Origin of the sequence: Mannheimia kashgarensis (assembly GCF_041807705.1) — a bacterium.
In the GTDB taxonomy this organism is placed as follows: domain Bacteria; phylum Pseudomonadota; class Gammaproteobacteria; order Enterobacterales; family Pasteurellaceae; genus Mannheimia.
On record NZ_JBGTYY010000018.1, the window covers coordinates 1 to 45,503 of the forward strand.

The 45,503-nt window shown below is 41.0% G+C and carries 76 protein-coding genes, 2 tRNA genes and 2 pseudogenes; 31 read left to right on the forward strand and 49 right to left on the reverse strand.

From position 1 onward, the window contains the following. From ACERCF_RS07895 to ACERCF_RS07915, 5 genes and pseudogenes are all read right to left on the reverse strand, one after another. A pseudogene (locus ACERCF_RS07895) lies at positions 1-143 on the reverse strand (phage minor tail protein L); the annotation flags it as partial. A gap of 7 nt (positions 144-150) precedes the next feature. After that, positions 151-621 carry a phage minor tail protein L gene (locus ACERCF_RS07900; protein WP_373625239.1) on the reverse strand — a complete coding sequence of 157 codons (471 nt, stop codon included), beginning with the start codon at positions 619-621 and terminating at the stop codon, positions 151-153. Next, positions 621-950, reverse strand: coding sequence for a phage tail protein (locus ACERCF_RS07905; protein WP_021279987.1), 330 nt, complete (start codon positions 948-950; stop codon positions 621-623). Before ACERCF_RS07905 ends, ACERCF_RS07900 begins: the two co-directional genes overlap by 1 nt. Positions 951-953: 3 nt before the next feature. Next, positions 954-3,404: a phage tail length tape measure family protein gene (locus ACERCF_RS07910; RefSeq protein ID WP_373625240.1), complete on the reverse strand. Its 2,451-nt coding sequence runs from the start codon at positions 3,402-3,404 to the stop codon at positions 954-956. Positions 3,405-3,997: 593 nt separating this feature from the next. Next, on the reverse strand, positions 3,998-4,456 hold the full coding sequence (locus ACERCF_RS07915; protein ID WP_021279985.1) for a hypothetical protein: 459 nt from the start codon (positions 4,454-4,456) through the stop codon (positions 3,998-4,000). 168 nt (positions 4,457-4,624) lie between these two features. On the opposite strand from ACERCF_RS07915, the gene ACERCF_RS07920 reads away from it, so the two are divergent. Next, positions 4,625-4,858 carry a hypothetical protein gene (locus ACERCF_RS07920; protein WP_020824316.1) on the forward strand — a complete coding sequence of 78 codons (234 nt, stop codon included), beginning with the start codon at positions 4,625-4,627 and terminating at the stop codon, positions 4,856-4,858. A 14-nt stretch (positions 4,859-4,872) separates the two neighbouring features. On the opposite strand, the gene ACERCF_RS07925 is transcribed toward ACERCF_RS07920, so the two are convergent. Continuing rightward, positions 4,873-5,538 (reverse strand): DUF6246 family protein, encoded by a 666-nt coding sequence (locus tag ACERCF_RS07925; RefSeq protein ID WP_015587050.1) that lies wholly within the window; start codon positions 5,536-5,538, stop codon positions 4,873-4,875. Between the two features lie 101 nt (positions 5,539-5,639). Here ACERCF_RS07925 and ACERCF_RS07930 point away from each other — a divergent pair, with 101 nt between their 5' ends. Together ACERCF_RS07930 and ACERCF_RS07935 are read left to right on the forward strand one after the other, a co-directional pair. Next, positions 5,640-5,816 carry a type II toxin-antitoxin system HicA family toxin gene (locus tag ACERCF_RS07930; RefSeq protein WP_006251221.1) on the forward strand — a complete coding sequence of 59 codons (177 nt, stop codon included), beginning with the start codon at positions 5,640-5,642 and terminating at the stop codon, positions 5,814-5,816. A 55-nt stretch (positions 5,817-5,871) separates the two neighbouring features. Continuing rightward, entirely contained in the window at positions 5,872-6,288 is a 417-nt protein-coding gene (locus ACERCF_RS07935; RefSeq protein WP_006251222.1) for a type II toxin-antitoxin system HicB family antitoxin, read from the forward strand. Between the two features lie 39 nt (positions 6,289-6,327). Here the strand turns inward: ACERCF_RS07935 and ACERCF_RS07940 are convergent, their stop codons facing one another. From ACERCF_RS07940 to ACERCF_RS08025, 18 genes are all read right to left on the reverse strand, one after another. Beyond that, positions 6,328-6,810, reverse strand: coding sequence for a phage tail tube protein (locus tag ACERCF_RS07940; RefSeq protein WP_006251223.1), 483 nt, complete (start codon positions 6,808-6,810; stop codon positions 6,328-6,330). A 3-nt stretch (positions 6,811-6,813) separates the two neighbouring features. Further along, complete coding sequence (locus ACERCF_RS07945) at positions 6,814-7,194, reverse strand: phage tail termination protein (RefSeq protein WP_006251224.1); 381 nt, start codon at positions 7,192-7,194, stop codon at positions 6,814-6,816. After that, entirely contained in the window at positions 7,191-7,559 is a 369-nt protein-coding gene (locus tag ACERCF_RS07950; RefSeq protein ID WP_006251225.1) for a hypothetical protein, read from the reverse strand. Before ACERCF_RS07950 ends, ACERCF_RS07945 begins: the two co-directional genes overlap by 4 nt. A 1-nt stretch (position 7,560) precedes the next feature. Beyond that, positions 7,561-7,905: a hypothetical protein gene (locus tag ACERCF_RS07955; protein ID WP_006251226.1), complete on the reverse strand. Its 345-nt coding sequence runs from the start codon at positions 7,903-7,905 to the stop codon at positions 7,561-7,563. After that, positions 7,905-8,282 (reverse strand): DUF7370 family protein, encoded by a 378-nt coding sequence (locus tag ACERCF_RS07960; protein WP_006251227.1) that lies wholly within the window; start codon positions 8,280-8,282, stop codon positions 7,905-7,907. The genes ACERCF_RS07955 and ACERCF_RS07960 overlap by 1 nt, the downstream gene beginning before the upstream one ends. Positions 8,283-8,284: 2 nt before the next feature. Continuing rightward, entirely contained in the window at positions 8,285-8,563 is a 279-nt protein-coding gene (locus tag ACERCF_RS07965) for a hypothetical protein (protein ID WP_021279981.1), read from the reverse strand. Between the two features lie 11 nt (positions 8,564-8,574). After that, positions 8,575-9,564 (reverse strand): major capsid protein, encoded by a 990-nt coding sequence (locus ACERCF_RS07970; protein ID WP_006251229.1) that lies wholly within the window; start codon positions 9,562-9,564, stop codon positions 8,575-8,577. A gap of 14 nt (positions 9,565-9,578) precedes the next feature. Further along, on the reverse strand, positions 9,579-10,013 hold the full coding sequence (locus ACERCF_RS07975) for a hypothetical protein (RefSeq protein WP_006251230.1): 435 nt from the start codon (positions 10,011-10,013) through the stop codon (positions 9,579-9,581). Beyond that, positions 10,006-11,376, reverse strand: a complete 1,371-nt coding sequence (locus tag ACERCF_RS07980; protein WP_015587048.1) for a hypothetical protein — start codon at positions 11,374-11,376, stop codon at positions 10,006-10,008. The genes ACERCF_RS07975 and ACERCF_RS07980 overlap by 8 nt, the downstream gene beginning before the upstream one ends. Next, positions 11,363-12,301 (reverse strand): phage minor head protein, encoded by a 939-nt coding sequence (locus tag ACERCF_RS07985; protein WP_015587047.1) that lies wholly within the window; start codon positions 12,299-12,301, stop codon positions 11,363-11,365. The genes ACERCF_RS07980 and ACERCF_RS07985 overlap by 14 nt, the downstream gene beginning before the upstream one ends. Further along, on the reverse strand, positions 12,255-13,631 hold the full coding sequence (locus ACERCF_RS07990; RefSeq protein WP_006251233.1) for a DUF1073 domain-containing protein: 1,377 nt from the start codon (positions 13,629-13,631) through the stop codon (positions 12,255-12,257). The genes ACERCF_RS07985 and ACERCF_RS07990 overlap by 47 nt, the downstream gene beginning before the upstream one ends. Beyond that, a complete protein-coding gene (locus ACERCF_RS07995; protein ID WP_006251234.1) occupies positions 13,628-14,848 on the reverse strand; it encodes a PBSX family phage terminase large subunit in 1,221 nt (406 codons plus the stop codon). The genes ACERCF_RS07990 and ACERCF_RS07995 overlap by 4 nt, the downstream gene beginning before the upstream one ends. Then, entirely contained in the window at positions 14,832-15,356 is a 525-nt protein-coding gene (locus ACERCF_RS08000; RefSeq protein ID WP_373625241.1) for a terminase small subunit, read from the reverse strand. Before ACERCF_RS08000 ends, ACERCF_RS07995 begins: the two co-directional genes overlap by 17 nt. 14 nt (positions 15,357-15,370) lie before the next feature. After that, positions 15,371-15,526, reverse strand: coding sequence for a hypothetical protein (locus ACERCF_RS08005; RefSeq protein WP_373625242.1), 156 nt, complete (start codon positions 15,524-15,526; stop codon positions 15,371-15,373). A 218-nt stretch (positions 15,527-15,744) separates the two neighbouring features. Next, positions 15,745-16,119: an Rz1-like lysis system protein LysC gene (gene lysC, locus ACERCF_RS08010; protein WP_373625243.1), complete on the reverse strand. Its 375-nt coding sequence runs from the start codon at positions 16,117-16,119 to the stop codon at positions 15,745-15,747. Beyond that, a complete protein-coding gene (locus tag ACERCF_RS08015) occupies positions 16,010-16,360 on the reverse strand; it encodes a DUF2570 domain-containing protein (protein WP_373625244.1) in 351 nt (116 codons plus the stop codon). The genes lysC and ACERCF_RS08015 overlap by 110 nt, the downstream gene beginning before the upstream one ends. Beyond that, positions 16,333-16,872, reverse strand: a complete 540-nt coding sequence (locus ACERCF_RS08020; protein ID WP_373625245.1) for a lysozyme — start codon at positions 16,870-16,872, stop codon at positions 16,333-16,335. The genes ACERCF_RS08015 and ACERCF_RS08020 overlap by 28 nt, the downstream gene beginning before the upstream one ends. Beyond that, positions 16,865-17,110 (reverse strand): hypothetical protein, encoded by a 246-nt coding sequence (locus ACERCF_RS08025; RefSeq protein WP_373625246.1) that lies wholly within the window; start codon positions 17,108-17,110, stop codon positions 16,865-16,867. Before ACERCF_RS08025 ends, ACERCF_RS08020 begins: the two co-directional genes overlap by 8 nt. Positions 17,111-17,222: 112 nt before the next feature. Between ACERCF_RS08025 and ACERCF_RS08030 the strand changes: the two genes are divergently transcribed. After that, on the forward strand, positions 17,223-17,798 hold the full coding sequence (locus ACERCF_RS08030; protein WP_373625247.1) for a hypothetical protein: 576 nt from the start codon (positions 17,223-17,225) through the stop codon (positions 17,796-17,798). Positions 17,799-17,821: 23 nt separating this feature from the next. Here the strand turns inward: ACERCF_RS08030 and ACERCF_RS08035 are convergent, their stop codons facing one another. Together ACERCF_RS08035 and ACERCF_RS08040 are read right to left on the reverse strand one after the other, a co-directional pair. Further along, a complete protein-coding gene (locus ACERCF_RS08035; RefSeq protein WP_061887057.1) occupies positions 17,822-18,007 on the reverse strand; it encodes a hypothetical protein in 186 nt (61 codons plus the stop codon). A 16-nt stretch (positions 18,008-18,023) separates the two neighbouring features. Continuing rightward, positions 18,024-18,099, reverse strand: a tRNA-Trp gene (locus ACERCF_RS08040). A 427-nt stretch (positions 18,100-18,526) separates the two neighbouring features. On the opposite strand from ACERCF_RS08040, the gene ACERCF_RS08045 reads away from it, so the two are divergent. Further along, positions 18,527-18,721 (forward strand): hypothetical protein, encoded by a 195-nt coding sequence (locus ACERCF_RS08045; RefSeq protein WP_021280056.1) that lies wholly within the window; start codon positions 18,527-18,529, stop codon positions 18,719-18,721. Here the strand turns inward: ACERCF_RS08045 and ACERCF_RS08050 are convergent. The 13 genes from ACERCF_RS08050 to ACERCF_RS08110 form a co-directional block, all read right to left on the reverse strand. Continuing rightward, the gene (locus tag ACERCF_RS08050) at positions 18,689-19,054 is read right to left on the reverse strand and encodes an antiterminator Q family protein (RefSeq protein WP_006252250.1); all 366 of its coding nucleotides are present in this window, start codon (positions 19,052-19,054) and stop codon (positions 18,689-18,691) included. The genes ACERCF_RS08045 and ACERCF_RS08050 overlap by 33 nt on opposite strands. Then, complete coding sequence (locus tag ACERCF_RS08055; protein WP_021280055.1) at positions 19,044-19,412, reverse strand: RusA family crossover junction endodeoxyribonuclease; 369 nt, start codon at positions 19,410-19,412, stop codon at positions 19,044-19,046. Before ACERCF_RS08055 ends, ACERCF_RS08050 begins: the two co-directional genes overlap by 11 nt. Further along, a complete protein-coding gene (locus ACERCF_RS08060; protein WP_021280054.1) occupies positions 19,409-19,693 on the reverse strand; it encodes a DUF1364 domain-containing protein in 285 nt (94 codons plus the stop codon). Before ACERCF_RS08060 ends, ACERCF_RS08055 begins: the two co-directional genes overlap by 4 nt. Then, positions 19,686-19,853 carry a hypothetical protein gene (locus ACERCF_RS08065; RefSeq protein ID WP_021280053.1) on the reverse strand — a complete coding sequence of 56 codons (168 nt, stop codon included), beginning with the start codon at positions 19,851-19,853 and terminating at the stop codon, positions 19,686-19,688. Before ACERCF_RS08065 ends, ACERCF_RS08060 begins: the two co-directional genes overlap by 8 nt. Positions 19,854-19,898: 45 nt before the next feature. Next, positions 19,899-20,111 (reverse strand): hypothetical protein, encoded by a 213-nt coding sequence (locus ACERCF_RS08070; RefSeq protein WP_373625248.1) that lies wholly within the window; start codon positions 20,109-20,111, stop codon positions 19,899-19,901. A 25-nt stretch (positions 20,112-20,136) separates the two neighbouring features. Then, positions 20,137-20,598 carry a DUF1367 family protein gene (locus tag ACERCF_RS08075; RefSeq protein ID WP_230268997.1) on the reverse strand — a complete coding sequence of 154 codons (462 nt, stop codon included), beginning with the start codon at positions 20,596-20,598 and terminating at the stop codon, positions 20,137-20,139. Further along, the gene (locus ACERCF_RS08080) at positions 20,591-20,791 is read right to left on the reverse strand and encodes a hypothetical protein (protein WP_318007667.1); all 201 of its coding nucleotides are present in this window, start codon (positions 20,789-20,791) and stop codon (positions 20,591-20,593) included. Before ACERCF_RS08080 ends, ACERCF_RS08075 begins: the two co-directional genes overlap by 8 nt. 90 nt (positions 20,792-20,881) lie before the next feature. Next, complete coding sequence (locus ACERCF_RS08085) at positions 20,882-21,418, reverse strand: MT-A70 family methyltransferase (RefSeq protein WP_161668062.1); 537 nt, start codon at positions 21,416-21,418, stop codon at positions 20,882-20,884. Further along, on the reverse strand, positions 21,415-22,776 hold the full coding sequence (locus ACERCF_RS08090; RefSeq protein WP_373625249.1) for a replicative DNA helicase: 1,362 nt from the start codon (positions 22,774-22,776) through the stop codon (positions 21,415-21,417). Before ACERCF_RS08090 ends, ACERCF_RS08085 begins: the two co-directional genes overlap by 4 nt. Further along, the gene (locus tag ACERCF_RS08095; protein ID WP_373625250.1) at positions 22,773-23,624 is read right to left on the reverse strand and encodes a replication protein; all 852 of its coding nucleotides are present in this window, start codon (positions 23,622-23,624) and stop codon (positions 22,773-22,775) included. Before ACERCF_RS08095 ends, ACERCF_RS08090 begins: the two co-directional genes overlap by 4 nt. After that, a complete protein-coding gene (locus ACERCF_RS08100) occupies positions 23,599-23,769 on the reverse strand; it encodes a hypothetical protein (RefSeq protein WP_373625251.1) in 171 nt (56 codons plus the stop codon). The genes ACERCF_RS08095 and ACERCF_RS08100 overlap by 26 nt, the downstream gene beginning before the upstream one ends. A 43-nt stretch (positions 23,770-23,812) precedes the next feature. After that, complete coding sequence (locus ACERCF_RS08105; RefSeq protein ID WP_373625252.1) at positions 23,813-24,058, reverse strand: CII family transcriptional regulator; 246 nt, start codon at positions 24,056-24,058, stop codon at positions 23,813-23,815. Positions 24,059-24,078: 20 nt separating this feature from the next. After that, on the reverse strand, positions 24,079-24,285 hold the full coding sequence (locus ACERCF_RS08110) for a helix-turn-helix transcriptional regulator (protein WP_373625253.1): 207 nt from the start codon (positions 24,283-24,285) through the stop codon (positions 24,079-24,081). Positions 24,286-24,419: 134 nt separating this feature from the next. On the opposite strand from ACERCF_RS08110, the gene ACERCF_RS08115 reads away from it, so the two are divergent. From ACERCF_RS08115 to ACERCF_RS08135, 5 genes are all read left to right on the forward strand, one after another. After that, the gene (locus ACERCF_RS08115) at positions 24,420-25,073 is read left to right on the forward strand and encodes a LexA family protein (RefSeq protein WP_373625254.1); all 654 of its coding nucleotides are present in this window, start codon (positions 24,420-24,422) and stop codon (positions 25,071-25,073) included. Positions 25,074-25,109: 36 nt separating this feature from the next. Continuing rightward, complete coding sequence (locus ACERCF_RS08120; RefSeq protein WP_006248823.1) at positions 25,110-25,490, forward strand: hypothetical protein; 381 nt, start codon at positions 25,110-25,112, stop codon at positions 25,488-25,490. Continuing rightward, the gene (locus tag ACERCF_RS08125; protein WP_373625255.1) at positions 25,483-25,980 is read left to right on the forward strand and encodes a hypothetical protein; all 498 of its coding nucleotides are present in this window, start codon (positions 25,483-25,485) and stop codon (positions 25,978-25,980) included. The genes ACERCF_RS08120 and ACERCF_RS08125 overlap by 8 nt, the downstream gene beginning before the upstream one ends. A gap of 131 nt (positions 25,981-26,111) precedes the next feature. Further along, positions 26,112-26,258: a type II toxin-antitoxin system HicA family toxin gene (locus ACERCF_RS08130; RefSeq protein WP_373625256.1), complete on the forward strand. Its 147-nt coding sequence runs from the start codon at positions 26,112-26,114 to the stop codon at positions 26,256-26,258. Between the two features lie 73 nt (positions 26,259-26,331). After that, complete coding sequence (locus ACERCF_RS08135) at positions 26,332-26,751, forward strand: type II toxin-antitoxin system HicB family antitoxin (protein WP_006250074.1); 420 nt, start codon at positions 26,332-26,334, stop codon at positions 26,749-26,751. Positions 26,752-26,817: 66 nt separating this feature from the next. On the opposite strand, the gene ACERCF_RS08140 is transcribed toward ACERCF_RS08135, so the two are convergent. Both ACERCF_RS08140 and ACERCF_RS08145 read right to left on the reverse strand, forming a co-directional pair. Next, positions 26,818-27,123, reverse strand: coding sequence for a HigA family addiction module antitoxin (locus tag ACERCF_RS08140; protein WP_373625257.1), 306 nt, complete (start codon positions 27,121-27,123; stop codon positions 26,818-26,820). 8 nt (positions 27,124-27,131) lie between these two features. Continuing rightward, complete coding sequence (locus ACERCF_RS08145; RefSeq protein ID WP_373625258.1) at positions 27,132-27,407, reverse strand: type II toxin-antitoxin system RelE/ParE family toxin; 276 nt, start codon at positions 27,405-27,407, stop codon at positions 27,132-27,134. Positions 27,408-28,051: 644 nt separating this feature from the next. Between ACERCF_RS08145 and ACERCF_RS08150 the strand changes: the two genes are divergently transcribed. The 4 genes from ACERCF_RS08150 (at position 28,052) to ACERCF_RS08165 (ending at position 30,851) form a co-directional block, all read left to right on the forward strand. Then, positions 28,052-28,127: transfer RNA gene (locus tag ACERCF_RS08150), tRNA-Arg, on the forward strand. Between the two features lie 336 nt (positions 28,128-28,463). Further along, on the forward strand, positions 28,464-28,979 hold the full coding sequence (locus ACERCF_RS08155; protein ID WP_373625259.1) for a DUF4760 domain-containing protein: 516 nt from the start codon (positions 28,464-28,466) through the stop codon (positions 28,977-28,979). A 129-nt stretch (positions 28,980-29,108) separates the two neighbouring features. Next, complete coding sequence (locus tag ACERCF_RS08160) at positions 29,109-29,729, forward strand: hypothetical protein (protein WP_373625260.1); 621 nt, start codon at positions 29,109-29,111, stop codon at positions 29,727-29,729. Positions 29,730-29,966: 237 nt separating this feature from the next. Continuing rightward, positions 29,967-30,851, forward strand: a complete 885-nt coding sequence (locus tag ACERCF_RS08165) for a phage antirepressor N-terminal domain-containing protein (protein WP_373625261.1) — start codon at positions 29,967-29,969, stop codon at positions 30,849-30,851. Positions 30,852-31,128: 277 nt separating this feature from the next. On the opposite strand, the gene ACERCF_RS08170 is transcribed toward ACERCF_RS08165, so the two are convergent. Next, a complete protein-coding gene (locus ACERCF_RS08170; protein WP_373625262.1) occupies positions 31,129-31,311 on the reverse strand; it encodes a hypothetical protein in 183 nt (60 codons plus the stop codon). 93 nt (positions 31,312-31,404) lie between these two features. On the opposite strand from ACERCF_RS08170, the gene ACERCF_RS08175 reads away from it, so the two are divergent. The 12 genes from ACERCF_RS08175 to ACERCF_RS08230 all read left to right on the forward strand — a co-directional run bounded on the left by ACERCF_RS08175 (position 31,405) and on the right by ACERCF_RS08230 (position 37,830). Next, the gene (locus ACERCF_RS08175) at positions 31,405-31,548 is read left to right on the forward strand and encodes a hypothetical protein (RefSeq protein WP_373625263.1); all 144 of its coding nucleotides are present in this window, start codon (positions 31,405-31,407) and stop codon (positions 31,546-31,548) included. Then, on the forward strand, positions 31,545-32,075 hold the full coding sequence (locus ACERCF_RS08180) for a hypothetical protein (RefSeq protein ID WP_373625264.1): 531 nt from the start codon (positions 31,545-31,547) through the stop codon (positions 32,073-32,075). Before ACERCF_RS08175 ends, ACERCF_RS08180 begins: the two co-directional genes overlap by 4 nt. Then, positions 32,059-32,235, forward strand: a complete 177-nt coding sequence (locus ACERCF_RS08185; RefSeq protein ID WP_373625265.1) for a hypothetical protein — start codon at positions 32,059-32,061, stop codon at positions 32,233-32,235. Before ACERCF_RS08180 ends, ACERCF_RS08185 begins: the two co-directional genes overlap by 17 nt. Next, on the forward strand, positions 32,235-32,501 hold the full coding sequence (locus ACERCF_RS08190) for a hypothetical protein (RefSeq protein ID WP_373625266.1): 267 nt from the start codon (positions 32,235-32,237) through the stop codon (positions 32,499-32,501). The genes ACERCF_RS08185 and ACERCF_RS08190 overlap by 1 nt, the downstream gene beginning before the upstream one ends. Then, entirely contained in the window at positions 32,494-33,432 is a 939-nt protein-coding gene (locus tag ACERCF_RS08195) for a riboflavin synthase subunit alpha (protein ID WP_373625267.1), read from the forward strand. Before ACERCF_RS08190 ends, ACERCF_RS08195 begins: the two co-directional genes overlap by 8 nt. Before the next feature lie 11 nt (positions 33,433-33,443). Then, positions 33,444-33,656, forward strand: coding sequence for a hypothetical protein (locus tag ACERCF_RS08200; RefSeq protein WP_373625281.1), 213 nt, complete (start codon positions 33,444-33,446; stop codon positions 33,654-33,656). Between the two features lie 10 nt (positions 33,657-33,666). Next, entirely contained in the window at positions 33,667-34,611 is a 945-nt protein-coding gene (locus ACERCF_RS08205; RefSeq protein ID WP_373625268.1) for a recombinase RecT, read from the forward strand. Continuing rightward, complete coding sequence (locus tag ACERCF_RS08210) at positions 34,589-35,263, forward strand: translocation protein TolB precursor (protein ID WP_373625269.1); 675 nt, start codon at positions 34,589-34,591, stop codon at positions 35,261-35,263. The genes ACERCF_RS08205 and ACERCF_RS08210 overlap by 23 nt, the downstream gene beginning before the upstream one ends. 530 nt (positions 35,264-35,793) lie before the next feature. Continuing rightward, the gene (locus ACERCF_RS08215) at positions 35,794-35,955 is read left to right on the forward strand and encodes a helix-turn-helix transcriptional regulator (protein ID WP_373625282.1); all 162 of its coding nucleotides are present in this window, start codon (positions 35,794-35,796) and stop codon (positions 35,953-35,955) included. 38 nt (positions 35,956-35,993) lie between these two features. Next, a complete protein-coding gene (locus ACERCF_RS08220) occupies positions 35,994-36,698 on the forward strand; it encodes an LbetaH domain-containing protein (RefSeq protein WP_373625270.1) in 705 nt (234 codons plus the stop codon). Between the two features lie 23 nt (positions 36,699-36,721). Then, on the forward strand, positions 36,722-37,564 hold the full coding sequence (locus ACERCF_RS08225; protein WP_373625271.1) for a hypothetical protein: 843 nt from the start codon (positions 36,722-36,724) through the stop codon (positions 37,562-37,564). Continuing rightward, entirely contained in the window at positions 37,561-37,830 is a 270-nt protein-coding gene (locus ACERCF_RS08230; protein ID WP_373625272.1) for a hypothetical protein, read from the forward strand. Before ACERCF_RS08225 ends, ACERCF_RS08230 begins: the two co-directional genes overlap by 4 nt. Positions 37,831-37,894: 64 nt before the next feature. On the opposite strand, the gene ACERCF_RS08235 is transcribed toward ACERCF_RS08230, so the two are convergent. Then, positions 37,895-38,110, reverse strand: coding sequence for a hypothetical protein (locus ACERCF_RS08235; RefSeq protein ID WP_006247827.1), 216 nt, complete (start codon positions 38,108-38,110; stop codon positions 37,895-37,897). 543 nt (positions 38,111-38,653) lie between these two features. On the opposite strand from ACERCF_RS08235, the gene ACERCF_RS08240 reads away from it, so the two are divergent. From ACERCF_RS08240 to ACERCF_RS08260, 5 genes and pseudogenes are all read left to right on the forward strand, one after another. Beyond that, a complete protein-coding gene (locus ACERCF_RS08240; RefSeq protein ID WP_373625273.1) occupies positions 38,654-39,355 on the forward strand; it encodes a phage antirepressor N-terminal domain-containing protein in 702 nt (233 codons plus the stop codon). Positions 39,356-39,444: 89 nt separating this feature from the next. Beyond that, positions 39,445-39,555, forward strand: a pseudogene (locus ACERCF_RS08245) (HNH endonuclease); the annotation flags it as partial. Positions 39,556-39,621: 66 nt separating this feature from the next. Continuing rightward, positions 39,622-39,798 (forward strand): hypothetical protein, encoded by a 177-nt coding sequence (locus ACERCF_RS08250; protein WP_373625274.1) that lies wholly within the window; start codon positions 39,622-39,624, stop codon positions 39,796-39,798. A 91-nt stretch (positions 39,799-39,889) separates the two neighbouring features. After that, on the forward strand, positions 39,890-40,111 hold the full coding sequence (locus tag ACERCF_RS08255) for a DUF4224 domain-containing protein (RefSeq protein ID WP_176808608.1): 222 nt from the start codon (positions 39,890-39,892) through the stop codon (positions 40,109-40,111). A gap of 22 nt (positions 40,112-40,133) precedes the next feature. After that, complete coding sequence (locus ACERCF_RS08260) at positions 40,134-41,174, forward strand: tyrosine-type recombinase/integrase (protein ID WP_176810093.1); 1,041 nt, start codon at positions 40,134-40,136, stop codon at positions 41,172-41,174. Between the two features lie 158 nt (positions 41,175-41,332). On the opposite strand, the gene rplY is transcribed toward ACERCF_RS08260, so the two are convergent. The 6 genes from rplY to lolA all read right to left on the reverse strand — a co-directional run bounded on the left by rplY (position 41,333) and on the right by lolA (position 45,203). Next, positions 41,333-41,620: a 50S ribosomal protein L25 gene (rplY, locus tag ACERCF_RS08265; RefSeq protein ID WP_373625275.1), complete on the reverse strand. Its 288-nt coding sequence runs from the start codon at positions 41,618-41,620 to the stop codon at positions 41,333-41,335. Between the two features lie 141 nt (positions 41,621-41,761). Beyond that, a complete protein-coding gene (locus ACERCF_RS08270; RefSeq protein WP_373625276.1) occupies positions 41,762-42,676 on the reverse strand; it encodes an ATP-grasp domain-containing protein in 915 nt (304 codons plus the stop codon). Next, positions 42,673-43,398 carry an oxygen-insensitive NADPH nitroreductase gene (gene nfsA, locus ACERCF_RS08275; protein WP_373625277.1) on the reverse strand — a complete coding sequence of 242 codons (726 nt, stop codon included), beginning with the start codon at positions 43,396-43,398 and terminating at the stop codon, positions 42,673-42,675. Before nfsA ends, ACERCF_RS08270 begins: the two co-directional genes overlap by 4 nt. A gap of 11 nt (positions 43,399-43,409) precedes the next feature. Next, positions 43,410-44,183, reverse strand: a complete 774-nt coding sequence (gene mtgA, locus ACERCF_RS08280; RefSeq protein ID WP_373625278.1) for a monofunctional biosynthetic peptidoglycan transglycosylase — start codon at positions 44,181-44,183, stop codon at positions 43,410-43,412. A 4-nt stretch (positions 44,184-44,187) separates the two neighbouring features. After that, entirely contained in the window at positions 44,188-44,493 is a 306-nt protein-coding gene (gene trpR, locus ACERCF_RS08285) for a trp operon repressor (RefSeq protein WP_373625279.1), read from the reverse strand. A gap of 68 nt (positions 44,494-44,561) precedes the next feature. Then, on the reverse strand, positions 44,562-45,203 hold the full coding sequence (gene lolA / locus ACERCF_RS08290; RefSeq protein WP_373625280.1) for an outer membrane lipoprotein periplasmic chaperone LolA: 642 nt from the start codon (positions 45,201-45,203) through the stop codon (positions 44,562-44,564). Positions 45,204-45,503 lie beyond the last annotated feature (300 nt).

Below are 45,503 nucleotides of genomic sequence, written 5' to 3' on the forward strand. Positions count from 1 at the left end.
CCCGAGTAAAAACGATAAACCACACCGGCATTGCCGTTTTTGTCTTGCAATTTACGCAAATCAACCTCGTACAAGTCCAGCATTGCATTTTGCTCAAGTTTGGCAAGGTCGAGTTTCATTTGGTTAGAAATACTAATTGGCATACTTCACCTATTTAGATAATGTTCCACCTGTTCTTAAATCATTTAATTGATTTTTACGGTAGCGTTGATCGGCAATTTGATCCATTTTCTTCAGCAGTTCCACCGTCATTTGGATATTGCCATCTATAGTCTCTTCACTGCTGACTTTCGCCTCTACGGGTTGCCCGAAATCTTCTACTAATACCGTGACAACACCGTACAGGTTAGAGACAGTGAGTGTTGGACGATTTGACGGTCCTTGACCCGAAATCTCAAAACCATCGGCGGCAATCGGGTATGCTTGGTATTCATTGCCTTGCCACCAGATGTTCTGTTGTGTTTGGCTCACGCCATTGTGAAAGCGGAATATCTCTCCGCGCTGATTTGGGTTTGAGCTAGAGTAGATGTGAGTGAGATCTATCTCCCACAGCTCAATCAGGGCATCTTGTTCGAGTTTTATCAACTCTGATGCCATTTTTTTGGGGGGGGCTTTTGGCATTAAATCACCTCATCGAAATTAAGTGTAAACTCAATGACTGCACCTAATTTAGTGTAGCTCCAGCTTCTGCAACGAACCGTTACCGTCTCATCGCTTGTTCTATCGCGCCAGTTGAATTTCTTATACCCACCGTGAGCATTGAGAAATTGCTGAATCTTCACCGCTTCTGCTTTGTTCGCTTTTACGGTAATGCCTTGGTATTTTTTCAGATTGTGGTTTAACCCTTTGGGAGCGGTTTGCTCGTAACCATCGGCAAATTTTAGTATGACGACACTGGGCTCATTTTGAACAGTGTAGTCTTGCTCAACCTTGAAATTAAATGTTTGCATTGATTACCTCGCAAGAACTCCACCAGCTCGCATTTGTGACTGCAATTCCAATCTCACGGAAGCCTTGATTTGATTGCTCAATGCTTTTGCAACAGCCGCTTGATTTGCACTGGCTTCATCGCTGCTAAAGTGATTGGTTTGATTTACGATGACAGCTACTGTTTTGCTTTCGCCTCCACCTTGACCTTGCGACTGCTTGTTGCTGAATACACGACCGCTTTGACCGGGGATCATATATTGCATCCCATTGCTCGCTTTGAAGATTTCGGGCTGATTGTTCTCGCCGACACGATACATCTGTCTAGCTGATACAGGGCCGCCAAGTTTACGACCTGTCACCGCGGCGACTTGAGCCATACTCATAGTTGACGTGATCGCAGCTTGAGCGGGAATAGCATTCGCCCCCTGTGTGGCAAGAGAAACCATAGAGGCCGCGGGTGCAAATGAAGCAGCTAACGCTTTAGCTTGCACCATTTGCGCCGCCATAGAAGCCTTGGCAGCAGTTTGCCCCATAATCATTTGCTTAACTTGAGCCATACCCATTTCGACAAGGCTTTGTACTACACTATTTAAGATCGTATTTGCAATTGATGCGAAAGCATCACGCACGGACATTGTGCCATTTAGTAGCCCCGTAATTGTGCTTGTTGCACTTGAACCAACAGCATCAACCGCATCACCAAACATTCTCGCCCCGTCGCTCGCTTGCTTCCACTCCTCCCATTGAGCTTCCATTCGTTGCTGGCGGTATTGTTCTTCGATTGCAGCTCTCGCAGCTTCTGCTTCCATTATTTTTTGTGGATACAAGATTTTATATTCTTCGATCTGAGCTAGCTGTTGTTGATGTCGTTGGTCTAATGCAGTAACAGGAGATGCTTGGGCTTGTATAGCGTTAAAGTTCTGACTTGCTGCGGTTGCTCCATAAATGCTTTGTGCTAGTTTTTCAGCTTCTTCTCGTTGCTCTTTTGTTGCCGCAGCTCCTAAACGCATACCAGCTTCTAATTTTACGGCTTCGAGATGCATTCCCTTTTGCCTCAAAACAGCAATCTCGTACTGTGTAGCCATTTGTCGCAACTGTTCGACAACTTGCTTCTTGGCTTGAGCGGATTTTTTTGCAGCCGCTTCAGCTTCTCTGGCAGCTTTTGCATCTGCGGTCTTTTTATCTTGTAAGGCTTTTTGTTCGGCTTGATAGGCTTCGATTTGATCGTATGATGCGTCAATCCTACTTAATGTGGAATCAAGATTTTTTTTAGCTTCATCGGTTGTAGCTAATAGCGTAGCTGCATATTTAGCAGTTTCACGCTCAGTCTTGCCTATCGTTGCAGCTTTTCTTTCTGCCGCATCTGCAAGTTGATTCATTTTTGCTACATTGCCATCCAATGCACCTTGGGAGTTTTGGATTGCATTTTGCAAGTCTTTTATAGCAGACTCTAAGAATCTTACTGATGTTTCGGCATCTAAAGCAGATACTGAATTATAGTTTATCGTTCTGGTTAGCTTATTTAGCTCTTCGTTCGCCCACCCATTTTTATCGCTTAAGTCAGATAAAGCTATCGCGAGTAATTTAATATTATCAGGGCTTTTGTCTTGCTCTAATTGAGCCAACAGTTTTATCAAACCAAGAGCCTCAGATTGAGTAATACCAAGCGTTTTAGACATTTCGCTTGTCACAGAATCCAGCGCATTAACTTCGGCAATTACACCACCATATGTGCCTCCAAGTTCTTTTATTACGGCACCAACATCTTTACCTTTTGATTCATAGCGTTTTAATTCGTCAATTGCGTTCCGAATACTTTGACTTGAATTTGTAAACGATCCAAAAAAGCCGTCAAATTGCTCAAATGCCTTTTGTGATGAATCCCCTGCTGCCTTAATAGCTATTTTTGCATCACTCATAGCTACTGCAATTTTTGCTTTTGCTGCATCTTCGCTTACTTTTGCTAATTTAATGATTTTCGCAGAAAGGGCGGAAACACCACTTTCCGTTTGAGTAACTACTTCGCTGAGATTTTTTTGAGCTGCTGCCAAAAGCTCAGTTGCATCAGTTGAATCAAACAAACTAGGGAGTAACGCCCCACCAATAGCACCACTAATAGCTAAGATCGCCCCTGCAACAGCTCCCATTGGACCGAAAATACTTAAGATTTGCGACCCTTGCTGAGCAATAACGGTTGAAGCGTTAGAACCCATTTGAAGCATTATTGAGATGTCTTGAATTTGATAACCAAGTTGACCTGCTACTCCACGGATATTTTTCATTTTGTTTGTGGCTTGATTTACTGCTATCGCCGTTTTGGTTGCCTGCGTTTCTAGCCCTTTCAGCCCTTTTTCTGCTTTTAATGTTGATTTTCCGATGTCATCCATCGCTTTATCAACTTTTTGAGTATCTCTTAGCAGATTTTCAAATTCTAGATCTGCGGTAATTACAACTCCGCCAACTTCGACCGTCATAAACAATTCCTTAAAATTATTTAAATAAAAAACCGCTTGTGACATAGCACAAGCGGTTATTTCTGTGATTTTTTTACAATTTATCTAGCAATAGATTGGTTAAATACAATTTAATCTATATTTTTGTTACATTAAATTTTTGCAATCCTTATCGATCCTAATTTCTTTCCTTCTTGACTACCTCTTGCGTTGTAGAAAGCTCGGTGGATAATAAATAAATTAGGTGTGTTAGATATTACTGACACACTATCTATTTTTGCCCTTCTTAACGTGGATAATACGGTTTTTATTGCTAACTCAAAATCATTAACAAGAATACTCTCTTTGTACTCATTCCCACTTTGTCGTACAAAATCAATCTGGTATGAGCCTATTTATCTAAGCTGCACATTTCTTGAATCTGCTCTAAATATATCACTGAATGGTTGTTTGGATCTCTTAATCTTGATTCTTGAAAAAGGAATAAACCTATTACAATTGCTGAAAAAAGAATAATTAGTAAGACGTTAATTACCTTTACATCCATAAATCGCCCTATTAAACTAAAAACACATAAATTATTTGAGTTAAATATTTAAAAACCAATGCAAGCATCACTTACAATATCTATTTTGCATAGCATTAAACATAGAGTCTGAGACCTCTTGAAGCCTTGCAAGATCAGATTGAGGATCATAATAAGCTGATTTTTTGCCATTATAATTAAAGTAAAAATCCTTAGTTGCTCTTTGGTATATATAGTCGCTCTCTATCGGATTTCCGATAATATCTTTACCTTTAACCTTTCCACATATTGCAAGGCTATATGCTTTAGAGTCAGAAAAGACAATCTCTGTCGAAAATTCACCACACATTGAGAAAGTATCTTTTTGTACTTTTTGATTAGTAATTAAGACAGCCTGAGCAACATTTAAACATAACTCTGCTTTTTTTTCTGATTTTCTTATAAGCTCTGCTTTCACCTTATTTTGAGCCGCTTCTATTATTTCCCAATCCGATGCAATAACAAAAGATGACAAAACAGAAGCTACAAAAACAATCATTTTTTTCATAAAAATACCTTAAAAATAAAGAAATTTTACCATTCTACGAATTAAGATTCGTTTTTCCACCGTCAAAACCTATTTTTGCGATCTGTGTCGCAAAAATTATTTTCGCCAATAGATAACAACGGATGATTTGATATGATTTTTTTTGCAAATAATCAAAAAGGAGAACTTATGAAAAAAGACTGCACTAAACAAGACTTTGCCAACTGGCTGAATGAAAACCAAGAAGTATGCTGGATAAAAGAAGTCAGTATTGAACGTATTTTATCCTGCGTAGATGACTATGTGGCAATCTGCAACGCAAGATCCAAAGATGAATTTGAGCTACTCAATGACATAAGAGAGCTTTTTTATTCAGCACATTACAAGGATTTCACTCCCGTTCTATCAGGTAGGTTCTTTTAAATGTTAGCGGCTATTTAAGCCGCTCTTCTTTTCTCATATTCCGCCATAATTCTGTCGTACTCTTCTTCGGTGAACTGTCCATAGCTATTATTTTCGGCAGGCATTTGACTTTTTAGAAGTTGCTGCAATTCGGTCATCGTGAGATTTTCAGCGTCTTCGCGGCTCATATTGAAATGAGTTCGGGCTAAACTTATGTACTCAACAGCATCAAAACTTTCTGAAAATTCATTTTTTGCAGATTGTTCTTTCTTTGGCAATTCGCAGCAACCAATCACTCCGTGACCCATTAAATTTTTTGCAAAATTGATAATTGTCTCAGGTGGCATTTTACCCAACTTGTACCTAACGCCAGACTTTGACGGCAACCACTCGCCAATCAACAGGGAAATATCATCATCGCAACAGCACGACATCACGATCATTGCGTTTTGCAGAATTTTTCTGCCAAAAACAGGCGAATTCAGCACTGACCAAAAGTAAGATTGATGAGACTCCGATTTGGTTAAAATGTGCGGCAATATCTCTCGAATCTCACAGCCGTGCAATAGTGCATAGATTTTTACAATTTCTTGTGGGCTTCCAATTTTGTAGATATTTTTGAAACTCGGTCTGAATAAAAAGTCTCGCCCATCGGTTGCAATAAGCATTTCACCAATTTCAGTAATTGGATAGCTAACCATTTTCACCTCAACAAAAAAATTAGCATTTTTGCTAACTTTCTGTTGACAAAGTTAGCATTTTTGCATATAATAAACCCAAGTTAAACAAATAGGAGGAGGTAGTGAAGCAAAGCGAATTCCTAAGGTGGCTAAAGGCTAATGGGGTAGAGGTTGAAAATGGATCAAAGCATTTGAAACTCTACTACAAGGGCAAAAGAAGCCACCTCCCCAAACACCCAAGCCAAGAGTTAAAAACAGGCTTAGTGGAAGGGGTTAAAAAGCAACTAGGCTTAAAATAATATAAAGCCCCTGATGTTAAGGGGCTTTCACTACACCCTTGAATAAGGAGAAAATATGTTTTATCCAGCGTTATTTACCCCCGCTGAAGAAGGGGGCTTTGTAGTGACATTTCCTGATTTGCCAGAAGCTATCACCCAAGGCGATACATTTGAAGAAGCAATGGAAATGGCAGAAGACGTGCTACTATCTTGTGTTGAAATTTATTTCGATGAAGATAGACGCTTTCCGCTCACTCGCCCAGTAAATACCGACGAAGTGCCTGTGTTTATGCCAGAGAGCATCTACGCAAAAGTGCTTTTGCATAATACAATGCAAGAACAAGCGGTAAGCAAGGCAGAAATTGCCCGATTAACTAATATCCGTCCGCCAGAAGTGCAGCGAATTTTAGCCCCTCGCCATATTACAAAAATCGACACTATTGGTCGTATTTTGGCTAGCTTAGGAAAGCCCCTACAACTATCCCTAGGATAATGATAATCCCACCGCTCTTGTTATAGAGGGTGGGATTTTTTACGCTGCAGCAATTTCGATAGTGCTTGAATCGCCAACCTTGAACTCTATAGAGAATTTCACTAAGTCATTGGTTGGGGCTTCGCTACTTAATGCAGTGATAACCATTTTTCCGAGAATTGTTAAGCCTGCGTATTTCAAACGAACCCAAATGTAAGGTTGGGTGCGATTTTTTACCGCATTTGCGTATAACACAACTAGATCTTTGATGCCTAGTTCTTTCGATTTTGGTCGTTTGCGCCACTCACCGTCACCAGAAATACTAAAGTCTGAGTTTGTAATTAAGGTTTCAGGGAAGCCGCCAGCATCATCAGCCTCTGATGTAACCGAATTTGGGCTAAAATCCCAACTCTTTGTCGTCATTGCGCCCGCAACCTTCCATTCGCTTTCTTGTGGCTTTGCATCAGTCGTACCGTACTCTAAAACTACGGCACGCCCCACCACGAGATTTTCTGCGTTATTTTGTGGAGATGGAGAACCCATAAACTACTCCTCTTGATTTGTTGAAATAATCCGAAGTGGTAAGCGAAAAATCATTCGATTATCTTCGGTGAAAATTGGGGCGGGTAATCCGCCCATTGATTCGATGTAACCAAAGGAAGCGAAAGGCTCAACTAAAATCTTTGACATAATCGCCCTTGCTCGCTCTTCGATTGTGTAACCTGAATTTTTACCTGCAACAAGGCTAATTAGCAGATAGTGTTCGCTGCTCAGGTCAGAAACTTGCGGCGAACCACTATTTGGCTGAATAACAATAACAGGCTTGGCTTTTTGCGTATCCTCCCACTGGTAAAGCTGCACAACATAGCCGTCTGCAAGAGAGTGAGCCTCTAACCATTGTTTGAAGGCTTTGACATAAGAAATCATAGTGACAACTCCTCTTTAACAATGGATTTGATCGTAGCCTTTGATTCGTTCAGCGCGGAAGTCAAAAACTCTTTCTTCGCTGAAGGCTTGCGGAAGTTTTGCTTGATATTAGGATCGTGAACGTAAGCCGCATAATTAGCAGAATAACCCACTCTTCCAATCAAGCGTGTGCCGTTCACTTCCATTTCAGTGAATTGACTGTTGATCAACGTTGAGGTATCAACAGGCGTATAGTGCGCCGCAAGAGGGGCAACCGCATTCAAAATGCGAAACATTGCCCGAGTTGCTTTTTGGCTCTGAACCTCGCCAACAACCTGATTCAGCCGCTGCTTGACCTGTCTTATGCCTTTTACTTTGATCCCCATTTTACCCGCCTGTTATCAGCGCAAAATCATCACGATTGCGGTCGAACGTATCAGCAAAGCGCTGTATATGAATAATTTCCTCTGCGCCAGCCAAAATCGGATCGGCTTGCTCGCTTTCGCCAATCAGAACATAATCGCCTAATTTGGCGTGGGCGAACTCCGTCCAGATCACATTTTTGACCGCTTGTTCACGCCCAATCTCAAAACGTGCGCGCTTTCTATCTGCACCGTAGTCACAGGAAATGATTTGTGGCGTAGAAAAAACTAAAACGCCGTCATCGTTCTTTCCTTTAGCCTGCCAAAGCGTGGCTTTTGCGGTGTAGGACCAATTCGATAAATTTGACATTAGCAGCCTCCGACCACATCGAAAAAGCCGACAACTTTATCTTTGGGTAGCAAACTTTCAGCGCAACCTTTCGGATCAATTGAGCGAATCGCCGACTTAAGGTTGTCTAGCGCGTTTGGATCATACTCAAACGTTCGGCTTGCACCGCTAGGCGCACCTTCTGACTTTATACGGCGCGCCCCAGATGAAATTGCAAGAATAGCAACCAGATAGAGCTTGATCAGTTTCTGTGTTTCTTCGCTGTACCCCGATTTGTTCAACGCCTGGTCTAAGGTGTTCGTTTGCTGAACGTAAAGCTCAAGCAGAGAGTTCGGCGAAGTGAAACCCAGTTCGTCAAGCGTTGTTCGCGCTTCGGATAGCTCTATTTCTGCTGCCATAGTTATTTGCCTTTATCTTTTTTGCCTTTCTGACCAGTTTCGCCAGTTTCGCCAGTTTCGCCAGTTTCGCCAGTTTCGCCAGTTTCGCCAGTTTCGCCAGTTTCGCCAGTTTCGCCAGTTTCGCCAGTTTCGCCGTCAGCGTGATCAGAAGGCGTTGCAACTTCAAAGGATTTTTCTTCGATTTCGATAGCTTTGCCCACAAGCCAAAGCGGTAATGTTTCGCCTTCGTAAACATCGCCTTTCTTCAACTCGTGGCTATCGTGTGTTAATAGCCACTTCATTTTGCACCGCCTTAGGATTTAGTGTACTGGATATAGCCAGCATTGCCTTTATCGTCGAATTTGAACTCCACGGCAACGGCTGCCATAATTTGGAACGAGTAATCATCGGTTTCATTATGGCGCGCAATCGGACGAGTCACTAACGGCATACCGTTAAGCACTTGGTACACATCCGAACGCTTGCACAAGCCGAGAATTTCATTTTGCGGTACACGGCTTGCTGGCACGATTTTCGCAATTTGCGGAATCGTCATCACTTTGTTCAAGATAGATCCTTCGGATTTCTGCTCGGAGTAATCACGTGTACTCATTGCGAAATAGTCGCCATAGTTCACATAAAGCGTTACAGGAGAGTAGTAGTTCTTCGCGTGGAATTTGCTAATCAAGTCACGGAACACATCGTAAATTTCTTTCGGTGTCGCAGTGGCTAAATCCAGATTGTGTGTGTTAGTCATACGATTTGGCGCAGTACGCAAGCCGTAAAGCTTGGCATTGCCAACCACAATAGAGGAATCACCATTTAAAGCGAGATCTTCCATTTTTTCAGCCACCTTGCGGAGACTGTTCGCGCGTGCTGCACCGTCGATCTGATACCCTTCGCTTTGAGCTGCCGACATATCGCGCCAGCCAAAAGAGAAAGTGGAATCAATAATCGGCAACGGTGTACCGTGGTAGTTAAGCACCACGTTATCGGTTTTCGCTGATGAACGACCGTCTAATGAGATATTAACCGAACCGCTATCAGATACCGTTTGGAAATGGTGAATAAGTTTGCCAATCGGCATTGATTTTGAAATGCCCGCTAAATCGTTAAACACCACCAATTCTTCGCGCTGAATTTGCACTGCATCACGATCCCATTCCGCCCAGACATCTTTCGGCAAAGTCATCGCGTTGCCCAATAACCCCGCCGAATTTGCTGCCATTAGCGCGTGTTTTTTGTCGTAATTGATCCGCTCGTTAATCACGAAGCGTTCTTGTTCTTTTGTGAATTTCAACATTGCTTTGTTACCTCTTATTTAGTGTAGGCGTTTGCCACCACGACATCGGCATAGCCTTTGCCGCCACTGATTACACGCTGCGATTCTTCGTCGAAGAAAAATAGCACTACATCGCCCGTCTCCGCTTTGGTCAGTTTGCCGCCCGCTTGTTTTACCGTGAGTTCATCGCCAAAGTTATAAGTGCCGTCGGCAATTTGCGCGTAATACTCCTGTTCAGGCTCTAAACGAAACGCCGTTGCAGTATCGCCCTTCGCATACGCTTGTTCGATTGTCTGCCCCTTAAAGCGGTTGTTGCCCAATAAAAAACGGCGACCTTTTAAATCAGCCGCCGCCTCTAATTTGCCGTTGTGGAGTTTAACTACTGCACCCGGTGCCGAAGTATCGTTGATCACGATATTCACCGTTTGAGGTTCACGCTTGACCGAACCGCGATAAATTACATTACTCATTGCCTTTCTCCTCTTGGTTGAGTGAGTAACCATCCCATTGATTGTCGCCGTTGCCGTTTGCCGAATTATTGTTTAATCCGACCGATTGTTGCGTTTGCGCATACAACTCAGTTAATACCTCGCCTTGCAAAGCATTGACTGCGGCATCGCTCATATTGAACTTGGCTTTCACCGCCGCACGCATTGCTGCTTGCTCTTTGTCAGTATTAGCTTGCAAGGCTTGCTGGAGTGGCTCAATCGCGGCATTGACTGCTTTCTTGATTTTCTCATCAATTTCGCTGTCATCTTCATTTTTAGGCTTTTCAGGCTCTTTACCCTTATCCGCTTGCAGCTTGTTGTAGGCTTCCAAGAGCTGATCGTCATTTAAGCCTTCCGTTTTCACGTTTGCCGCATTCAACACGGCTAAGATTTTGGTTTTCATTGGATTATGTTCCTCATTGGTTGTAATTTCTTCGTAGCCAATCTTCTTGACAACTTCGACAGGTTCGCTAGTGAGCTGCACATTGTCATTTTCGTCAATAAAATAGCTCCGCTTGTATTTCTTGCCGCTGTTATCGTCCGAATAAATGAAGTATTTCGGGTAAACAGCTTCGACCCAAAATGACCACTTATCTTTGCCTTCGGGGCGAATAGCTTCACGCAGCGCGCGATGAATTTCTTCAAACGATAAATCTGAGTTCGCCATCAGGTAAAATCGTACTTTGTCAAACAGCTTTTCTGTGCGGTAATCCGCCGCTTGTGTTAGGTTTACATTTTCCACCCCCATTTCGCTTCCGTCTTGGTTTACAAAAATCCCCACGCCATCATCAGGTGTCGCCGCGCCCGGCACATCAAGCAATATTGCAATATGATCGAACGACATATTTGTCGCAATCCAGCTATATTTCTTGCCTTTGGATTTACCCGATTGCTTGACTTTGTTTAGAATCAGCCCTGTGGAAACGTGAATAGGTTCAGCGTTGGTGTTTGTCACCATTCCGTCAAGTCGTTCAAGCAAGGTTTTGCCCTGTTCTGAACCTTCCGCAAAGCGGCGGTTGATATACATATCGACCAGCACTTTGCCACTTTCCTTGCGTACGTTCTTCGCCCACGCACCGACGTGATGTTTGTTCACCGCTCGAACATCTTGGGCTGAAACGTATTTACCTTCGATTTTTGGATGCCCAAGCGGCATAAAGTTGCCCTCTAAGCTGTTGTAGCTTTTATTGATTTCATCCGCAGGATAAAGTCCGTCGTTCATCACAACATCATCAACAATCGGCACAACGCCGCGGATAATCAGGTGTTGATCTCCGTCAATAGATTCTGTGCTGATATTTTTGCTGTTAATGACGGTGACGATGTTCACGTTATTTTTTGACATTTTTTAATGCTCCTACCCATTGTTTACGTTCTTTAGCCAACCCAACAAGGAGAGGCTCAATATCTGTTTTACCGTCGGCGTTGACCACAACCACAGACTGCTTGCAGTAACAGTTGAATTGGTTGCCGTCTCGGCTATACCATTCGCGCACCTCTGCAACATCGAAGTATTTGCCGTGGCGTTGGGCGTGTGCTAATCGCGTAGTAGCTTTGAGCGCTGAAAAATGTAAGAGCTTGGTGTTTAGCCCAAGTTCTTCTTTTGCCTCTTCCGCCTCTTGCCATTCTGCCCGACGATATGCCGCCAACTGGCTTGATTGCGCTATTCGCTTCGCCCGTTTTGATGACACATCAAGTTTTTGCCGAATCTCACGGGCAGTTTCTTTCACGTTTTTGCCGTTTAAAACCGCCTCCGTGATCACCCCCGCCAAAGATTTTCGCAACTCGTCGCTTAAACCTTGCCACTCGCTATAACTTGCCATGTGTGCAATCGCCAATCGGTTGAAGTACGCAGGACTGAAAACGATTGATGATAAGTTTCGCTGACTGCGATAAGCCTCTGATTGCAGACCTAAATCAGTGACCGCAGACTGAGTGCCTTTTAGTGCTGCTTCGTCGATATAGGAGTCAAACCAGAGATTTTCGCCTTGAGAACCATTCGACAAAATCTCTTTGTCGATAATCTTTTGCAAGGTTTCAAGCAAATCCGCCAACTCAGTCGCAGTAAGATACGAAGGAAAATACTCAAAATTATTTGCTTGCAGTCGCAGTGACATCTTTTGCAAGATTTGTTGCTTAATGGAGCGCTTAATTTGTGAGTAAATGACATCAATGTGACGAAATAGCTTGGCAACCGACACTCCCATATTGAGCGGATCGGCTTTATTTGTCGGAATCCGCAGTGGCTTGATTTTCGTCTTGATCTTCATTTTCGTCGTCAATTGTTGGCGGAATCAGATTATCAGGCAGAGGTTCAAACCCTAAAGATTCGCGGATTTCGTTCGCTGTTACCGCGGCAAAACCAAAGGCAGACTGCGATGTAGTTGCAACTGAAGCCAAAGCCTGTGCGTTTGCGATTTTCTCTTTTTCGCTTGGTGCAAGTAAGTCAGACCAAGACACTGTGACATCGCTATTTTTTGGCATAGGTAGCACACCGATGAACCACAAGCGATTAAGTAGTTGTGTTATCACATCGGTGAGAAAACCATTTCGACGACCGTTGCAACGGTTTGCCCAGTCGGTTTTGTCCTCGTCACTTGCCAATCGCCCTGTTTGCTGTCCGAACAAAATCGTGAAAGGGATTTGTACTGAGGCGGCAAACTCATTTGCAGAAATTTCCCACGTTGGCTTCGGATCTGCTGGTGCGACTGACAACACAGAGGCATCACCTTCGTGAGTAATCAAGGCTGAGTCTGTTCCTGAGTTGATTTTCTTGATCTTGTCGTTCAACGCATCAGAAAATGAAGAAAACCCAAGGGCTTTTGCGCTGTCTTCGAGCTGTCTCAAATCAACATCTTTTGTTAATTTGATCCCTAATTGTCGGCTTGCGTTTTTCAGAAAACCTTCGGCGCTGCCGCCCGATGTTTTTTCGAGATCAACTAGCTTGTTGTAACCCGCCTCAAGCAGAGGAACCCCAGAATGAGGGGAATTAAAGTCGCCACCCTCATTGAGCAAAATTACACGACTTGCGTGAACCTTGATATTTCGTGACACGCTTTTTTTGCCAAAGGCAGATTCGCTGAATTGATACATCAGCGGTTCGCCGTAATTATCGGCGGTCACATCCTCTTGAAACTCTGTCACTGAAAGCTGTGACTGCCACACGGGGATCAGTTTAACCAGTCCGAACTCTCCAATGCTAGATAGCGCGCCTTGCAAAATAGGCTGATCCCATTGTTGACCATCTCTTACTTGAAGTAATAACGCCGAATAGTTACCGACAAGGTTTCGTCTATCTGCCTCTTTGATTGCCGACCAGTAGCGTTTCATAAAACGTTCAACTTTGGACTCCCATTCGGTTGTCTGCTTTGATTCGTTCTTTTGCTCACCCTCAACGATTACGGGGCAGTCAACCCAACAACCGTCAAGTAAGCGGTTAATCGCTGCAAAAGCGATACTATTGCGCTTATAGGCTTTTAAGAAATGGTTGAATGTTAAGGTATTAGGGTAGCCAAACTCCTTCCATAACGTTCTTCGTTTGATATTGCCAAGCCCTAGGGCTTCGGCTAAAAAAGCCAGTCTGTCTTGCTCTAGGCTCATAGTAAAACTCCTTTGGCACTTTTAACTTGCATCAACGGCGTTAAGGCATAGCGTAGCGCATCAATAAAGTGGTTATGTGCATCAATTACAACAGGCAACACGTCGCCAGATAAGCGGTCGGTTTTATAAGAATAAAGGCGAAACTCATTAAGTGTTTGCTGACAACGTGGGTGAATAAACACTTTGCCGTAAGATTTAATATGCTCAATGCCATCTTCCACCGAGCCTTTCCACTTATCCACACCGATAATGCGCGGTAAGCCGTGACGTTTGAGGTAACTAATTGACTCAGGACGCGCCGAATCTGCACGCACAACGTGATCGGCAATTTGTGGCACGCCTTTGGCAATAAAGTCTGCGGTGTCGTCAAGTTCTAAGCCCACTTTGCCTGCTTCAAACTCGATGTACAGATCGCCATTAAATACCCAGCATTTGACCGCCGCCGTCGGATCTTGCGCGAAACCAAAATCTAAGCCGTAATATGGGCCATCAAAATCAGGGTTCGGCACAAATTCCATTTCTTGATATTTACCGCGAAAGATTTGCGCTTCGCTCGCTTCCAAATAAGCACCTTCCCAAATCCAGCGATAAGTCGCATCATCAAGCCGCTGTTTGTCATTTAGCCGCTCTTGCTCGAGCACATCAGGAAACCAAGGATTATCTTGGTAGCTCATTTCAATTATGCAGCTGTTTTCAGGTGGATTTTGCCTGAAGCGAGTATCTGTTGCGCTCCCTCTATTTTCCGGGTTCCAAGTTACCCATATTTCGGAATTATTCTCACGCACGGTTGGAATTAATTTCCGCCAAGCAGTTTCGCTTACTGTTTCTGCTTCATCTATCCACGCAATCAAAATACGGGCTTTAGATTTGATGCTATCTAAGTTATGCCGAAGTCCGGAAAACACATAAGAAATCCGCCCATCTTTAGTGCGAACATACTTCTCGCCGACATCAAAAAAATTTGCTAAAAAAGGCTCAGATTTGATCGCCTGTTTAACTTCTTCAAGAGAGCTTTCCTCCAATGAGTTCATAAATTCACGACCGCAAAGAATAACTCCACTTTCCCCTTGCATTGCTCTTTTATAAGCAGACACCGCCGACATTTTGGCAAATGCCCGAGTCTTGCCTGAACCTCGCCCACCATAAGCACCTTTGTAACGATAATCTTTGGCAAAAACAGGCAACAGTTTAGGTGGTAGTTCAATCTGTGCTTTCATCGTCTAAACTCGGAGCAATTAATTCAATCACCATCGGTCGATTCAGTGAACCATCAGAATTAATTAAATCAACCTTGTCTTTAAACATTCCTAAATGTTTACCTAGTAACTCAAGAGCTTTATTTGCGGCGGCAGGTTCGAATTTTGTTTTTGCAATATCAAAACCGACCAACTCACCATTGTCATTTTTTGCAACATCAGTTTCTGTCACAATTTTTTTACCAGTACTCATTGCAATCACTTCAAGCAACCCATTTAGCACATCATCTTGCGTGATTTGAGTTCGCTCTGAGCGTTGATTTTTAGCTTGCTGGATTGCTTCTTGAATGTGAGGTTTTGTGAGGTTCTCATATCCCATTTCTTTTGCTGTATCTTCGCTATATCCCGCTCTAATCGCTGCTTGCGTTGCATTTAAGTCAATCAGGTATTCTTCAATAAATCGCTTTTGTTTATCGGTCAATTTACCCACGCCTTTAGACGTGGCTTTAACCTCGCCTCTTTTAGTCATTGGGTTAAATTCCTTTACTTCATCGCATTTAATAGATTGGCAATAGCATTAATCAGCTTTGGCGACACGAACGCCAAAATAGGAACTGTTACTGCTAGGCTTATTTGCAATAAACCATATTCCATAAGAATCTCCTTGATGGTTACGGTTAAAAATGTAATAATTTCCATAACTTGTTACTCATTCCGTTTCAATGGGTAATAAAAAACCTCGAACGCCGCAAATGTTCGGGGTTTTGTTTTATATAAATCACATCACTTAGGTATTTCCTCGGTGTTTTATCCAACCAACCCCGAAACAATAACTAAATTATGTAGCATTTACTTTCCATTAAAACAAAAAGGGAGCTGTTACGCTCCCATATGTCATAGCGGCTTAATCCGCCAAGTTATTTAAACCCTTGCTTAGTCTGTGCTTGCCACTCTCTGATACGGTCAATTTGATTAGCACACAAATCACGCTCTCCCATTACTCTAACGAGATACTCGACCGTATCGCCGTAGGTTTTACCGCTAAACTCTGTCCGCTCGCACGGTACTAGGTATGCTGCCGGCGGATATAAATACTCAGTGNCGACCGTATCGCCGTAGGTTTTACCGCTAAACTCTGTCCGCTCGCACGGTACTAGGTATGCTGCCGGCGGATATAAATACTCAGTGTTTGTGATTGTTCTGCTGGTGCAGCCGCTTAATGCTATCAGCAACGCCATTAGGCAAATCAGCTTTAGCACAACTGTCTTGGTTAAGGATTGACTTAATCTCATTTTGAGCAATCTCCACTTTGTTTCGCAGCTCATTTGCAATTTTTTGGCTTTTTTCAACCGCTTGTCTCTCTTGTTCGAGTGTATCGGCAAGCCGTTGATTGGCTTTTTGCTGCTGCTCAATGGTTTGGGCTTGCGTTTGGTTTTCGGCTCTTAAGTTATCTATCATCTGAGACTGACCCCACAACCATACACACAAGCCCAAAATCACAATGGCTAACGAGCTACTAATCCGGTTAAACATAATGCTCGCTCCTTTTCTCGGCGGATTTCCAAGCCTCGCAATTTTTTACCGCTAGCATAAACCCAGCGAGGAAATTCATTACACGCCCCTTGAATATCGCCAGCGTTTAACTTGCGAAATAAGGTAGATTTTCTTGCCGTATTGCAACCCACATTGAAAGTTAGCGAAACCGCAGAATCAAATGCACCTTGCGGAATACGTTTTCCGTTTCCGTAACGATTGACACAACTCTCCGCAATCTTCAAATCTTTCGCCCAACGATCAGCAATTTCTTTATCGGAATAAATACGGCTTGGATCAATCTTCTCTCCGCCAAATTCGGTCGAACCGATACCAACCGTGATTACATCGGCAGGGCATCTATATGGATCTCGTCTGCAACCCTCAGCATTACCGATAATTTCTAATCCGGCTTGACTGGTTTTTATATCCGGATGTTGTAGCTGAACTAATCCGATAATCGCAGCAACACCACATACAAAACCACCGCCATATTTAAGGCTTTTACTCATCACTTAATCCCTTTCTCAATCTTGCCATTTTCGCTTGATGAAGCTCTTCCGCCCGCTCATCTTCACGCTTACGCCGTTTACCATCTTCACAACGCTGATACAAATTCGCACAAGCTGTAACAATACCAATAGCTAGGCTTAATATCATTAAGTTTTGCTGTTCGCCCAACCACGCAATAAAACCACCAAAGCTAGACCAAATATAGCTTTGCGTTCCCATATCTTTCATTAACTTCATACTCCACCTCATTTTTGAGGCAATAAAAAAGCCCAGTCCGTAAAGACTGAGCTTTGGTTAAAAAATCTGCTAGAATACTGTTCCCCAACAAATAAACTAGCAGAGGTTAAAAATGATTGAATTTACTCAAGAAAATAATTACTACCATTATCCATTTCAGGCAGACAAAGGAGATACTGATAGCGATACGCCATCAATGAACGCAGGTGGATTTAACCTAGTAGATAACCCACAAGACTTAGATAAAATCCCAGAAGCAACGCAATCACCAATGTTAAAAAAATTACTGGTAGATCTAAATAAACCAGAAACTCCCTTTATGACCCTAGGTTGTGCTTACTGGCTCTTCAAGGATGATCGTGATTTATCAACAGCATACCTTGAATTTTCATTTAAGGATATTACGATAGCTAACAATCTCACTTTTCTTCAAGACATCGATGAGAAATTTGAAAAGTATCTGACTACTCACAAAAATGAACTTGCACCAATTTACTCTGTCCCACCAGAAGCATTTAACCTTGCTTCACGTCATTATTACTGGCAAATGGATAAATTTTCCTACTTCGGAAGTGCTGAACGCAATCTGATATACGTCGAGATGGCCAGCCCACGGCATAGCGATCTTGAGATTTTTCTTGATCTTCTTCACCGCTTTTTGACTGAGTATTTAGTTGTTCCGTCATAGCAATCCCTCATTGATTTTTGTAGCTAAGATAGATCTTCAACCCTTGGGAAAGGGAAATTTGGCGGAGCCTTAATTCCTAACTTTTCATCTCTTAATCGAGAGAGGGCTTTGCAACCAGCAAAAGTAAGTGTTCCAGCTTCAGAAAAATAAGGCTTATCTTCACCAAATTTTTCTCTGCATTCTTGAATTGCATCATCAATGTTATACATAACATTTACTCGCATTTGGAAAGGGTGGCTGGACTCAAACCAACAACCAACGATTTTGGAGACCGTTGCTCTACCTATTGAGCTACACCCTTAAAATCCGTAAACAAAAAAGCCCCAAGCATTTCTGCTCAGGGCTGTAAAATTCTTTTTAAGTTCACCACCTATGCAATGAACCACAACTTACCATAAATAATATAGATTAAGTCCGAACTTTGCAACACTTTTTAATCATTTAAATGCAAAAAAGCCCATAATTTACAAAACTATGGGCTTTTTAACGATATTTTGCTTGAATATATTGGTTATCCAACATATAATAAACTTGTTTTCAGTAATAGTGCTGGAAACGAGCCGGTGGCGACCTTTAATCCCACCGACTTTTGGAGGGATAACAAATGCTTTACCGCATTATCCTAGTTATCATTCTCTTAGTGATTAGCCTGCCAGCATACTAATTGAATGAAACTAAGTAGGGGGAGAAATCTCCCTACTCTTCAGAACCTATATTAAGGATTTATGATGGCACTGTCAAGAACCGAAATTGTAAACCGTAGCAACGCAAAACGGGGAATTAAACTTAAAGCCTTTAAACTGCACGAAAGCACAATCGCACAAATCGAGCAACTTGCCCAACAGTTAAATATTCCCCAAAATCAACTAATTAAATTAGCCGTTGAGAAGCTACAAGAGCAAACGAATTTCACTACCGGCTAATGCCCCCTCCATAAATCGTTCAGCAAGAAGTAATTCTGTATGATATGAAGTCTTGCTGAGCGATAACTTCTGCCAAACCTGCTTATTCTCTAACCCTACTGCATATTTATAAAATAGTACATCGAATTGTCGCTTGTCGTTCGCCTGTAACTTCCGCATTTGCCGATCGACTTTCTCAAGCGTATCATCATCTAAGCGGGCTAAATAACGCTGTTTTGTTCTCTCTTGTGGAGACTCACGCATAAATGCCTGCATTGTCGGATAGCCCTTGCAGTCGGTAAAACGCACATATCCACCCCATAAATTTAATACACCCTTTACATCAATTTGCATTACCCACCGCCTTAATCTTTAACACCACCATTCCCCCTTTCTTAAAACCTGCCGTAATGGTTCGCTTATCGACTAAAATTTGATTATCGTCTTCTTCAATTAAGCCACCGATTTTTAATGCGTCCCACAAGGCTTTTTCTAAATTATCTGGATCACGCTTGCGTTTATCAGGATAGTAAATCTGCAATACCGTTTGTACCGCTCCTTTAAACGGATCAAACATTTTGCAGATTTTCACCACTTCCGCCCTAAAGGCTTTCCCCTTATCTGAAATATAATGCCTACCGTTTCGGGTATGCTTCCAGTAATGGTTCACACTCGGCGGATAAGGCAACGCAATTTCAAGCCAATCACTCATAATTTCCCTTCTCTCCGTAAAATAGCCTGCGTTCTAAATACGCCCTCTGCATGAGCCTGTCTCACATAATCCGCTTCTAATTTGCGAGTTCTACGGTCGCACTCATCGTGGCAGCTACTGCAAGCCCACGCCCCGAAAATATCATCGGGTTTCATTCCCACACCGTTTAATCCTGCCATTCGATAGTGAGCCAATACCACCGTTTCCGGATTATGATTACAGATACCCGGTAAACGGACTTGGCACTCTCTGCCTTTTGCCTCTTTGCGTAGATTAGCCATTGATAACAAACGATATTAAAATCCAAAACCCTAACTGAATAATCACCATAAACCACGATGCGTTTTTAATATTCATTAAAGTAGTATTAATAGCGAGTAAACTGCTTGGGATAATGGCAAACAGCATTATGAATGCGATAGTTTCAAAAAATTTTGTCATCTTACTTCTCCTTCCCCCGAATTCGAGGGAATTAATAAACACACACTAAATCGGATTAAAATCGCTCTTAAAGTCATCAAGGCATTCTTGATATGTCCATTGACCAATAGCAATAAATTTACCGACTGCCACAAAAAATGCTAATGGATAAATCAATAAGTACCCGATATATCTAAGAGTAAGAATTGACAAAGAAATAAGCACTGCAATAATTCTGAATGGCACGCTAAGCCAATATCTAATAACATTCTTTTTCATTTTAATTTCCTGTAATTACACCAAATTAAAAATACGAATAAAGCTGATTGATAATGTTTTCTTCATTACAGCCTTTAAACACTGTTGCCATTGCGGCATTAGTAATTGCCACGTACAACTCACGGCGTTTTACGTCATCTTCTAATTCTTTATAAGAAATTGACTTCGGTACTAGTTTAAATTCATTTGGATTACTCAAACTGAACACCATTTCACAATGTCCAGCTTGAACCAGTAAATCCTTACGAAACTCATCAAACTGTGTCTTTTCATTCGAGAATTTCTGCAAACCATTTTCTGCACACCAGTGTTCAAAACAAAATTTGAAAAAAGAGAACATCTTGCGGTGTAGCACCGGATTGATTTTTAAGTTAATTTCTACATCATAAAGCTCGTGATTTTTAAGTGCTTTTAAGCTCTCTTCGTCCGCTTCACTTGCCGGAGATAACACTCCACCCGGCAATTTCGTCATTTGGTATTTAGCCATTCTTAACCTCTTCCTTGCTAAAGTAGCCACAGGATTTCGTGCGGTTTAGCGTGCTATCTCGACTGATATTCGGAAACCGCCCTGTATAGTGTCCGTTGCAACGATACGGCTCATCTAAAAACCAACCCCATTCGTCATAAACACTTAAATCCTCAAGCTCTCCGTTGCATTTAGGGCATTTATAAGTAATCATCTAAACCATCCCAACCTTCGTTATCCTTCACAACCGCCAACCTTTTTAATAAAACCCTACCGCACTTTGGGTAACAATAGCTTGAAACAATCACACCTCATCCCCCCAAACATCCCAACCTTGGGTTTTATTTCTGGCGAACAACTCTATTCTTGGCAAGTCACCCATCAACTCAACTATCTTTTCTCTGACAATGTCAGGCTTTTTACTATGATGTTGTATTGGCTCAATAATTAATTGGCTCACTTTATTGCTTACCCTCGATGGCTTTCCTTTTGTTGCAATTAAACAGCATTCGGTATTACCTCTAGTCCATCGTCCCAAGCCAAAGAAAAAAGAATTCTTATTCTTCTTATTTGTCTTCACCCATTGAAACCCTATTGTTTTATAGTTGAACCCCCACGCCTCAATCAACTTTAAGCCCTCAGGTAACATAGGGTAAGTAACCCACAAAAACAGAATAGAATCTTTGTCTGAAATATCTTGGACGGGTAAATCACATATTTCTTTGATATTCATTGTTGTGTAATGGTTTTCTGCACTCCCATTACAGCTACTATCCTTATACTTCCAAGGCGGATCTGCGTAAATAATTTTGTATTTTATATTTTTATCAAAATCTGTCATTGCATTGCTCCATAGCGTTTGTTTGATGATGTTTTAGTTTCTTTTGGCTGGAAATATTCCCTCGCTTCCGCCTGATCGCATTCTACGAACCTACCCTGCTGGAATTGCATATAAACCGAGCCATTTGCTCCAAAGCGATTTTTAGTAACAATCCATTCTGTATAGGGGGCTGGCTCGCCGTCTTTGTTGCGTTGGTTATGCACCATAATGATTTGGCTTGCATCTTGTTCAAGACTGCCACTGTCTCGCAAATCTGCGTTGGTTGGGCGACTGCCATCTGCATTGCGGTTAAGCTGTGCCAATAAAATCATCGGCGTGTGGTTGTTTTTGCAAAAAGTTTTAAACCGCTCCATACTTTCACCGATTTGATAGGTTCGGTTAATTTTGCCGTCTAGTTTGCCGTGTCGAACCAAACCGATATAATCAATCACTACCGCACTCACTTTGCCGTACTCTTGAATATGGCTCTCTGCAATCGCCACAATCTCTTCTGCTGTTAATCCGCTTTTATCAACAATATATAACTGCTGATTTTGTAAAGGCTGAATCGCCGTTCCCATTCGGGCAAAATCTTCATCATTCATCATTTCCGGGTTGCGAAGTTTTACCGAATTTACACCGCTTGCACTGGCAATCAGCCTATCCATAATCTGCTCTTTGCTCATCTCCAGCGAGAAGAACAGCACCGAACCGTTATTCTCGATAATGTTTTTGGTAAACGTGATGGCTGTTTCGGTTTTACCGTTGCCGGCACGTCCTGCTACAATGCAAATATCGGTATCGTTAACGCCGCCTAGTTTTTTATCCAACGCTTCAATGCCGGTAAACAACAAACGCTCTTTAAAACTTGGTTTTGCACGTTCTTGGAACAATTCCAAATAACCTTCGAGCAAATCATTCATATCAATCGGTTTCACTTTTCCGCCACGTTGTAATAATTTGCTTAGGTGAGCCAAACCGCTTGAAGTGATAGCATCTAACTGCTCGCCTCGGGCATTTTGCAACTCACCTGCAACGTCTAAAAACACTCGCTGAGCTTCTCGGCGTTGATGATATTGCCGGACTTTTTCCGCATAGCCGTCTAAGTTTGCACCGCTGATCGTGTTTTTCATTATCTCTGCCAACGTAGCAAAATCTTGTCCGTAGTCGGTATTGAGTAACAGCATATCGATCACGTTATCTTTCAACGCCTGCTTGCGGATCGCCTCGTAAATCGCCCCAAGCTGAAAGGTGGCAAACATTTCAGGTTCTAACCAGCTCAATACATCCCTAGCTTTCGAGTTAAGACCGGATTTCAGCAACGCCCCAACCAGCAAATATTCAACCTCGTAAGTGATATTTTTCAAATTTTGGCTCATAGCGAATCCTCCCAAGTCTTATAAAACGTTTTCGAACGAATGATGTAGCCGAAATTTGCTACCCAAGCCGAGCCATCAAGCCCGCCAAAATAAAATCTGTCTTTTCGGCTACTCGCCTGTCGGACAAAATCATTGAAGTAATCGGCAAAGTGTTGCCTTGTGTAGCCGCCAAATTCTTTTCGCAAGATTTTTGCCAATGCGTGAACCGATCGCTTTCGCTCATCACTCATCGCCCGAATTTGCGGAATCGGCGTATCTTCCACCGCACGATTAAATTCTTCCATCACGCCTTGATAATCGACCGGCTCAGATTTTGTTTTTTTCGGCAAAGAGGTCTCGGGCTGTTGCACAGAATTTACGTTAGTAAATTCATTATTTATTTTTTCTTTTGTAATAGTTTCTTTTGTGGTTGTCGTTTCATACAAAAATTTTTGTCGTTTTGTACAATTCTGTTTGTTGTTTTGTACAATTTTGTCATTTTGTACAATTTCGTTTTTCCACTCAGAAATGACTAAATTTACACCTATTTTTTTACCGTCTTGAACCAATACCCTCATTCGTAAAAGCTCATTTTTTGTTCTGCTTGCTTTGCTAATATCTGGCAAATTTGCTATTTCTGCTAACTGTTCATTACAAATCCAATCCATTTCCTTATGCCAAGAAAGTGTTTTACGTAAAACGGCGAATACCACCTTTCTCTGAGCATTACTAAAATCAAATTCTAGAATTGCATCAAGTAACTCATTGGGGATTGCGGTATAACCATCATCAACATTCACTTTCTTTGCCTCTGGTTGTTTAGGGTGCAGTTTTAAAATTGGGTTAATTTGCTTCGGTTGTGCATTCACTTTTCAGCTCCTTATAAATTTGTTGTGAACGGGTTTCAATTTCGGCGACGGATAAACCACTCTCAATCAGATTTTTTAACCGCTTTCGATATTCAAACTCTTGCCATAAGGAGCTTTTTTGTGTATCATTACGCTGATTTTTCAAAAGGTAACTCCTTGTAAAAAACCACCGTTACAGCGGTGGTTTTTTATTGCTCAAAATATTTACTCGCCAGCAGTTTTAAGGCTGCTAACTCCTCTTTATCCGCAAGTTCAATATCTAAGTAATCAATAATCACCGCCACCATTTCCACATTATCTGCAAATGTACGGCTAAATTGTGATTCACTCAGTCCGATTGCTCTTGCTAGTTTCTTATGCGTCACCGTTGCGGATTTTCGATAAATCAAATCCGCAATCGCTCTTGCATTTTTCGTTAATTCATTGCGTGGCATTGCAAGCCTCTTGGGGTAAATTAGTTGCCAACGGGAAAAACGTCATCAAGTGAGCAAGAAACTCCGTGATCATTAAAAACTTTCACAATGTTTTTTGCTGTACTAAGCGACGGCTCTCTCAATCCTGATTCGTAATGCCCAACGCTACCTTGAGTTTTGTTTATTAGCTTGGCGACTTCGGATTGGGTTAAGTTGGCAGCTTTTCTGAACTCTGCAATTCTGTTCATTTTAGCTCCTGTATTTAAACGCTAAATATAATACCTTATGTATTTTATTAACTCAAGATAAATATACATATAGTATTTTGATAATTTAATACAATCAGTAATAATTTGATAATTTTTATTCTGGTAGGTGGTCTATGAAAAAACCGTGGAATCAATATGTGCGTGAAAAAATGCAAGCACAAAATTTAAGACAAGATGACATTGCAGAAACAATGGGAAAGACCCAAGGGGCTATAGGGCATTGGTTAACCGGCAGAAGAATGCCAAATGTAAATGAAGTTGCTCAAATGATTAATTTAACAGGCGTAGAGAAAGTCATTCTAAACGGAGATGGAACGATTGAGGATTTTGATACAAATGTTCAGCTTGCCAGACCGACAAAATCGAACTCATATCCGTTGATCAGCAATATACAAGCGGGTTTATGGACAGAAGCCTTTGATTTCAAAGATTCGGAGGGCTATGACTATATTGATACTGAAGTTGATGCCGGACCGGACGCTTTCTTTTTAAGAATTTCCGGAATGTCGATGGAGCCTAAATTTAGTGAAGGCGATCTGGTGTTAATTGATATTCGCAAACGTCCTCACCCGGGCGATTATGTTGCTGCGGTCAATGGCACAGGCGAAGCAACCTTAAAACGTTACCGAGAATTAGGCGAATGGTCTGAATCCGGCAACCCTCATTTTGAATTAATCCCCCTTAACCCTGACTTCCCGACACTCAGCTCAATGAAACAAGATATTCGCATTATCGGCGTGGCAGTTGAGCATCGGAGCTATTTGTAGCCAGCGGTTGTTTTATTGGGTAGAAAGGAAGTTAAAATGAATAATAAACGCATTAAACCTGAACAGTTTGCGGATTTTATCACGCAACGTACTGGGCGGAATTTAACTTGCCCTATTTGTAATAGCCAAGAACATTATTTACACGATGGCTATGACACTTTTACGGAATTATGCGGAGAGAAAATTATCGGTGTTCCAACCATTCCATACCGAATAGAGCCATCTCCTGATGAAGTTATGAAATTTGCAGCTCCTGAATTTCATTCTTTGCATTTCAATGAACGGGAAGGAACAAAATATTGGTTAGACCAAAAAGCGAGAACAGCCGTTATTGTCACTTGTGTTTGCTGTAATAATATGCTTTTTTTCGACAGAGAGAGAATTTTAGAATGGATTAAGGGCTCACAAAATGAATAGACCAATGATTCAAAATGATCCTAAAGATGCAATCATACTATCCTTACTTGCAAATGCAGTATACGGCGGGCATAATAATTCACAAATTAGTTATCAGGAGACCGAAGAAGTGAATTTAGATGCTCGATTAAGACAAGTTGAAGGCGATGTAAGAGAAATCAAGTCAAATTATTTGACGAAAGAGGCTTTTTATAAAGCTGGTGGCTCTACACTCATTGCATTAGTAGTTACTGCTGGAATTGCATTATGGACAGTATATTCACACCTTGACACCAAAGTTGAAGCTCGATTCTCGAAAATTGATGATAAGTTTGTCCAAGTAGAGACCAATATCAAAAATCTTGATATTCGCCTCACTAAAGTTGAATCTAGATTAGATAATGTCGAACAACGACTAGACAATGTTGAGCAGCGACTAGGCAATATGGAGAAGAAAATAGATGGGGTTGATAATAAACTCGATCTGTTACTACAACAATTCAAAAGATAAAATAATATTCCTTGAATAAACCGCCCTCGTGGCGGTTTTCTTTTCTGCCACAAAAAAAACACAACAAAAATGTTGCAATAACAACAAAAATGTTGTATTATTTCTTTGCTGTTTTGATAAGGAGGTATCTTATGAAATACAGCGAGTTCCTGAGGTACTTACTTGCTCAAGGTTGCGAAATTGAAAACCATAGGCGAGGCAGTCATCGAAAGGTAACACTAAACGGAAAACAATCGGTTTTTCCTTATCACGGGAGCAAAGAATTGGTACAGGTTTAGTAAATAAGATTAAGAAAGACTTAGATCTTAAATAACAAAGTCCCTCGAAAGAGGGGCTTTTCTAGGAGTTTATATGTTACGCTACCCAGTTGAAATTACCCCTGATGATAACGGCACATATCTTGTTACTTGCCCTGATATTCCTGAAATGGCAAGCGTAGGTGAGGACTTAGAAGAAGCCCTATTAGAAGCACAAGATGGCTTAGCCACAGCCCTTGAATTCTATTTTGATGATAGACGAGAAATACCAATGCCAAGCCCAATTAAAGAGGGACAACATACGGTTAATCTTACCGTGCTGCAATCAATGAAAGTATTTCTCTTAAATGAAATGATTAAACAAGGTGTACGCAAAGCAGAAATGGCAAGACGATTAGATGTACACTTACCACAGATAGATCGCCTATTAGATTTTAATCATTCCACAAAAGTAGAATTTGTTGAGAAAGCCTATGGTAAGCTAAATCAACACTTTACTATTCTCCCTCACTAATAAAATAACCGCCTACGGGCGGTTTTCTTTTCCTAAGAACAATAAAACCCTCCGAAGAGGGCATTATTAAGCGTGAGCAGTTTCTCCATAATTTCTACCAAAATGAAAAGGCATAACAGAGCTTAAACGTTGCTGCTTTAACTCCCATAAATCATATTTGGTTTGTAAGTTGAGCCATAACTTAGCCGTACTAATTCCTGCTTCTTCTAAACTTAACGCCAAATTTGCAGTCATTGGTGTTTTGCCGTGTAATACTCTTGATAAAGTTTCACGAGAAAACCCAAGATGATCTGCTAATTCTTTAATTTTGATGTTATTTGGTTCAATAAACCCATCTAATAAAACTTGACCTGGATGTGCTGGTTTACGCATAACTCCCCCTAATGATAATCTTCATAATTCAAAATATAAGCATCGCCATTTACAAATTCAAATGTAATCCGCCAATTGCCATTAACCGTCATAGAATAAACGCCTTTTCGATTTCCTTTCAGCTCGTGGCATTGGTAAAAAGATATAAATTCATCAATACTTTCTGCTGAATCAATCAAATCTAAAATACCATCGATTTTACGCTGATGATTAAGCTGAATACCTTTTGTTATCCCTTTTTCAAAATATTGTTTTAAGCCTTTATGCTTGAAACTCTTAATCATAATGATACCCACTAAACAAATGTGATATAAATATATCACAAAAAATAAGTAAGGCAAGATATTTCGAGTGTATTCCTGTGTAATTCTCCTTTCTCTCTATGCATTCTGTTTAAAAAACAAGCAATCAATCAACTTTTCTAAAAATAATTTCTCTTTAAAATCAACAGTTTAAATACTAAATGTATTTAATTTAAAAATAAATAATACATTTAGTATTTACAAATAGAATACAAATGGTATTATACACCCATCAAAACGAGCTACGGCTCAATGCTCTTTAACAATTTAATCAAAAACACACCGCTTGCCCGATGGTGAGATGGTATCAACAGGACGGAACGAAAGCCCGAACCAAGCGATGTGAGAACCAGCGGAAACGTTAAGCACCGGCAGTGAATCGGGAAGCACAAACGCTGGTTCAGAATGCACTACTTGCCCGGTGGCTCACAAGTATAAAAAGAGCCACCATCTCTAACAGCTCTCAACAAAGAGTTAGCCAAATAACCCCGTTTTAGTTTTAATGTTTTCTAAAGTCGGCGTTAGGCAGCGAAACGAATGTACTAGAGAGTTGTTAGAGATGGTTAGCCATCATTCTCCTTTTGATTGAAGTAAGCCCTGCCGTTGGGGTTAAGCAACGGTACTTTGACCGCATAGTTCAGTGGATAGAGCAGCTGCCTTCTAAGCGGTGGGTCGAGAGTTCGAATCTCTCTGCGGTCGCCATCCAAAACCGCTTTACGCACATCATCGATGACGAGCCTACGAAGTGGAAACCTACCGTGTAGAGCAGTTTTGAATGGCTAAGTTGTGTAACTGCTACAACTTAAAAAGAGCGGTTAAAATGTTTGACAGCATAACGGTGTCAGATTAATATTACGCCTAACGATTAGTGACAGTAATCATTCGTTCTTTAGTAACAATTTAGACCATAAACAGCTTACCAAGGGAACTTGAGTAGGCTTTTTTCGTCTAAGTTACAATAATCTTCATCATCTAGGAGTGAAATATGAAAAATTTAGCTAACTTTACATTAATTGCTAATGAGGGCTGGGAGGTTTAATGGATTACCTTTTACAGCTTTTAAATAAATTAGAGCTGAACACAATAGTCGGGCTAGGTACTTGTTTATTTACTGGGTACTTAGCCTTTTTTGCGTGGTCTCAGCTTAAAGAGCTTCGCAAGCAACATAAGCAAAAATCGACCATTGAACTCCTTATCAGCAATAACAGCAACGAATACTACCGTAAACGCAGAAAAGCCTATATGGCTATGCGTGATAGCGGTATAAACCTTACTGTTCTAGCGTGTGCATTAAATGATAAAAATGCCACAGCAGAGCAAAAAAGACAGAATTTCATTGTTTTAGATGTGCTTAATGCGATTGAATTTATCTGTGTTGGTATCAAGGAAGACTTATTTGATGAAGCGGTATATAAGCGAATGAGCAAAAGCAGTGTCATTAAAGACTGGAACACGCTCAAGCCCTACATAATGGAGCTTCGCAGAATCAACAACAATAACAACAAGCTCTTTTGTGAATTTGAATGGCTTGCAACGAAATGGGAATCTGAATAGCCTCATATATTATTGAGGCTTTTTATTTGACAACCGCCAAACTTCGGATTAAGATAACCGCACTTTCAACAGAAAGTAGGTAAGCCACTCATTCAGTGGCTTTTTTAGTACCTTGAACGTGGGTTTGTTATGTTTAAGTCAATATTTTCAAAGCTCTTTAAAAAAGATAAACAAGAGCAAGAGGAAATCAGTTTAAATTTAAAATTCGAAACAGAAGTTGTTGCCACTAAATTTCATATAAGCGAGCCAGTGCCATCCGAATATCAAATTAACTTCGAAAAACGGTTAATAGAAAGAGTAAAAAATGCCTTGAATGAATATCCTTTTATAAAAAAGGAAAAAATTTCATTTCTAGCAAATGAACTCATTTATAACCAACTAAAACACAGCAAAAACATTCTTTCATTGGAAGAAAAAAGAGCCTTAAACCTCAACACCAGAGCGAAGTATTTAAAAGAAATTATCGAATGTTTTATTGATGTTGAGCATTTAGATTTTGACCCAAAAGGATTTTGTGAAAATCTACTGCATACTGAAAGATCTATTTTATGGTCATTGGATAAAATTGAGGAAGCAAAGCAGATAGATTTTGTGAAGAAAGTCTCGTTAGAAGGTAAAGGTAAATGGGATAATCAAACCTACGATATTGACAATATCCCCCCTGTTGAAAAGGTTGATTACACAGAAGAGCGAGTCTTGTTCTTCGTTATCCCAAAAGTAGATTTTGATGATCAACTTGACAAACAATAATTCATTTAATACTATTCTGCCCAAGGTGTCGAAACCTCATACTCTAAGGCGGATAGTTCACTAATCGCCACTAGGCGATTTTTTTATATCCGTAATCCTGACTATGTCGGGAGGGCGACTAATACAAGACCGAAAGGAAATACGTCCAGCCCTTACCTTAGAGTGGGTTTTCGAACCTCCCGACGCCACTGTCGAAAGTGGCTTGTTTTAAACAAATAGACTCTAAGGATTACGACTATGTCAACTCAAATTTCTACTCAAACCATTTCTTTCAACAACCAAGCCTTAATCACATTCGAGCAAAACGGCACACATTACACCGCAATGAAACCGATCTGCGAAAATATCGGCTTGACTTGGCACGCTCAATACGAACGGATCAAACGAGATGAAATCCTTTCGCAGGGTATTCTTATCATAAGAACCCCTACAAACGGTGGCGATCAACAAATGATCTGCTTACCAATAGAATATATCAACGGCTGGCTCTTCGGCATTGATGTTAATCGTTGCAAACCCGAAATCAGAGAAACGCTCATCAAATACAAAAAAGAGTGCTATCAAGCCTTACACGATTACTGGTTCAAAGGTAAAGCAGAACGTAACCAAGTTATCAGCCCCGAACAGCAACAGGCTATTCAATCGGCGGTGCAACAAGCACACCACCGCACCGGGCTACACTGGCAAGAAATCTACCGCCAAATCAAAGTGATTTTCCACGTCGCCAAGTACGACCAACTCCCAGCCGACCAATTCGGCAACGTAATGGCGTTCATCACGAATTTGCAAAAAGTGGAACAAATCGCACCGCTTGCACTGCCTGAAAAGAAATACACCTTTGAATTTACCGAAGATGAACTCCAAAGCCTAGTATGGGCTTGGTTCGCTTTCGTGCGGGGCATTCATACTTTCCGCTACATCTACCCGATGTTTCAAAAACTCGGCTCAAATATGGCTGGCGAAATTTACGGACAAGGTTTTGAATATAGCCACACTGCACAATCGGCACATAAAATTCTTGAACGTATCACCAAAGAATTTGATTGCGACCCGATGACAAACTGGCGAGTGCTGAAACACGTTCGGAATTTTGACCCAACATTCAAAAAGCCAACATTCTAATCCCCTTTCCCCTCCGCAGCTCAACTGCGTAATCACTCCGTAACATTCAGCGGAGGGGCTTTTTACACCCAAAATTCAGATTTTTGACTAAAAAAGGAACGAAAAATGAACGTTAAATTTACATTTAAAGTAGAGGTTGATGGCGTAACTTATACCGATTATGCCCTTGAATTACCCATTAAAAGCAACTTAGCAACCATAGAGCATAATCATATTACTCGCGAAATTTTAAAACAGCTTGAAGCACACCGTTTCAAATTTGAGCCACCAATGAAGTCTATTCCTCTTCAAGAGGATAACGCTCGTAATACTCCTCCCAAATGTTATCAGCATACTCAAACAACATTGTAACTAACTCCTTCCGTCTCTGCTCATAAGGCAAGCCTGTTGCCGCAGATTCAGAAGGAATAAGACGAGAAGCAAATTCAAGAGCATCACGATAAGTCATTGATTTTGACATTTTTAATTCTCCTATATTGGTTGTGTGGAAACAGCAATATACCACGAGGCGGTGAGTGGTTAAATAATCCGCATAACAAAAAGGAACGATATTATGCCAACCTTTATGCAATTTACCATAGACCGCCAAGCCCTACGAGCTGAATTACTTAACCTTGAGCAACGCAAACAGAAGCAAGACGGAATGCTTGAGGTAATTGAATACCGTATCAACCAGATTAAGGAACTGTTGAAATGAAAATCGAAAGCTACACTATCCGAATTTTACAAAATGCCGGCACAAAACGTTATTTTGGTGAAGTGATTGTAAACGGTAAGAGAGAAATTCAAACACTTGAAATGACGGCAGAAACCAATGCGATCAAAGCTCTCAATCAGAAAATTAAAGAGTTTAATAACATTGAAGGTGCAAGTCTTCCAAAATTCCCCGAAATTCGAGGCAGTAAGCCTATCGTATTTAACAATATCTTAGACCGTATTGAAGAGCCTGAACAGGTTGAACAGGTTGAACAGGTTGAACAGGTTGAACAGGTTGAACAGGTTGAACAGGTTGAACAGGTTGAACCTAAGCCATCAAAACTAAAACGCAAGCCATTCACACCTTACGGACTAAATGGCTACTTCGTCGATAGCAATGGCAATATTCGCCTGCACCTAGACAGACGAGCTAACGCCAAAACCATTACTATTGAAGCGGATTTCTTCAACTCCCTAGCAGAAATGGTAAAACGCACACAAGGAGCAAAAAATGCTGAATTGGCTTAAGCCTCTAATCAAATACGGCTTATCCGCCCTGCTATTTATGGTTGCAATCAGCCTACTAATGCAATGCAGTGATGGCGAAGAACTCGTACCTACCGGCAACTGTAAGCCGGAGAAATGCGAGTTTAAGGTTACAGAACGAATCAAATTGGAGAAAACGTGATGAAAAACGGACTTTATGACTTGAACAACCATTTATTTGATGCCATCGAAAGAGTGATGTCGAGTGAATCAAACGAGGAGCTTGAACTAAACACCAAAAAAGCCAAAAGAGTGAATGAACTAGGAAGAACCGTCATTGAATTGGCTCAACTTCAGCTTGATGCTACCAAGCTAAAAGCTTACTACGGACAGAAGAATTTAGATATTGAAGACGGTACGTTACTGAGCTTTAACCCACCTAAAGCCTTAGGAGTGAAAAATGCTTAATCCAATCAGCGAAATGAAATCCGAAATCACCACAGCTAAGATACTGCAAGCCGAATTACATAACACAATCAAACAAAAAAGAGAAAGCGTGAAGAATTTTTATTCTGCTAAAGAAAAAGCGGAAGAAAGCATAAAGCCTGAAATACCGAAAGCACCCATAGAACCGCCACCTGTTGCTAAATACAGAGTAATTGCCGATGAAGAAAAAGAACAAGCCTTGCTCAAAATGGCAAAGGCTGAATATGAAAGTTACGATGATGTAGCCCGGTTTGCTAAAGCCTTAAATCTGCGTGCCGGCGTAGTTTATCTCACTCTCAAACATCACGGTTTCATCAGACAAAATGAAACCACGCAATATCGGGTGTTAGATAGCTATTATCGCAACAACGGTAATTTAAAAGCTATTGTTGCTGATGTGGGGTTAAATGTATGGCTATGTGCGAAAACAATAGAACAACTTGGGTTATCTCCAAACTGGCAAAGCTACAAAGAAGATAAGGTAGAAACCAACTTAGGCGACTGGGCAGAGGAACAGTTTAGGCAGTTGGTTGGTAATGCGTTAGATATGAACCGCCACTATCAGACCAGCAATCCAAATTATGATTTTGTCATCAATGGAAAAACCGTTGATGTTAAAGGTAGCACATTAAAAACAGGAAGTGAAGAAAACGCCAGATCGCCCCAATACGCTTTCCGTATTAAAAGTGATAATCCTCCTGATTTTTATTGTGTATTCCTTATCAAGGAAAAGGATAAACCTTACAGCCTAGATAATTGCCATATCCTGTTATTTCCGAAAGAAATACTACCGAATAACCGCAAGGGGGTGTATATCGCCCAAAAATCAGACACCAGCACTGCACTTAGTCAAATGTACTGGGATTTTGAAGTGGAACCCGCCGCTCTTGCAACAATGCTGGAGCATATTTAGGAGAAAGTGTGATGATAGGACACGAAGACTATACAAATGCTTCACTTCAACCAAAAGAAGATCCTAGCGAAGAGGCTTTCATCTTGGCTGAAGAAAACATTATCGAACTGCTAGAAAACAACGGCTTTGAAACCGTCGCTACTATCCTAGCCGGTTCTGATGGCTGGTGTAACGCAATTAATGCCTACCTAGCCGAACAGAACAAACGTAGAAATGAAATTTAGGGGTAAGAAAATGACAACTGCAAATCAGCAACAGCAAGCTAAAAATCCAATAGTAGAACGTCAAACCAAAATTAAAAATTTAATTACCGGACAAGCTACGCAAAATCGCATTATGCAACTACTTGGCGATCCGGTGAAACGAGAAAAATTTTCTGCAACACTTATTAATGTATCCTTAGATGGCACGCTATCCACCTGTTCACCGGAAAGCATTGTGAAATCAGGATTGCAGGCGGCGGAGTTAGATTTATCGCTCAATAAAAATATGGGGCTTGCCTACATCGTCCGCTATAAGAAAGACGCTGAATTTCAAATTGGCTATAAAGGCTGGCAATTACTTGCCAAACGTGCTGGTATTCGCCTGAATGTTACGCCTATTTACGACTGTGACGAATTTGAGATTTTCAGTGACGGCTTTGATACCACTGTCAAGCATATCCCAAACCTAGATGCACAACAAGACCACTTGCCGGAATGGGTGGAAAGCCACCTAAAAGGCGTGTTGGTTTCGACTAAGGAAGATGGCGAGGTCTCTCATAAGTTTGTTAGTATCGGCAAAATCCAACAGATTGCTGGTGTCAGCCCAAGCAAGAAAAACGGTAGCTACTCCCCCTATTCACTTTGGAACTTGGAAATGTATATGGGCAAAGCAACCAAATATGTGTTGAGCAAAATGCCAATGCAGGAACAGCTAGCCAGAGCCGTTGAAATGGAAAATGATGTAGATAAAAGACACATTGCGGAAAACCAAGATACCGGCAAGCAATCTGAAAATAACATCATTGAAGCTGAATTTTCTGCATTTGTAAGTGATGAGCGTTTTGAAATGTTAAAACAAAATATCATTAATAAAGAAGTCACCTTACAAGAATTATGCGATCAAGGTAACGAGTTCAACAAAGAGCAATATGCGGAGCTGGAGAAGTTAGAAAATGAACAGCAATCAAATGTATAAATTCAAACCCCGTTGTTCAATGCTCCATCAGCTAATGAGCGAGCCGAAAAGCAAAGCTGACAAAGAGGCTGGCAAAATCTCCGACACAGCCAAAAGTGCGGTCAGAGAAATCGCCAAATATGACCTGTTCGGCTATCAATCCTTTGACGGCAATAAATACACAAACAAAGGCAATCAGCTTGAAGAACAGGCGATCAAACTCAGTGGCTTTACTCGTGGCTTAGTCTTAAAGAAAAACACCGAACGCCGAGAAAACGATTGGATTTCAGGCGAGTGTGATATTTATGTACCAAGCCGAAGACTGATTATCGATACAAAATGCAGTTGGGACATCGGCACACATCCTTTCTTCCGTGATGAAGCTGAAGTAAAAGCCCAAAAAGCTGGCTACGACATCCAAATGCAGGGCTATATGTGGCTTTGGGAATGCGAAGAGGCTCAAATCGACTTTGTGTTATTCCCCACACCATTTGACCTTATTGGCACATACGAAGACCCGAATAAACTGGTGGATTTAGTCGAGAAAATCCCACAAGAAAAACGCCTTACCACAGTGACGATCAAGCGTGATGAAGCCATTATTGCCAAAATCCAAGACAGAGTGGAAGCTGCAGCTAGATATTATGATGAGTTAATACAGGAGATGATGTAATGCCAAAACTAATCCCACTTCATTTTGTTTGGTTTATTAATGAACCGAGATTTACTGACAATAGAGAAAGAATCCCGTACATTGATTCTGTGTATCTCGAAAAAGTGTACATTAATGCCGAACGCATTCTAGCAATTCAATCTTATTTTGATGAACAATATTCAATCCCTAAAATCACACCATCACTTGAGCAAGAGGAAAATTGTGGCGTAATAAGCTGTGTTGTTGATGATTTCGATAAACACCTAGAAATCGAATACAAATATGATGGCAGCTTAGTATTTTTTGATGAGGAATATTCATACAACCTTAATAAATACATACTGCAATTTTCAACTGACAGCTACCAGCGAATCTTTAACGAAGAGCTAAGCAACTTAGAAATAAATTCCTTTGTAATTTATGAATCACCGGAAGAAATTATAGGGCTTACTAAAGGGAAGGCTATAGATACTCCTGAAGGAAAATTCATTCCAGTTAATCCACCGTTTAAGAAAGACCGAATCATACGTCCCAATGAAGCTAGAAAAATGTTAGGTATAGGAAAAACAACATTTCAAGACTGGCAGTATCCGGAATCGAAACGCTATCGCCCTGACTTTCCGAAGAAAATCAAACTAGGCAAAAATTCTACAGGATATCTGGAAAGCGATATATTGGCTTACATAGATAAAATGAAAAGAATGTCTTAAAACCGCCCCGAAAGGGGCTTTTTAATAGGTAAAAAAATATGACAACCCAAAAGAAATACGAACTCCTCCAAGACGACACAATCAACCACCACGGCAGAACGCTTTATCGTATTAAAGCGTTGATATCTTTTGGTTTAGTGGCAGCTGGTGAACTTGGTGGGTATATAGAAAAAGAGAGCAACTTAGATCAGTACGGCAATGCTTGGGTGTACGGCAATGCTTGGGTGTACGACAATGCTTGGGTGTGCGGCAATGCTCGGGTGTACGGCAATGCTTGGGTGTGCGGCAATGCTCGGGTGTACGGCAATGCTCGGGTGTACGGCAATGCTCGGGTGTACGGCAATGCTTGGGTGTACGACAATGTTTGGGTGTACGGCAATGCTCGGGTGTACGGCAATGCTCGGGTGTACGGCAATGCTTGGGTGTACGACAATGCTTGGGTGTGCGGCAATGCTTGGGTGTACGACAATGTTTGGGTGTACGGCAATGCTTGGGTGTGCGGCAATGCTGTAATTTCCGAGCGAAAAATGATTTTCTGGGCGAGCAATGTCGGCACAGAGAACGGTACACTAACCGTTTACAACGGTAAAGACGGTCTGCTTGTTACAAGAGGCTGTTTTACTGGCACGGTCGAAGAGTTTTTAGCAAAATCCGCCGAAGTTCACGATGAGAAAACGAAGCGGGAATATCAGCTACTGATTGAAGTAGCGAGAAGTAGAATTTTAGACCCAGCGACTGAATAAATTGATTTTTCAAGGTAAAAGCTATGGCTAAAAAGCCCCGTAATAAAAAATACAATCCCAAAAAACTTGATAAATGGGCAACAAGAGTAGCTGAGCAAGGCACAATGCTGATACAGGCACAAGGGTTAGGCAAAGAGGGGAAAGTTTGGGTGTTTCACAACAAACCGGTGCCAACTGGCGAATGGCTCTCCCCTAGTCGATTTACCGACTACCGCCTAACTTTCCTCACGCCCCACAAGTGGACGATTGTCGCTGGTGTAGCGTGTCGTAATCCACTTGGGCAAAACTACTTCACCCACACTCAGCAAAGTGCGAATAATGAGTTTATTTACCACGACCCACAAGTCCAGCAATGGATTTATGAATTTACTGCCGCACAAATTAACGACGTGAACAAGGAGCATATTTTAAGCTCCTTTTTTATCGCTCTGCCCTATCAAACCGAGCTGGCAGAAAGCGATGTCGAAAAGTTGTTGCATTGGCTACATCTGTTTGATGCTGACAGGCTCAAAACTCATTATGAAATGACTCAAATCAAGGCGACCGCAGAAGCTGAAATTAAAGACATTCCGCTTGAAAATTTTTTGCAAAAACAGACCGCTTGTGTGCTACGAAAGCACAACATCAGCGATTTAATGACGTTGTTCTGGCAGGAAGAAGAGCATTTAAAAAATCTAAAAGGCATTGGCGAAAAGCGGTATCAGCATATTTGTGATGGCTTAAAAGCTCTTGCTACCCAATACCCGAACTTTCGGGAATTAGCGTGGGACAACTACCGTGGCGAAATGTGCAGGGAATTTATTCTTGCCGATGCCGCCAACAGCGAAAAGATTTACCAACATTACTTGGAGAGAAAGAAAAAATGAACCTGAACCCATTTTACCATTGGAAAAAATACCGATCACAGGAGATATCTATAAAGTTCGTCGCCTTGAAGTTTGATGAGCTCTCTTGCGAAAACCATCGACTAAAAGAGCAGATAAACCATCTTGAAACACAAAATAATACATTGCTTAGACGTAACGAAGAACTTGTTGCCGACAAGCAAGACCTACTCAAACAGATAGATGAATTGCACGAGCAAGAATTGAAGCCAATTATTATTAAGCATAGCCATAAACGCAAGAAATGAGAGGGTTAAGAAATGCAACAACTAATTAAAAACATCGAACAGTGAAGGGTAGGTTTATAGGGGCTTACGCCCCTTTTGAAAACTGCTCAACCGCTTGAACGATTACCTGTGTTTGCGAAATGCCGTGTTGTTCTGCAAGCTGTTCAAGTTGAGCAATAAAATCTTCGTGGAACTTGAATGACTTCAATCGCACACCACGCTTTGCATCGCTTTTTGCTTGTAATTCTTGAAGCGTTAAACCTGATTTAGGGCGACCACGACCTCGTTTCTCTGTTTGCATTGTCAATTCCTTGTTGATTTTTAATACGGAACGTTATATTATTTAGGAACTGCCTAGCAGAGATGGCGTTCTCTGCTAGGACTTTTAGCTTTCTAATCTAATAAGCTGGCGTGCTTATTAAGATTAAGATCACTAGGATTAACAACTTAAGATACATAATCCAGTTCCTGATGTTTGCCGCTCTCTTCAAGGGCGGCTTCTTCATTTTCAGACCCTTTCCGAAAACAAGATTATTTTAATACATACCAAATAAAACGCAAGCTATTTTTTAGTATTTATTAAAATAATTTTATTTGACAATCGCCAAACTTTAACTTACTATTCCGCCTAAGGTGTCAGAACCTCAATATGTACAAGGCGGATAGTTCACTAATCGCCACTAGGCGATTTTTTTATATCCGTAATCCTGACTATGTCGGGAGGGCGACTAATACAAGACCGAAAGGAAATACGTCCAGCCCTTACCTTGTACGGGGTTTCTGAACCTCCCGACGCCACTGTCAGAAGTGGCTTGTTTTCAACAAATAGTACGAGGATTACAAAATGACAACTCAAATATCAACTCAAATCATCACATTCAACAACCAAGATTTAATCACCTTTGAGCAAAACGGCACACATTACACCGCAATGAAACCGATTTGCGAAAATATCGGTTTATGCTGGGACGGACAACGCCAACGTATTCAACGAGATGAAGTGCTTTCTATGGGTACGGTTATCATAACCGTACCTACTACCAGCGGAGATCAACAAATGATCTGCCTCCCGATCGAATACCTCAACGGCTGGCTATTCGGTATTGATGTGAAACGTTGTAAACCCGAAATCAGAGAAACACTCATCAAATACAAAAAAGAGTGCTATGCAGCCTTACACGATTACTGGTTCAACGGCAAAGCAGAACGTTCACAAATCGCCCCGATTGTCGAACCTAAAATCCCAATGGAGCTAACCAAAAAAGAATGGCTACGTTTCGCTTCAATGTGGTTCGCTCTCTATAACAGCCTTGAAGTACTTGCTACGTTAGAAAAACCGTTGCGTGCTATCGGTTCGCCGTTTGGGGCAACCGCCTACACTCACGCCACCGAGTATCAAACCACGCTTGGCGTAATGAAGCGGATACTTGAGCCGATGTTAGCCGACTTCGAGGTCGATCCGTTTGAAGAGGCTCACTACCACAAAGCCCTAACCACCTTAAGGCAATACCAGCCAAAAGGCTTAGGCGGCTTAGTCCTAATTTAATTTGCAACAAAATCTTAAAACCTAGACCTTTAAAGAATGGTTATTTAAGAGTTCAGCTTGTAGATGAGAATGGAGTAAAAGACTATTTAATCCATAGACTGGTATGCGAAACTTTTCACGGTTATTCAGATCTGCATGTAAATCATAAGGACAGAGACAAAACAAATAACCGACCTGAAAATTTAGAGTGGTGTACACGCTCAGAAAATATGTTGCATTGCTCAAGACTTGGAGGTTTTAGCAAGCAGTCCGAAAGGATGAAAAAAATGAATATTGAGCGTTGCTCAGTTCCTGTTGCCGCAATAACTCTGGACGGGAAATTATTCAAAAAATACACCTCAATGACAAGTGCAGGTAAAGATGGTTTCTCACATTCAAAAATCAGCCTTTGCATTCAGAGTAAACGCAAAACGCACAAGGGTTACATATGGCAAAAGTTATAATGGCTGTGCCTTGTATGCGGTGGATAGGACAAAGGCTTAACGATTATTTAACGCAATCCCTCATTTAGAGGGATTTATTTTAGGAGAGAATATGAACATCTACACTGATTTCCTTTCTCGTGAAGAGATTGAATTTATTACACAATGTAAGCAGAAAAATCCGATCAAAAAACAGCTCAACATTATGGGCATTCCATTTAAAGAAAATGCAAATGGTTTCCCTGTTGTCCGCCGTGATTATGCTCAAACTAAACAGCGTAAATCTATTGCAACGAATGATTCTGACTGGGTATCAAATGCACTTAAAGCGTAAGTTAATGAAGAAGGAGGCACTTATGGCACGCCCTCGAAAATATGAAAATAATGGATTGCCACAAAACCTACTCTGCCGCCGCAGAAAAAGAGCGAACGGACAAATTATAGAATACTACTTCTACGTGCTTGCCAACGGTAAAGAAAAATCCCTCGGCACAAATAAATACGAAGCTGTGCTAGAGGCAGCTAAACTCAATTTTGAACATAGCAAAAAATCCCCAATCATTTTATTTATTGACGTGGTAAAACGCTATGAGTTGGAAATTGTCCCTACTAAAAAAGCCAAAAACACTCGGCAATCTAATTTACAAGCCATTCGCTGGTTATGCAAATTCTTTGGTGATCCACCTGCTCCACTCGAAAAAATCGAACCCAAACACATCAGTCAATATTTGCAGTGGCGAAAAGATACGCCAGCGATTGCAAATATTGAGGTGGGATTGTTCAATACGATTTGGAATATGGCAAGGGAGTGGGGATATACAACGCTTCCAAGCCCCTCTCAAGGCGTGAAAAAATTCCCAACTAAATATCGTGAGGTTTATGTGGAAGATTACATTCTTGATAAAATCTATGAGTTTGCTGATGAACGAATGGCAGATATTATCGAAACAGCGTACTTGCTAGGACAAAGACCGATTGATATTTGTAATATCCACCGCTCACATATCTATGACGGCATACTGCACATTACTCAGCAGAAAACTGGAAAGAAAGTTCGATTTGAAATTAGCGGACGACTAAAGGAAATACTAGACAAACGGCTACAAGATGAAATCGATTGGATTTTCCCGAATAAATGGGGAAGAAAACTAGAACGGCGAAGTCTAGGCGACCATTTCAAGGAAATAAGAGAAAAAGCAATGAAAGCCTATCCAGCCCTTGCTGATGAAATCGGAAAGGTACAAATGCGTGATATGCGAGCTAAAGCAGCCACCGATATTTCACTCTCCGCTACCGATGAGCAAGCTCAAAAGCAACTGGGGCATACATCAAAACGAATGACCCAACACTACATCAGAAAAGACAAAATCCTCAAACCTACCGATGAAATCACCTAAAAATAAAGCCCTTTTGCCAAAGACAAAAGAGCCATTTAATCACTTAAAATCCGTTCCGAAACTATTTTGTAAACTATTGATTTTATTGACCTGAAAAATCATAAAATCGCAAAAAGTTTCGGAACGAAAAACAGCGTTAAACCCTTGCAAATAAAGGATTAAACACGCTTGAAGTCTAAGTGAACTAGTTTTGGTTTAGTTGGGTGACGTTGAATTGCTTGTACTTTAACTTGCTCTTCTTTACCATCAACAACAATAGTTAAAACTTCGTTGTAGAACGCATCGTGTACTTGTGCGTTGTTTACATCATCGTGGTTTAAGATGATTGATACAGGTTCTTTGCTACCACCGTAGATGATTGCAGGAACTTGACCATTGTGACGCAGGCGGCGGCTCGCACCCTTACCTTGCGCCGAACGAACTTCAGCTTCAAATTTGTATGACATTATTTTATTCTCTTAAATATGGGTTTGACCCAGTTAATAGAAAAAACAGCAGGCGACCCAGCTGTTTCCGAAAAACATCGGCATATCGAAAGATATGCCGAACGTGTATTTTACTGAAATTGGCGAGAAATGCAACGTAAATTAAGACAATTTGCGGATTTTCTCTCTCAAATAATTGACTATTTCTTCTGCAATATTAACTTCATTTACCTGTTCAATGCCTTCAAAACCCGGGCTTGCATTCACTTCTAAAATAAATATCCCATTTTCGGTTCGCAAAAAATCGACACCTGCAACATCAAGCCCTATTGCTTTTGTTGCTTTAATTGCCAATGCTATTTCTTCTTTAGTTAATTCAATATGTTTGGCTGTTCCACCTTGATGAATATTGGCACGGAAATCTTCTGCTGCACTACACCTACTCATTGCCGCCACAACGTTATCGTCAATTACAAAAGCTCGAATATCTTTACCTCTAGCCTCGCTCACGAATTGTTGGCATAGATAAGACTCTTGAACTTGCCTACAAGTAGATAGCACCGCTTCCGCATTGGGTTTATTTTCAAACAAGATCACGCCATTACCTTGCGAGCCATTCAGCACTTTGGCAATAAGCGGAAACTCAAAATGCTCTAATTGCGATTTAACTGAAACTACGTGTCCTGCAAAATTGCTATTAGGAACAGGCAAATTATGTTCTGCTAATTTCTGCAAAGATCGCCACTTGTTTCGAGCTAAAGCGAATGCTTCTGAATGGTTTAAAACAGGAATACCTTTCGCTTCAAAATGGCGTAGCGCCATACAGCCCATTTCCGTACTACTTGTGCCAAAACGAGGCAAAATAGCATCATAACCTGTTAATAGCACAGGTGCAGGGCGATGTTTATCGTAACTTTCGCCTTCTTGGTAAAAAACCTCAAACTTACCATTATTTAGAGCAAGAAGCATTCTATTAGGATCTAAAATATCTAGTTCGATCCCTTTTTCACGGCACGCTTCTTTAATTCGTTTGCAACTGTATAAACGAGGCTCACGGCATAGCATTAGCCATCTCATTTTTTCAATAATCCTTTCTGATTGAAAAACGGCAGAATATGAGGGCGAACAGGTTTATTTAGAGTTTTATGAATTGCAGCTTGCCATTGCTGTGGCTCGCCAATTCTTGCTTGGTAGTAAGCGGTCAAATTTTCGTTATATTTTGCAAATTCGACTTCATCTAAAGACTGATATTGGTTCGTATAGCAGACCAAGCTATTTTGTAAACGTGGTTTTAAAGGGGGATCTTGTGCTGGATAGCCTAAGCACATTCCCACCAATGGCACACAGTATTCAGGCAAATTTAAGGCTTCAGATACACGAGCAATATCATTACGCAATGCCCCAATATAAACGCCACCTAAGCCTAAAGATTCCGCTGCTAACAATACGTTTTGAGCAAAAATGCCTGTATCAACCGCTCCAATAATTGAAACTTCCGCCCATTCTAATTGAGATTCCGGCACAAGATGTTTATGTTTATTAAAATCAATACAGAACACTAAAAACTCGGCGCAATCAACAACATATTGCATACCCGAAACTGCTTTTAAGGTTTCACGAATGTCTTTATCCGTTACGCGGATAACGCTTACGCATTGCAAATGGTTAGAACTTGAAGCGGCTTTCCCTGCATTAATTAGGGTTTGGAAAACCTCTTCTGAAATCGGTTGTTTGGTAAATTTGCGAATCGAACGGTGAGATAGAATCGTATCAAGTGTTGCTTTACTTTGTGTTGTCATCTTTCTTCTCATTAAAGTCTATCTAAGTAATTTTTACCATCAAGCTGGCTAACTTGACGCATAATCCACGCTTGGCGTTTTCGCATCGTTGGTCCGGGTTTATCCACTTTAAACAGATTTGGATTAGGCAACGAGGCCGCTAATAATGCCGCTTCCTGCAAATTCAAATTTTTTGCTGATTTCTTAAAAAAATGTTGAGCTGCAGCTTCAACACCAAAAATACCGTACCCAAACTCCGCAATGTTCAAATAAACTTCTAAAATGCGAGGCTTTGTCCAAACATATTCCACTAAAATAGTGAGTGGGGCTTCAATGCCTTTTCTTACCCAGCTCGGCCCGTGCCATAAAAACATATTTTTAACGGTTTGCTGGGAAATGGTTGAGCCGCCACGCACTTTTTTTGATTTAGCATTTAGCTTCAATGCGGTTTCAATCGCCTGTAAATCAATCCCAAAATGGCTTTCAAATTTCTGATCTTCAGACGCAATTACCGCCATCTGCATCTGCCAAGAAATCTCATCAAGGCTTACCCAATCTTTTTTAATGTTGTATGTTTTACCTTGCAGGACATTTTCTACTTTTTTCTGTACCATATAGGCGGAATATGGCACAGGCAATACCGAAAATAACATCATCGGCACAAGGAAAAACACACCCCCTACAGTAAATAAACGGCTAAAGCCAAACCACAACCAACCTGATTTGGCTCTGATTTTTCGAGGAATAAAAAAAAGCCCTACTTTCTTTAAAAGCGAGCTTAAAAAACGACTTTTACGTTTTGCCATCTGACTATTTACCGTTCACTTTACGATTTACCCAGTTCAGGAAATCTTGATCTAAGGTTTTGAGCATATTTGAGCCACGCGTAATAGTTGCCGCACTGGTATTTAGATTTTGCTGAATCTCACGCTGAGAATCTTCACCTTTTAATAATGCTTGGACAATCTGCAAACGTAAACCTAATGAGCCTCTTTCATCAGCAGTCAAAAACATTGAAAAAAATGGCTCTAATTTATCCTCTGAAACTGCTTGTTTAAGTAAGGCTAAAAACTGCTCCCACTCTTTTGGATCTCGTTGATTATAAAGGGCTTTCATAAATATTCCTTAATAAACAAGCGGTCGTATTCAGCCAAAAATTTACCAAAAATGACCGCTTGCACATCTTATTTTTTCGATTTCTTGCCACCACGTTGATCGTCTAACTCAGCCCCTTTCGGCACGGTGAATTTGAATAAATCATTTGAAACACCGCCAGTGGTAATGTTACGCAATACATAAAGGTTACTCTGTCCATCACGTTCAATGGTGCTGAATCCTTTTAATAAGCCACTTTGGTCGATACGCACATCAAACTGTCTTAAATTGCTCTTTTTCGATTTTGGTTTTAATACGAAGGTATCCGCATTTTGGGTTACATCATATTGATCCCAATGGCTTTTATCACTACTGGTTAATAAGACAAATGGCGTGTTATTTACCGCATCTTGCACTGTATTTACCGTAACTTGTGAAACAAATGGGTCGTAAAACCATAAATTTTTGCCATCAGAAACAATTAAATTTTCTTGTGGAGATTTGGTATCCATTCTAAATAAGTTTGGACGTTTTACTTGGAATTTACCTTTACCTTTTTGGATCTCTTTTGCTTTGCTTGAACGCACGGTTTGGTCAAAATCCGCACTGTATTGGGTCACTTGCTCTAAACGGCGTTGTAATTCTGCCACCGATTGTGCATCAGCAAACGCTGTGCCTACTAAGCCGAATAACGCTAAACCGAATACTGATTTTTTGAATAATGTTTTCATCTATTTTCCTTATTTTATCAAAGAAGATTTGCTCTTCTTTGACAATGAAATTCTGAAAAGTTTCATATTAATGAACTACTACAACAATATAATAAAATGGGGGAATTGTATAGTTGAGAATGTGAGAAGTTTATGATTCGTCTCTATATTTGTAGCAACTGTATCCCCCAAAATATTTGGCAAGATACAAATTCGTTAATTAAACCACGTGAGCATTCCACTGTGAGCCATCACGGACGATGGCATTAATCACGGTTAAAAGCTTACGCATACAGGCGTTTACCGCCACTTTGAACGGTT

What these genes read in the sequence shown, in the direction of transcription:
- ACERCF_RS07920 (WP_020824316.1), top strand. Translation starts at nt 4,625, where the DNA reads ATGAAAAAAGACTGCACTAAACAAGACTTTGCCAACTGGCTGAATGAA.
- ACERCF_RS08075 (WP_230268997.1), bottom strand. Translation starts at nt 20,598, where the DNA reads ATGGCTAAATACCAAATGACGAAATTGCCGGGTGGAGTGTTATCTCCG.
- ACERCF_RS08235 (WP_006247827.1), bottom strand. Translation starts at nt 38,110, where the DNA reads ATGCAAACAGAGAAACGAGGTCGTGGTCGCCCTAAATCAGGTTTAACG.
- ACERCF_RS08185 (WP_373625265.1), top strand. Translation starts at nt 32,059, where the DNA reads ATGCTGAATTGGCTTAAGCCTCTAATCAAATACGGCTTATCCGCCCTG.
- ACERCF_RS08105 (WP_373625252.1), bottom strand. Translation starts at nt 24,058, where the DNA reads ATGCCACGCAATGAATTAACGAAAAATGCAAGAGCGATTGCGGATTTG.
- ACERCF_RS08005 (WP_373625242.1), bottom strand. Translation starts at nt 15,526, where the DNA reads ATGGAAATTATTACATTTTTAACCGTAACCATCAAGGAGATTCTTATG.
- ACERCF_RS07985 (WP_015587047.1), bottom strand. Translation starts at nt 12,301, where the DNA reads ATGAAGATCAAGACGAAAATCAAGCCACTGCGGATTCCGACAAATAAA.
- ACERCF_RS08050 (WP_006252250.1), bottom strand. Translation starts at nt 19,054, where the DNA reads ATGCAAATTGATGTAAAGGGTGTATTAAATTTATGGGGTGGATATGTG.
- ACERCF_RS08065 (WP_021280053.1), bottom strand. Translation starts at nt 19,853, where the DNA reads ATGACAAAATTTTTTGAAACTATCGCATTCATAATGCTGTTTGCCATT.
- ACERCF_RS08140 (WP_373625257.1), bottom strand. Translation starts at nt 27,123, where the DNA reads ATGCGTAAACCAGCACATCCAGGTCAAGTTTTATTAGATGGGTTTATT.
- ACERCF_RS08070 (WP_373625248.1), bottom strand. Translation starts at nt 20,111, where the DNA reads ATGAAAAAGAATGTTATTAGATATTGGCTTAGCGTGCCATTCAGAATT.
- ACERCF_RS08035 (WP_061887057.1), bottom strand. Translation starts at nt 18,007, where the DNA reads ATGTATAACATTGATGATGCAATTCAAGAATGCAGAGAAAAATTTGGT.
- ACERCF_RS08080 (WP_318007667.1), bottom strand. Translation starts at nt 20,791, where the DNA reads ATGATTACTTATAAATGCCCTAAATGCAACGGAGAGCTTGAGGATTTA.
- ACERCF_RS08200 (WP_373625281.1), top strand. Translation starts at nt 33,444, where the DNA reads ATGATAGGACACGAAGACTATACAAATGCTTCACTTCAACCAAAAGAA.
- ACERCF_RS08190 (WP_373625266.1), top strand. Translation starts at nt 32,235, where the DNA reads ATGAAAAACGGACTTTATGACTTGAACAACCATTTATTTGATGCCATC.
- ACERCF_RS08120 (WP_006248823.1), top strand. Translation starts at nt 25,110, where the DNA reads ATGAATAATAAACGCATTAAACCTGAACAGTTTGCGGATTTTATCACG.
- ACERCF_RS07945 (WP_006251224.1), bottom strand. Translation starts at nt 7,194, where the DNA reads ATGATTTCTTATGTCAAAGCCTTCAAACAATGGTTAGAGGCTCACTCT.
- ACERCF_RS08155 (WP_373625259.1), top strand. Translation starts at nt 28,464, where the DNA reads ATGGATTACCTTTTACAGCTTTTAAATAAATTAGAGCTGAACACAATA.
- ACERCF_RS07995 (WP_006251234.1), bottom strand. Translation starts at nt 14,848, where the DNA reads ATGAAAGCACAGATTGAACTACCACCTAAACTGTTGCCTGTTTTTGCC.
- ACERCF_RS08135 (WP_006250074.1), top strand. Translation starts at nt 26,332, where the DNA reads ATGTTACGCTACCCAGTTGAAATTACCCCTGATGATAACGGCACATAT.
- ACERCF_RS08240 (WP_373625273.1), top strand. Translation starts at nt 38,654, where the DNA reads ATGACAACTCAAATATCAACTCAAATCATCACATTCAACAACCAAGAT.
- ACERCF_RS08025 (WP_373625246.1), bottom strand. Translation starts at nt 17,110, where the DNA reads ATGAAGTTAATGAAAGATATGGGAACGCAAAGCTATATTTGGTCTAGC.
- ACERCF_RS08195 (WP_373625267.1), top strand. Translation starts at nt 32,494, where the DNA reads ATGCTTAATCCAATCAGCGAAATGAAATCCGAAATCACCACAGCTAAG.
- ACERCF_RS07960 (WP_006251227.1), bottom strand. Translation starts at nt 8,282, where the DNA reads ATGGCAGCAGAAATAGAGCTATCCGAAGCGCGAACAACGCTTGACGAA.
- ACERCF_RS08230 (WP_373625272.1), top strand. Translation starts at nt 37,561, where the DNA reads ATGAACCTGAACCCATTTTACCATTGGAAAAAATACCGATCACAGGAG.
- ACERCF_RS07915 (WP_021279985.1), bottom strand. Translation starts at nt 4,456, where the DNA reads ATGAAAAAAATGATTGTTTTTGTAGCTTCTGTTTTGTCATCTTTTGTT.
- ACERCF_RS08125 (WP_373625255.1), top strand. Translation starts at nt 25,483, where the DNA reads ATGAATAGACCAATGATTCAAAATGATCCTAAAGATGCAATCATACTA.
- ACERCF_RS07940 (WP_006251223.1), bottom strand. Translation starts at nt 6,810, where the DNA reads ATGGGTTCTCCATCTCCACAAAATAACGCAGAAAATCTCGTGGTGGGG.
- ACERCF_RS08215 (WP_373625282.1), top strand. Translation starts at nt 35,794, where the DNA reads ATGTTAGGTATAGGAAAAACAACATTTCAAGACTGGCAGTATCCGGAA.
- ACERCF_RS08225 (WP_373625271.1), top strand. Translation starts at nt 36,722, where the DNA reads ATGGCTAAAAAGCCCCGTAATAAAAAATACAATCCCAAAAAACTTGAT.
- ACERCF_RS08220 (WP_373625270.1), top strand. Translation starts at nt 35,994, where the DNA reads ATGACAACCCAAAAGAAATACGAACTCCTCCAAGACGACACAATCAAC.
- ACERCF_RS08055 (WP_021280055.1), bottom strand. Translation starts at nt 19,412, where the DNA reads ATGAGTGATTGGCTTGAAATTGCGTTGCCTTATCCGCCGAGTGTGAAC.
- ACERCF_RS07990 (WP_006251233.1), bottom strand. Translation starts at nt 13,631, where the DNA reads ATGAGCCTAGAGCAAGACAGACTGGCTTTTTTAGCCGAAGCCCTAGGG.
- ACERCF_RS08085 (WP_161668062.1), bottom strand. Translation starts at nt 21,418, where the DNA reads ATGACAGATTTTGATAAAAATATAAAATACAAAATTATTTACGCAGAT.
- ACERCF_RS08045 (WP_021280056.1), top strand. Translation starts at nt 18,527, where the DNA reads ATGGCACTGTCAAGAACCGAAATTGTAAACCGTAGCAACGCAAAACGG.
- ACERCF_RS08060 (WP_021280054.1), bottom strand. Translation starts at nt 19,693, where the DNA reads ATGGCTAATCTACGCAAAGAGGCAAAAGGCAGAGAGTGCCAAGTCCGT.
- lolA (WP_373625280.1), bottom strand. Translation starts at nt 45,203, where the DNA reads ATGAAAACATTATTCAAAAAATCAGTATTCGGTTTAGCGTTATTCGGC.
- ACERCF_RS08020 (WP_373625245.1), bottom strand. Translation starts at nt 16,872, where the DNA reads ATGAGTAAAAGCCTTAAATATGGCGGTGGTTTTGTATGTGGTGTTGCT.
- ACERCF_RS08175 (WP_373625263.1), top strand. Translation starts at nt 31,405, where the DNA reads ATGCCAACCTTTATGCAATTTACCATAGACCGCCAAGCCCTACGAGCT.
- ACERCF_RS08260 (WP_176810093.1), top strand. Translation starts at nt 40,134, where the DNA reads ATGGCACGCCCTCGAAAATATGAAAATAATGGATTGCCACAAAACCTA.
- ACERCF_RS07905 (WP_021279987.1), bottom strand. Translation starts at nt 950, where the DNA reads ATGCAAACATTTAATTTCAAGGTTGAGCAAGACTACACTGTTCAAAAT.
- ACERCF_RS08170 (WP_373625262.1), bottom strand. Translation starts at nt 31,311, where the DNA reads ATGTCAAAATCAATGACTTATCGTGATGCTCTTGAATTTGCTTCTCGT.
- ACERCF_RS08145 (WP_373625258.1), bottom strand. Translation starts at nt 27,407, where the DNA reads ATGATTAAGAGTTTCAAGCATAAAGGCTTAAAACAATATTTTGAAAAA.
- ACERCF_RS08030 (WP_373625247.1), top strand. Translation starts at nt 17,223, where the DNA reads ATGATTGAATTTACTCAAGAAAATAATTACTACCATTATCCATTTCAG.
- ACERCF_RS08210 (WP_373625269.1), top strand. Translation starts at nt 34,589, where the DNA reads ATGAACAGCAATCAAATGTATAAATTCAAACCCCGTTGTTCAATGCTC.
- ACERCF_RS07970 (WP_006251229.1), bottom strand. Translation starts at nt 9,564, where the DNA reads ATGTTGAAATTCACAAAAGAACAAGAACGCTTCGTGATTAACGAGCGG.
- rplY (WP_373625275.1), bottom strand. Translation starts at nt 41,620, where the DNA reads ATGTCATACAAATTTGAAGCTGAAGTTCGTTCGGCGCAAGGTAAGGGT.
- ACERCF_RS07935 (WP_006251222.1), top strand. Translation starts at nt 5,872, where the DNA reads ATGTTTTATCCAGCGTTATTTACCCCCGCTGAAGAAGGGGGCTTTGTA.
- ACERCF_RS08250 (WP_373625274.1), top strand. Translation starts at nt 39,622, where the DNA reads ATGAATATTGAGCGTTGCTCAGTTCCTGTTGCCGCAATAACTCTGGAC.
- ACERCF_RS08205 (WP_373625268.1), top strand. Translation starts at nt 33,667, where the DNA reads ATGACAACTGCAAATCAGCAACAGCAAGCTAAAAATCCAATAGTAGAA.
- ACERCF_RS08255 (WP_176808608.1), top strand. Translation starts at nt 39,890, where the DNA reads ATGAACATCTACACTGATTTCCTTTCTCGTGAAGAGATTGAATTTATT.
- ACERCF_RS08160 (WP_373625260.1), top strand. Translation starts at nt 29,109, where the DNA reads ATGTTTAAGTCAATATTTTCAAAGCTCTTTAAAAAAGATAAACAAGAG.
- ACERCF_RS07910 (WP_373625240.1), bottom strand. Translation starts at nt 3,404, where the DNA reads ATGACGGTCGAAGTTGGCGGAGTTGTAATTACCGCAGATCTAGAATTT.
- ACERCF_RS07950 (WP_006251225.1), bottom strand. Translation starts at nt 7,559, where the DNA reads ATGGGGATCAAAGTAAAAGGCATAAGACAGGTCAAGCAGCGGCTGAAT.
- ACERCF_RS08130 (WP_373625256.1), top strand. Translation starts at nt 26,112, where the DNA reads ATGAAATACAGCGAGTTCCTGAGGTACTTACTTGCTCAAGGTTGCGAA.
- ACERCF_RS08165 (WP_373625261.1), top strand. Translation starts at nt 29,967, where the DNA reads ATGTCAACTCAAATTTCTACTCAAACCATTTCTTTCAACAACCAAGCC.
- ACERCF_RS07900 (WP_373625239.1), bottom strand. Translation starts at nt 621, where the DNA reads ATGCCAAAAGCCCCCCCCAAAAAAATGGCATCAGAGTTGATAAAACTC.
- ACERCF_RS08015 (WP_373625244.1), bottom strand. Translation starts at nt 16,360, where the DNA reads ATGTTTAACCGGATTAGTAGCTCGTTAGCCATTGTGATTTTGGGCTTG.
- trpR (WP_373625279.1), bottom strand. Translation starts at nt 44,493, where the DNA reads ATGAAAGCCCTTTATAATCAACGAGATCCAAAAGAGTGGGAGCAGTTT.
- ACERCF_RS08000 (WP_373625241.1), bottom strand. Translation starts at nt 15,356, where the DNA reads ATGACTAAAAGAGGCGAGGTTAAAGCCACGTCTAAAGGCGTGGGTAAA.
- ACERCF_RS07925 (WP_015587050.1), bottom strand. Translation starts at nt 5,538, where the DNA reads ATGGTTAGCTATCCAATTACTGAAATTGGTGAAATGCTTATTGCAACC.
- nfsA (WP_373625277.1), bottom strand. Translation starts at nt 43,398, where the DNA reads ATGACAACACAAAGTAAAGCAACACTTGATACGATTCTATCTCACCGT.
- ACERCF_RS08180 (WP_373625264.1), top strand. Translation starts at nt 31,545, where the DNA reads ATGAAAATCGAAAGCTACACTATCCGAATTTTACAAAATGCCGGCACA.
- ACERCF_RS08270 (WP_373625276.1), bottom strand. Translation starts at nt 42,676, where the DNA reads ATGAGATGGCTAATGCTATGCCGTGAGCCTCGTTTATACAGTTGCAAA.
- ACERCF_RS07975 (WP_006251230.1), bottom strand. Translation starts at nt 10,013, where the DNA reads ATGAGTAATGTAATTTATCGCGGTTCGGTCAAGCGTGAACCTCAAACG.
- ACERCF_RS07980 (WP_015587048.1), bottom strand. Translation starts at nt 11,376, where the DNA reads ATGTCAAAAAATAACGTGAACATCGTCACCGTCATTAACAGCAAAAAT.
- ACERCF_RS07965 (WP_021279981.1), bottom strand. Translation starts at nt 8,563, where the DNA reads ATGAAGTGGCTATTAACACACGATAGCCACGAGTTGAAGAAAGGCGAT.
- ACERCF_RS08115 (WP_373625254.1), top strand. Translation starts at nt 24,420, where the DNA reads ATGAAAAAACCGTGGAATCAATATGTGCGTGAAAAAATGCAAGCACAA.
- mtgA (WP_373625278.1), bottom strand. Translation starts at nt 44,183, where the DNA reads ATGGCAAAACGTAAAAGTCGTTTTTTAAGCTCGCTTTTAAAGAAAGTA.
- ACERCF_RS08090 (WP_373625249.1), bottom strand. Translation starts at nt 22,776, where the DNA reads ATGAGCCAAAATTTGAAAAATATCACTTACGAGGTTGAATATTTGCTG.
- ACERCF_RS07955 (WP_006251226.1), bottom strand. Translation starts at nt 7,905, where the DNA reads ATGTCAAATTTATCGAATTGGTCCTACACCGCAAAAGCCACGCTTTGG.
- ACERCF_RS08110 (WP_373625253.1), bottom strand. Translation starts at nt 24,285, where the DNA reads ATGAACAGAATTGCAGAGTTCAGAAAAGCTGCCAACTTAACCCAATCC.